Source organism: Bradyrhizobium sp. CIAT3101 (assembly GCF_029714945.1).
Lineage (GTDB): Bacteria > Pseudomonadota > Alphaproteobacteria > Rhizobiales > Xanthobacteraceae > Bradyrhizobium.
Genome location: NZ_CP121634.1, coordinates 7,664,980 through 7,721,953, shown reverse-complemented (window position 1 = coordinate 7,721,953; position 56,974 = coordinate 7,664,980). Strand labels below are relative to the sequence as shown.

Below are 56,974 nucleotides of genomic sequence, written 5' to 3'. Positions count from 1 at the left end.
CGACCGCCCGGCCTCGACGGCCTCGCTGGCCGTCACCGCGCTGTTGCGCGACGAGGTTGCCGCCTGCCGCAAGGACGGCGTGTGGGACATCAAGCTGAGTTAGATGTGCCGGTGTCGTAGACCAGTCGGGCGCCATCTTGCCTTCGCATCTGGCGCGACCTGTCATGCCGAAATTTTATAGCCGACCGCCTGGTCCTCCGCTGTCATCGCCCGCGAAAGCGGGCGATCCAGTATTCCAGAGACAGCAGTGATAGGGCCGAGAAGCTGCGGCGTACTGGATGCCCCGCCTTCGCGGGGCATGACAGCGGAGATTGCAGATGCGGCCTGCCTGAATGGCCTCGCAATGACGGCGGATAGAGCTCAGCCCGGAATCCGCACCGGCAGCGATTCATATCCCTTGATGAAGCTCGAATAGATCCGCTTCGGCTCGCCGACCACCTCGATGCGGTCGAACCGCTTCAGCATCTCCTCCCAGACGATCCGCAGTTGCAGTTCGGCGAGCCGCATGCCGACGCAGCGGTGGATGCCGAAGCCGAACGAGAGGTGGGTGCGCGGCCGGGCGCGATCGATGATGAACTCCTCGGGACGCTCGATCATCTCCTCGTCGCGGTTGCCGGAGACGTACCACATCACGACGCGGTCGCCCTTCTTGATGTGCTTGCCGTTGATCTCGGTGTCGGCAAGCGCGGTGCGGCGCATATGCGCCAGCGGCGTCTGCCAGCGGATCACCTCGGGCACCATGGTGTCGATCAGATCAGGGTTGGCGCGCAGCTTGTCGTACTGCTCGGGATTCTCGTTCAGGGCCAGCACCGAGCCGGTCATGGTGTTGCGCGTGGTGTCGTTGCCGCCGACGATGAGCAGGATGATGTTGCCCATCAGATTGTCGGGATCCATGAAGCGCGTGGCGTCGCTATGGGCCATCAGCGACAGGAGATCGTTGCGCGGCGCCGAGTTAACGCGCTCGTTCCACAGCTTCGACATGTAGGCGTAGCACTCGTCCATCTCGCGGCGGCGCTCTTCGGCGGATTCGACGATGCCGCTCTTGGGCAGCGCGGTCGCGACGTCCGACCAGCGCGTCAGCTTGCGCCGCTCCTCCCAGGGGAAGTCGAACAGGGTCGCCAGCATCTGGGTGGTCAGCTCGATCGAGACGCGCTCGACGAAATTGAAGGTCTCGTTGCGCGGTAGATTGTCGAGCACGGTCTGCGAGCGCTGGCGGATCAGTTTTGCCAGTTCGTCCAGATGCGTCGGCGTGAACATCGGCGACACCGTCTTGCGCTGCGACGAGTGCTTGGGCTGGTCCATTGCGATGAAGCTCGGCCAGTCATAGCCGGGCGGCACATCGCGGATCCCGATGCCGCCGAGCGTCGAGTCCGAGGAGAACAGGCCGTGATTGGTGTCGACATGCATGATGTCGTTGTATTTCACCACCGACCAGTACGGCTCGATCGGCGCGTTGGTGCAGTAATGCACCGGCTCTTCCTTCCGCAACCGCTCGAACCACGGCCACAGGGTGTCGTCCTGGAACAGCCGCGGCGCGCCCGGATGAAAATTCTTCAGGGGCGTCGCATAGGCTTCCTCGCGCGCACGCCGCATGCGTTCGGCCTTGTCGGCCTTGACCGGGGTCTGAATGTTCATGGGCAGTCGCTCCCTGTGTTCGTTCACCCCGCGGCGCAGCGCAGAGGGGCGAGGGCATCGTCGCAAGTGCCAATGTTATACACTATAATTCAGAGGTCACGCCGCAATCTTGACCGGCAGCGTTTCCAAACCCTTCACAAAGCTCGAATACACCCGCTTCGGCTCGCCCATCACGTCGATATGGTCGAATCGCTTCAGGATCTCCTCCCAGATAATCTTGAGCTGGAGTTCGGCAAGTCGCAAACCGACGCAACGGTGGATGCCGAAGCCGAACGAGAGATGCGTGCGCGGGCGGGCGCGGTCGATGATGAAGTCGTAGGGCTTCTCGATCGCCTCTTCGTCGCGGTTGCCCGAGACGTACCACATCACGACCTTGTCACCTTTCCTGATCTGCTTGCCGCGGAACTCGAAATCGACGAGCGCGGTGCGGCGCATATGCGCAAGCGGCGTCTGCCAGCGGATCACCTCCGGCACGAAGCTGTCGAGCAGCGCGGGGTTTTCGCGCAGCTTGCGGTATTGTTCGGGGTGCTGGCTCAGCGCGAGAAGCGAGCCCGACATGGTGTTGCGGGTGGTGTCGTTGCCGCCGACGATCAAAAGGATGAGATTGCCGAGGAAGTTCCGCGCATCCATGTCGCGCGTCGCGGCGCCATGCGCCATCATCGAGAGAAGGTCGCTCTTCGGCGGCTGCTCGATGCGTTCCTTCCACAGCCGCGCGAAATATTGCGCGCATTCCGTCAGCTCGACCTGCCGCTGGTCCTCGGTCGCGACCAGGCCGTCGGGGCCGGGGATGGTGGTGGCGATATCGGACCAGCGCGTCAGCTTGCGGCGGTCCTCCCAGGGGAAGTCGAACAGCACCGCGAGCATCTGCGTGGTGAGCTCGATCGAGACTTGGTCGACCCAGTCGAACACCTCGCCGCGCGGGAGGTTGTCCAGGCACTCGGCCGAGCGCTTGCGGATGTTGAGCGCGAGATTGTCCAGATGCGTCGGCGTGAACATCGGCGCCACGGTCTTGCGCTGCGCGGCATGCCGCGGCGGGTCCATCGAGATGAAACTCTCGCGGCGCAGGTCGGGATCGATGTCGCGGATGGTGATGCCGCCGAGCGCGGACGCCGAGGAGAACACCGAATGGTTGGTCTCGATCTCCATGATGTCGTTGTAGCGCGTCACCGACCAGTACGGGCCGAACATCGAATCCTTGCAATAGTGCACGGGATCTTCGCGCCGCAGCCGGTCGAAATAGGGCCAGAACGTATCGGTCCTGAACAATTCGGGATCGCCGGGATCGTATTGCTCCAGCGGAAGTGACGACGCGCGCTCACGCAATGCGTCGAGATTCGCCGCGCTCTCCATGGTCCCGTGCATGACCGCTCTCCCTGGCATGAACCGCGCGATTTTCTTGAATTCTGCGCTGCGGTATTTGGATAGCAATTACAGCCCGTTGTCTGCGCCGGAGCAAGGGAGAGTTTTGCCACATCCAACCTTCGCGAGAGCGTCGGGTGGCCGTCATGGTCTTGCTTGAACGTGACCTCCCGCACGTCTCCGCCCGCGCAATCGTGCAAGAAATCGCTCGAAACCGAGGTAAATCGAACCCGCCCATCTTGGGGATCGACCAATCTCTGATCTATAGTTTGAGCGGATCAGATCCGCATCCCGAGGTTGATGCCTGTGAATGACATGCAATGGGCCCCGATCGGCCGCCCCGAACCGGTCCCGCCGCCGCTGCCGCCCTCCCGGGTCGACTTCACCGGCAATCGCACCGAGTTCCGCAAGATGGTCACCAAGGGTGCCATGCTGGAGCTCGTCACCTTCGGCTTCTACCGATTCTGGCTCGTCACCGACATCCGCCGCCATTTGTGGTCGAACACCGCGATCGACGGCGACGCAGCCGAATATACCGGCCGCGGCAAGGAGCTCTTGATCGGCTTCCTGTTCGCGCTCGCGATCCTGGTGCCGATCTATCTCGCCTATTTTCTCATCGGTATCGAGTTCGAGCGCTGGCAGGGCTTTGCTTCGACCCCGCTGTTCATCTCGTTCTACGCCTTCGGCCAGTTCGCGATCTTTCGCGCACGACGTTATCGTTTGACCCGCACGGTCTGGCGTGGCGTGCGCTTCTGGATGGACGGCTCCGGCTGGGCGTATTCGTTTCGCGCAATGCTGTGGGGCCTGCTGGTGTTCCTGACGCTCGGCCTGGCGCTGCCGTGGCGCGAGGCGTCGCTGGAGCGCTACAAGATGCGGCACACGCATTTCGGCGATCTGCAGGGCGACTTCGAAGGTGACGGCTGGACTTTCTTCAAGCGCGGCTGGTGGCTGTGGCTGCTTACGCCGATCGCGGTCATCATCTTCCCGCTCGCGCCGTTCCTCTATGCCGAGTTCAAGGCGCGCGAATGGCGCTGGTGGCTGAACGGCATCCGCATCGGCGGCGTCAGCCTGTCATCGGATCTGCCGCACAATGCATTCTACGGCCTTTACTGGAAGATGGTCGGCTGGTGGATGCTGCTCTCGACCCTGTTCGGCCTCTACATCGGCGGTGCCACCTTGCTCGTCGTCAAGGTGAGCGGCCTGCCGGCCGAGCAGGTGTTCGGGCCCGACCACGCTGCCAAGAGCATCCCGATGATGGTGATGATGGTGATCGGCTATTTCGCGCTTGCGCTGGCCATCAACATCGTCATGCGCGTCTATCTCCAGCGTGATCTCTGGGCCAAGGTGCTGGAGACGGTCACGGTGCACGATATTGGAGCCGCAGCCGATGTCCGCGCCAGCGGCGAACTGGCCAGCGCGCTCGGTGAAGGCTTTGCCGATGGTCTCGATGTCGCGGGATTCTAGATCGTGAGTGATGTGACCGCCGAGCCCGGCGCCGAGACCCAGCCCGGACAACAAGCGATCTTCTTCGACGGACGTTCGAGCCGCCGGCGTCAGGTCATGCTGACACTGGCTGACGCGCTCGAGATCGTCGAGCCCAGCGACGGAGAGACGGGTCGGACCGCCACGCGCTGGGCTTTTGACGAAATCCGCCGCGCGGACAGTCCGGCCGGCATCCTGCGCCTGACTGCGACGTCCGCGCCGTCGCTGGCACGGCTCGAGATCCGCGATGCCGCTTTTGGCGCCGATCTCGTCGCACGATGTCCGCGGCTTGACGAGCACCGGACCACCGGCCGCGGTGTTGCCCGAATCGTCGGCTGGTCGCTTGCAGCCACCATCTCCATCGTCTGCGTCGTGCTGTTCGGCGTGCCGCTCGCCGCGGATCGCCTGGCGCCGCTGGTGCCGAAGCCGATCGAGCGGCGGATCGGCGATGCGTCCGAGGTCCAGGTGAAGACCATCTTCGGGCGCGAGTCCTGCAGCGATCCGGCTGGCCAGGCGGCCTTCGCCAAGCTCGTCAACCGACTGCGCGATGCGGCCGGGCTTGACGACGACACCATGACGGCGGGCGTGCTGCCGAGCTCGGTGCCGAATGCGTTCGCGCTGCCGGGCGGCAAGGTCTTCGTGCTCAACGCCCTGCTCGACAAGGCCGAAAGTCCCGACGAGATCGCCGGCATCCTTGCCCACGAGCTCGGCCATCTCAAGCATCACGACAACATGCGCGGCCTGATCTACAACGGCGGCACCTCGTTCCTGATCGGCCTGCTGTTCGGCGACGTCACCGGCTCGTCCGCGGTGATCTTCGCCTCGCGCAGCCTGGTCGAAGCCTCCTATTCGCGCGAGGCCGAGACCAATGCCGACACCTTCGCGATCGACATCATGCACAAGCTCGGCCGCTCGCCGAAGCCCGCGGCCGAGTTGATGTTCCGCATCACCGGCAAGGAAGGCGGATCAGGCTTCACGATCCTGGCAAGCCATCCGCTGACCGAAGACCGCCTCGCGCGCATGACGAAGGAAGACCGCCCCGCCAGCGGCCCACCGCTGCTGACCGACAAGGAATGGCAGGCGCTGAAAGGCATCTGCGGCAGCGGGAAGATCTGAAGCGGGCTGCGACGAGAGGCAAGGAGCGCCTCGACGGAGGTGCGTTCCCTCCCCCCTTGCGGGGGAGGGCTAGGGAGGGGGGTAGCCCAGGAAAAGGTTTCGGTTATTGCCGACGCACCGAGGCAGGTGCGCGATGGATAGAATCCCCGTGTGAACCCCTCTCCCTGCCCCTCCCCCGCAAGGGGGGAGGGAACGGAGAGAGTTATGCTCTTGGCCTAACTCGATCCAACTTCATCCTGCTCCACGCTACCGCGTCCCGTAAGCGCGGTCTCCGGCGTCGCCAAGGCCCGGCAAAATAAAGCCGTTGTCGTCGAGGCCTTCATCCACCGCAGCGGTCCAGATATGCACGTCCGGATGCAGGCCGCGCAGGCGCTCGAGTCCTTCCGGCGCTGCGATCAGGCAGGCGAGGCGAATATCCTTGGCGCCGCGCTCTTTCAGCCGGTCGACCGCGGCGACCGCCGTGTTGGCGGTCGCGACGACAGGCGTCACCACGATCGCCAGGCGCTCGCTGAGATCGGAGGGCGATTTGAAGAAGTACTCGACCGCGGCAAAGCTCTCTGGCTCGCGGTAGAGACCGATATGGGCGACGCGCGCGGTCGGCACCAGGTCCATCATGCCGTCGACGAAGGTCGTGCCGGCACGCAGCATCGGCACGAACACCAGCTTCTTGCCGGCGATCTTGGCCGAGTGCATGGTCGCCAGCGGCGTCTCGATCATGGTATCGGTGAGCGGCAGGTCGCGCGTCACCTCGTAGCAGAGCAGCATGCCGATCTCCTTGATCAGCTCGCGGAACGACTTTGTCGAGATCGATTTGTCGCGAACCAGCGTCAGCTTGTGCTGCACCAGCGGATGATCGACGATCGTGACGCCTTCCATGATCGGATGCTCTTGCTGTTTCCCTTCTCCCCTTGTGGGAGAAGGTGGCGCGAAGCGCCGGATGAGGGGTATCTTTCCGCGAATTCCAGTGAGAGTTGCTCCTGCGGAGAGAACCCCTCACCCGGCTTCGCTGTCGCGAAGCCACCCTCTCCCACAGGGGGAGAGGGTTTAGAAAACCGTGCCGTCGCTGATCACCTTGAGCGGCGGCGAACCATCGGGACGGCGCGCAAAGGCGATAGCCCGGCCGGCGGCCCAGGTGCCGCCTTCCAGGATGCTGGCGAGCGACAGCGACTGCGGCGTGCGGCCGAGCTTGGCGCGAACCAGTTCGGCGACGCGATCGAGCAGCGCAACGGTGAGCGCGCGCCACTCGACGACGAGCAGCGAGTCCACCGCATGCGCACGATCGGCATCCGCGGCATCGCGCAGGCGCAGCACCCCGTGATCGACGAACAGGCCGCCATTGCGGTATTCGGCAAGCCCGGTCAGGCCGTCGATGTCGGTGACGTCGAATCCGGCGCGCTGAAGCGGCTCGATCAGCGAATAGCTCAGCCATTGCGACAGCTTGTGCAGCGGCACGAGGCCGGCGGTCGCATCGTCGGCCTTGATCGCCGGATGGCGCCAGCAATCGCCGAGCGGGACACCGGCGAGCTCGAGCCGCGACGGCCAGATCGGCCCGAGCTGGTTCAGCACCGCGGACAGGATCGCGGGCGCGGGAATGGCGCCGTTCGTGGCCTGCGCGGCGATATGATCGAACAGCCCGCCCGGCCGTGGCGCGTCGTGCATGCCGAAGACATCGGCGCGCGCCGCAACCTGCTTGCCGAGGCGCCGCAGCAGATCGGTGCGGCCTTCAAGACCGAGCAACGGATTGGCGTCGCTCGCCTGGAAGGCCGAGTTGAGCGCCGCGAGCGGCAGCTTTGCGAGCACGTCCGCATCGGCCCTGAAGGGAGCGTGCGCGTCACGGGAAAACAGGCCGCCGGCAAACATGTCGAGGCTCGCAATCGCAAGTCCCTCGGATCGGCCGATCCCTTGCCCCGTCGATGCGTCGCGATATCGCCACGCAGCACCCGCGCCGGCATCGAGCAGCACACTGACAATGGCGAGGTCGAACTCCGCGCGCGCCCGCGCCGCGCGATCGGGCCACGATGCCGCGTCGGCCAGCTGCGCCCAGCGGTCGATGCCAGCGAACACAAAGTGCCGCCACCGCGCATGGAAGGGAATGTCGAGGGTCGGATAGGCCTTGCGCGTGACAGCCAGCACGGCCTCCGCAACGCCGTCCATCCGATCGAGATCGACCGTGAAATGCGTGAGCCCGCCGCTCAGTCCGATTGCGAGCATCTCGCCGGCCCGCGCGCGAACCGCCTTTGCGGTGAGGAGCGCGCGTGCCTGCAGTTCTGAAACGTCCGCCATCGCCTGATCAGTATTTTTCCAGCGAACGTCCGACCACGCCGTTGACGTCCTTCTCGGGCGCAATGTCGGTCGTGTAATAGCCGGCGGCCTTCTTTGCGGCGATCTCGACATGCGCGTCGGCCGGAATCAGCTCCAGCGGGATCGGCACACGCTCGACGATGTCGATGCCTTGCGAGGTCAGCGCGTCGTACTTCATGTCGCTCATCGACAGGAAGCGGTCGATGCGCTTCAGGCCGAGCCAGTGGATCGTATCCGGCATCAATTGCTGGAAGCGCGCGTCCTGAACGCCGGCGACGCACTCGGTGCGCTCGAAATAGGCGGCGGCCGCGTCGCCGTCCTCCTGCCGCTTGCGCGCGTTGTAAACCAGGAACTTGGTGACCTCGCCGAGCGCGCGACCTTCCTTGCGGTTGTAGACGACGAGCCCGAGCCCGCCCTCCTGCGCGCCGCGCGCGGATTCCTCGATGCCGTGGATGAGATAGGGCCGGCAGGTGCAGATATCGGAGCCGAACACATCGGAGCCGTTGCACTCGTCATGGACGCGGCAGGTGATCTTGGTGCGGTGGTCCGGCAGCTTCGTCACATCGCCGAACATGTAGACCGTGGTGCCGCCGATCGGCGGCAGGAACACCTTCAGGTCAGGCCGGGTCACGAGTTCGGGGAACATGCCGGCGGTCTGCTCGAACAGCGTGCGGCGCAGCTCGGTCTCGTTGGTCTGGAAGCGCTCGGCAAGGCCGGGCAGGTACCAGACCGGATCGATTGCGATCTTCACCACCGAGACGCTGCCATTGGCACGCACGACCTCGCCGTCGGCACGCAATCGCTTGGCCGCGAGCGCCTCGCGGATTTCGGGCAGGTCGAGCCGCGCCCGCGTCACCGCGATGCTCGGGCGGATGTCGACGCCCTCGGCGATGTCCTTGCCGAAATTCTCGGCGACCAGATGACCCCAGGGGTCGAGCGCGACGATCTTGGCGGGATCGCACCATTGCTCGAACGGTCCGATGGTCGCCGCCGGGAACGTGTTGGTGAGATCGGGACGGCGGATCGGATCGAGCGCGCCGGCGGAGACGGCGAGCGCGCGGTACATCGCGTAGGAGCCGCCATGGCTGCCGATGACGTTGCGATCCCCGGCGCGTGACACCGTGCCGATGATCGGCCCGCGGGCACGTGCATCGGCGGCACCCCAGTGAATCGGGTAAGCGGCCTTCTTGCCCGGCTCCGGATGAGAAGTCAGGCGGATATGCTCAGTACGGTTCGCGCGGCTCATGGCCAAACTCCCAAAAAGCCAACGGCCCGCCGCTCGGACGGGCCTGGCTCTGCGGCGTTGCCGGCAGAGGCCGGCGACGCAATCCAACATATTGTAGCGGCCGGCCACGACAGACAAGTTAATCGTGCGGGGCGGGCAGGGCGGTTTATCCGTCCTTTATATGGGGACTGTCTGGCCTGATCGGAATGGTTGGGCGCACCGACTGGGCTACTCGCCTCCGGGTGCAATCCATTTAAGATATTGATATAATTACAATTTTCGAATCAATGACCCGCGAATCCCGCAAGCCTGCGTCGCGCGCAGGCCAGTCGCGACATGATCTCGCCTGTCGGCAGCGACGTCACCTCGGAGATTTCCCGGTAGGACAACAAATCGATCTCGCGCAGCACCAGGATTTCGCGCAGGCGCCGCGGCAGGGTCTCGATGGCGCAGCGAATTGCCGTCGCATCGAACTTGGCGGCGGCCGAAATTTTGTCGGCACGGTCGTCCGTTCGGAGGACGGAAGCGGCGACCGCATCAGGTAACCGCTTGTGTGCGAATACATCACTTTGCCGATCGCGTCGCCGCCGGGTGGTCAGCCATGTCCGATAGCAATTCCGCACGCCCCTCAACAACCGGGTCCGGCCTCTCCCGCCCGCGTCGACATCGGTCCGGAGAAACGCCGCCTGCACGATGTGCTCGGCGGCTTCCGCGTCGCCGCTCAGGAAGCGCGCAAAATTATAAGCCGAGTCGAGCATAGGCATGCCGTCCCGTCCCGGATTGACACCGTTCTGCATCGATAGCCCCGCGCGATCCCGTGTTGTTGTGCGCGGCTCTCTTCGCCGGCCCGGCAGCCGGTCTCAATGGACGGCGCGTGGTCTTTCGCTGGAATCGCAATCCCCCGGGAAGCCCTGTGAAATCATCGGCTTCCGATGACACCTCCCCAACGCCTCGATGAGATGTCCATGCTGCTCGAACCGGAATTGATCGAGAGACCCGCGGCAGCCTCCGCACAGCCCGGCAGGCGCACGAAGTTCGGCGCGTTCGAGGCGGATCCGCGCAGCGGCGAGCTGGTCAAGAACGGCAGGCGGGTGCGCTTGCAGGAGCAGCCGTTTCAATTGCTCTCGGCGCTCTTGGAGCGGCCGGGCGAGGTGGTGACGCGCGAGGAACTGCGCACGCTGCTCTGGCCGCAGACGGTGGTCGACTACGATCACGGGCTCAACAAGGCCGTCAGCAAGATCAGGGAGGCGCTCGGCGATTCCGCGGAGAGCCCGCGCTTCGTCGAGACCGTGGCGCGCCGCGGCTATCGCTTTCTCGCCGACGTCACCGTCGTCGTCGATGGCAGTGCGCCGCGTGAACCCGATCCGCCGGCGGCAGTCCTCGCTCCGGAAACGGCGCCTCCGGCACGACCCGTCATCGGGCGCCGTCACGGCCTGTTCGCCTCGATCGGCCTGGCGCTCTTGCTGGCCGCCGCGCTCTTGGCCTGGCTCTCGCCCAGGCCTCAGGGAACGCAAGCCATCCATTCGCTCGCGGTGCTGCCGCTCGTCGATACCTCGGAAGATCCGTCGCAGGATTTTTTCGCGGACGGCATGACCGGCGAACTGATCACGGAGCTCGGCAAGGTCGATGCGCTCAGGGTGATCTCGCGCACCTCGGCGATGACCTACAAGGGCGCGCACAAATCGCTCGCGACCATCGCGCGCGAGCTCCACGTCGACGCCCTGATCGAAGGCAGCGTGATGCGCGCGAACGGGCGCGTGCGGATCACGGCCCAGCTGATTCAGGCCGCCGACGACAGCCGCGTCTGGGCCGACAGTTACGAGGGCGATGTGCGCGACGCGCTGACGCTTCAGGTCCGCGTCGCCCGCGCCGTGGCGGGGCAGGTGCGCGCCACGCTGAACCACGGCGAGCACGCCGCTTTCGACAAGCCGCGCAGCATCGATCCGCTGGCTTACGAAAATTACCTGAAGGGCCGCTACTTCCTGAACAAGCGCACCGGCGACGGCCTCCGCGCCGCCATCAGATATTTCCGCCAGGCCATCGAGGTCGACCGCAACTACGCCGAGGCGCATTCCGGCCTTGCGGACGCCTATGCGCTCGCCGGCGATTGGGAGTACGGCGTGCTGTCGACCACGGAGGCGTTCTCCAAGGCGACGGCGGCGGCCAGCAAAGCGCTCGAGCTCGACGGCACACTCGGCGAAGCCCACACCTCGCTCGCCTTTGCGCTCGATCTCTACGGCTGGGACTGGGATGTCGCTGCTTCCGAATACGAGGCCGCCATCCGTCTCAACCCCAGCTACGCCACGGCGCATCATTGGTACGCATGGCATCTGATGCTGACGGGCAAGACGAGCGAGGCGCTGCGAGAGTTCAAGGAGGCGCAAAGCCTCGATCCGCTCTCCCTCATCATCGGCGCCGACATCGCCGATGCGTTTTGCATCAATCATGATTTCGACGCCGCGGTCGCACAGAGCCGCAAGACGCTCGAGCTCGATCCCGGATTTGCCGTCGGCCATTACGAGCTCGGCCAGGCCCTGGTGCTGACAGGCAGTTTCGACGAGGCCATCGCGGAGTTCCGCAAAGCGATCGAGATTTCGGGCCACAGCAGCGTGTTCGATTCCAATCTCGCCTACGCCTATGCCGTCTCGGGCCGCAAGGACGACGCCGCCAGGGTCGCCGCCGATATGGCGGCACACGCCGACGCCTATCCATCGGCGCAGGCCAACATCGCGCTCATCTACCTGGGCCTCGGCGATCGCGACGCCGCGCTCGGCTGGCTGGAGAAGGCCTATGAGGCCCGCTTCAATCCCTCGATCCTGCTGCGGCCCGCCTTCGATCCGCTCCGCAGTGATGCGCGGTTCACGGAGCTCATGCGCCGCATCGGGCTAGGCAAAACCTAGACAATCGGACATACCCTGCAGCTCCGGCCTCGTTTTCGGAGTGCGTCATGTCTGCCGCCAGCTACATCGATCCCCGCAATGGAAAGCTTTATCCGCTTCACGAGCCGCGCTGGTGCTCGGACGAGCGCACGCCGCTGCTGGTGACGCCGGGGGCGGGGATTTCGCGCGACGATATCGACGGCCGCACGCGGTCGCTGTGGCGCTACCGCGCGGCGCTGCCGGTGGAGATCAGGGATCCGATTTCGCTCGGCGTCGGCTGCACGCCGCTGGTGCAGCAGGTCTGGGGCGATTTGCGGCCGTTCTTCAAGCTCGAATGGTTCAACCCGACCGGCAGCTTCAAGGACCGGGGGTCGGCGGTGATGCTGTCGTTCCTTCGGCAGATCGGCGTCAACGCCATTCTGGAGGATTCTTCGGGCAATGGCGGCTCGTCGATGGCGGGGCTTGGCGCGTCCGGCGGCATGCGTGTGAAGATTTTGGCGCCGGCCTCGACCTCACCGGCCAAGATCGCGCAGGTGCGCGCCTATGGCGCCGAGGTGCAGCTCGTCGAGGGCCCGCGCGAGGAGTCGGAGGCCGAAGCCATCCGGCAGTCGAGCCAGACCTTCTATGCCAGCCACAATTGGCAGCCGTTCTTTCTCGAAGGCACGAAATCGTTCGCCTATGAGATCTGGGAAGATCTCGGCTTTCGCGCGCCCGACAACGTCATCGTTCCCGTCGGTGCCGGCAGCAGCCTGCTCGGTTGCGCCTTCGGCTTCCGCGAGCTGTTGAAGGCGGGACAGATTGCAAAACTGCCGCGCCTGTTCGCCGCGCAACCGCTCAACTGCTCGCCGATCGATGCGAGCTTCAAGGCCGGCGTCGATACGCCCGTGGCGCGCGAGGTCAGCAAGACCATCGCCGAAGGCACCGCGATCAAGACCCCGCTGCGGCTGCGCGAGATCATCGCTGCTCTGCGCGAGAGCCGCGGCGGCACGGTCGCGCTCACCGAGGACGAGATCGTCACCGCGCTGCGCCGTCTGGCGCGGCAGGGCCTGTTCGCCGAGCCCACCAGCGCCAGTGCGGCCGCCGCGCTGGAGAAACTCTCCGCCGCCGGGACCATCAAGGCGAACGAGACCACGGTCGCAGTCCTCACCGGCACCGGGCTGAAGGCCGCGACCACGGTTGCGGATCTCGTGGGGTAAGGGGCAGCCGCGCTTACCCTCCCCCTCCAGGGGAGGGTAAGACCTCACTCCTTCAACTCATTCACCCGCTTCACCCACGCGCGCACGTCGGCGAGCACCTCGGGCAGCACCGCTCTCACCTCCAGCACGGTCATGCCGGGCTTGATGCGGGGATCGTAGAGCAGGTTGAGGATGTACTGGTCGTAGATGTCGAAATACCCCATCGACACATTGTCGTTGAACATCGTCCACGGCACGCTCGCGGTGTCGTTGATGGGACCCAGCGACTGCAGCAGCTCCTCATAGGCGCAGTCGAGGAAGGTGAAGTCGCCATTGTCGACGGTGAGGATGACGTCGGAATGCTCGATCTCGAAATTGTCGTTCTTGCGGAATCCCGACAGGCATTGCGGATCGAGCGAGGTGCGGATCTCGCGCGCCTTCTCCGCGCCGTAGAAGCTCGCGATGGTGCGATAGAGGTCGCGGTCGCGTACCAGCTTCACCCGGACATTCGCCGCTTCGGCGGTCGCGGTCATCGCGATGTCGAGATGCTGCACGCGCGTGCCGATGTCGGCCACGACCTTTGCGAGCTGCGCCTTGCGGTCGGCGCGGTCGGTCTCGGCGAACACGCGCACCGGGGCGTCGAACTTGCGGATGCGGTCGACGCGGCCGGCGAGATGGTATTCGGCGCCGAAGGCGGTCTTCAGAAAGCCGTCGACGATCTCGGCGTCGGTGAAGCTCTTCTTCTCGGCGCGCTGGCGCGAGGCGATCGCGGGCAGCTCGCCGGCGATCGCCATGGTAGCGGTGTCAGGCACACAGCTGAGCGTTGCGAGCGCCACCAGGGCGATGCGGAGGCAAGGCGAGGCCGAGTTCATTGCGCTCATCGTTGCGCAACGCTGCCGTATTCGCGGGGCGCACACAAGTCCGCAAATTCACGCGCCCCGCCGGTTCCGGCCGATCAGTTGTTGAGCACCACCACGGTGGTGCCGACCCCGACGCGGCCGTAGAGGTCGGTGACGTCGTCATTGGTCATGCGGAAGCAACCGGAGGACACCGCCTGGCCGATCGTCTCCGGCTCGTTGGAGCCGTGGATGCGGTAGAGCGTCGATCCCAGATACATCGCGCGTGCGCCGAGCGGATTCTCGATGCCGCCCTTCATGTGGCGCGGCAGGTCCGGCCGGCGGGCGATCATCTGCGACGGCGGCGTCCACTCCGGCCATTCCTTCTTGGCGGTGATCTTGTGCACCCCGCCCCAGCGGAAGCCGTCACGGCCGACACCGATGCCGTAGCGCAGCGCCTGGCCGTTCTGGAGCACCAGATACAGCCGGCGCTCGGCGGTGTTCACCACGATCGTGCCGGGGGCATAATTGCCGTTGTACATGACGGTGGTGCGGGGGATCGGGCTCGAGCCGCCGCCGAGAAAGCCGGTGGAGCTGGTGCCCGTGAAGTCTATCATTCCGGCCGCGGACGCGTCGGCAGCGCCAGCGAGCAAGAGCGCCATTGCGGTAACCTGCGCGGCAAAAAAACGGGTCATTGTTTCCCCCAGCAAAAAAATCGATTCAACAGAAGCCAGAGGCCATATTTGCGCGCATTTCGCAAGCCACGGCCCCGTGAGAGGGCCATGCCAGGCGCTCGGCGTTAGCAAATCGGCAACCACGCTGGTTCGCCGGAAAGCATCATAACGTTTGCAAGCGAATTGGATGCCGGTTCGCATCAAGAAAACCCGTCAAAACAAGAATCTAATGCCCCGTTCCGATTCGATCGGAACGGGGCGTTAGCCAAACCGGCAGGTCGCCCTGCGGGGCAGGGCCGCGATGCCGGCTATTGCTTTGACGGGGCTCGCGAACAATGATTGACCGGACGGATTACTGAAAAATAGCCGGTTGCGGGAGCAGACAGAATGAACGGTGCGGAAAGCCTGGTGCGGACGATGGTCAAGGGCGGGGTGGACGTCTGCTTCACCAACCCGGGCACCTCCGAGATGCATTTTGTCGCGGCGCTCGACCGCGTCCCGGGCATGCGCTGCGTGCTCGGCCTGTTCGAGGGCGTGGTGACCGGCGCGGCCGACGGCTATTACCGCATGAAGGGCCTGCCGGCCTCGACCCTGCTGCATCTCGGCCCCGGTCTCGCCAACGGCCTTGCCAATCTGCACAACGCCAAGAAGGCCAATTCCGGCATCGTCAACATCGTCGGCCAGCATGCCGTCTATCACATCGACTACAACGCGCCGCTGACCTCCGACATCGAGGGTCTGGCCCGGCCGATGTCGTCCTGGGTCCGGACCTCGCCCAACTCCAAATCGGTTGCCGCCGACGGCGCCGCCGCGATCGCCGCCGCCAAGAGCGCGCCGGGGCAGATCGCGACGCTGATCCTGCCCGCCGACACCGCCTGGAACGAGGCCGACGGCATCGCCGAGGTGCCGGCCGAGCAGCAGCGCGCCAGCTACTCGCCGCAGGCGGTCGAGCAGGCCGCCAGGATTTTGCACGGCGACGGCGAAGGCACGCTGCTGCTGATGACCGGCAGCGCGCTGAGCGAGCAGGGCCTGGCGCTGGCCGAGCGCATTGCCGCCAAGACCGGCTGCACCGTGATGGGCCCGACCTTCCGCCCGAAAATGGCGCGCGGCCGCGGCCGCTATTCGATCGACCGCATTCATTACGTCATCGAGAACGCGCTGCCGATGCTGGCGAAATTCCGTCATATCGTGCTGGTCGAGTCCGATGATCCCGTGGCGTTCTTCGCCTATCCGAACAAGCCGAGCATGCTCAAGCCGGAGGGCTGCGACGTCCATCGCATGACCTCCTGGGGCGAAAATTCGGTCGCAGCGCTCGAAGCGCTGGCCGGCGCCGTGAAGGCGAGCGCAAAGGACGTCAAGCCGCACGCCTCGGCTGAGTTGGTCAAGCCGACCGGCGCGCTCACCTTCGCCACGATCGCGCAGGCGATCGCATGCGCGATCCCCGAGAACGCGATCATGGTCGACGAATCCCTCACCACCGGCCGCGGCTTCTTCCCGCCGACCGCGGCGGCGGCGCCGCACGACTGGCTCCAGAACATGGGCGGCTCGATCGGCTTCTCCACGCCGCTGTCGATCGGCGCCGCGATCGCCTGTCCGGACCGCAAGGTCATCACCATGGTCGGCGACGGCAGCGCCATGTACACGATCCAGTCGCTGTGGACGCAGGCCCGCGAGAACCTCAACATCGTCACCATCGTCTTCGCCAACCGCATCTACCAGATCCTGCGCGGCGAGTTCGACAATGTCGGCGCCGGCGAACCCGGCCAGCGCGCCAACGACATGCTCAGGCTCGACCGCCCGACGCTCGATTTCGTCGCGCTGGCGAAGGGCATGGGCGTGCCCGGCCGCGCCGTCGCCAATGCCGAGGAGTTCAACAAGGCGCTGGCCGAAGCCGTCGCCGAGCCGGGGCCGCGGCTGATCGAAGTGCTGATGTAGGCTCTCTCCTCACGTCGTCCCGGCGAAAGCCGGGACCCATAACCCCAGGGAGACGTTTGGCGAAGACTAGGGGTCCGGTACGCACAACCGTGTGCACTCGTTTGACCTCGCGGTATGGGTCCCGGCCTTCGCCGGGACGACACTGATGGTGTGGCGCGTTCCGCGCTCCTCACCATGAGGGTTTGATAGCGGCGCAACGGAGTGCGCGTGGTAGGTCGCGAGGCACGATGCAGACCGAGCTGAACAAGGTGATCGCGGCGCTCCGGGACTTCTACGCCCAGGAAGGATTTTTGTTCGAGAAGGATCTCGGCGAGCGTGCGATCACGCATCGCTTCGCCGTCTATCTCGAGCGCCAGTTCTCGGGCTGGGCGGTCGACTGCAATTACGATCGGCTCGGCGAGCGCACGCTGCGTCTGCCGCACGGCACCATCATCTCGACCGACGATCATCTCGGCAAGTCGATCTACCCCGACGTTGTCGTGCATCAGCGCGAGATCCCGAACAATCTGCTCACCGTCGAGATCCGCAAGGCGAGCAATCACACCTCGCTCGAGCACGACCAGCACAAGCTGATGGCGATGACCGACGCGCATGTCTGGTTCGCCTATTGGATCGGCGTGCTGCTGGTGCTGGACAAGCACAACGTGACGATGTCCGAGGTCTATGTCGGCGGCCTCCTCGATCAGCCTCAGTCGCTCTGGTTCGCGGAGCGGCTGAGGGAGAGCGGCCTCGGGTCCGCGCGTTAGGGCGTGGACTTGGGAGCGTCGGCGCCGCTCCTGGAGCCGGGCGGCGACCTCGGCCCTGTTATGGGTTCCCATTGATTCATATCAACGGAGCGACGCAAGGCGTCGTGTCACGTCATGTTCGACCATCGCCTAACAGGGAGAGCAACATGACACGAAATGCCAGACTTCTTGGATTGATGGCGGCGGCCGCGCTTTTTGCGGTCGTTCCGTTGTCGCCCGGTTACTCGCCGGCGACGGTGCTATCCGTATCCCTCGACAGTGCGCAAGCGAGAGTCGGGCGGCCGCTCACACCGATGAGCGTAGCTGGCGTCAATCGCCGGGTGCATCGGCGAGCCTACTATGGCGCGGCGGCGGCCGGAGCCGCGGCCTATGGAGCCTACGGAGCCTATGGCTACCGCAGGACCTGTGGATACGCCCCCTATCCGCCCTGCTATTGAGGCGTCTTCCCGCCGGGATAGGGACAGCCCGCGAACCTGGTTTCATCGCGCTTTGAGCGGGAAAGGCCGCCCGCGTGAGGCGAGCGGCCTTGTCCGTCAATCGTCGGCAGATCAGTGCAGCGGAGCGCCGCCACCCAGCGCGTAGGTCACGATATCCTTCAGCCGGAAATCGGGACCCGTCACCGGCGCCCAGTTCGGGTCCAGTGACAGCACGGAGGAGGCATCGCCGAACATCATGCCGAGGAAGACTTCGGCGACGATCCGACCGCCGACCGGCCCGAGCTGCGGCGTGTTGATGCCGCCCGCCGGCGCACCGGTGGCCGGGATCGTGACCGCGGTCTGGAACTGCCGCGCTTCGGCGAGGATGTAGGTCCAGAGCGGGCAATTGCCCTTGAACACGCCGTTCGCGATCGAGGCGATCGGAACTTGCGGATCGCCCGCCGGGTCGGGGTTGTCGACGGCGCGGCCGATGATGATCTGCTCGTCGGTCAGCGGCGTCAGGTGCATCGCCTTGGCAACCGCCTGGCCCGAAGGCAGCCCGAGCCGCCAGCCGCGCTCGAGATTGCGAAGCGCCAGCGATGACGGATTGGAGGCGACCTCCGGCGGCAGCTTGCGCAGCGGATCGACCAGCGAGGTGTCGATGCGATAGGCGAACTGGAGGCGCCGCTTGTTGTCCGCGTTGGTGCTGTCGTCCTCGACGCCATAGGCGCGCGTGTCGATGTCGATGAACCGTCCCCAGTCGATGGCGCGTCCCGGACCCATCGCGCGGAAGCCGGTCAGCGCGTTGGTGTCGGGATTGTTGGGATCGGGGAAGATCTGCAGCAGCATGTTGTCGGCGTCGTTCAGCCGATAGCCGGGCCGGATCATCGAGTGGCCGAGCCGGTAGGCCGCGACCGAAAACTCGACCGGCATGTATGGGAACGTCTTCCAGTGATAGAAGGCGAGCCGGCTGCGATCGTATTGGCCGCCGGTCCTGAGATCGTTCAGCACGCCGGCATTGACGATGCGCGGCAGGAAGTCGTTCAGCACGACGTATTGATAGTGGAAGCGCACGCGCTGCTGGATCGTTTCGAAGGGGATGCCGTCATTGTCGTCGACCATGCGGTTGTGGAAGCGCAGCATCAGCCCCTGAAACTGCGAGACGATGCTGTTCTCGTCGTTGCGGGGATCGCCGATCAAGGCGCGGCCCTTGAAGCGCGGCAGGTCGCTGGCGTTGGATACGCCGGTGCCGGTCAGGGTTTCACCGAGCAGGAACTTGCCGCTGCTGTCGTACATGTAGGGCTGGTCGTTCGGCCCGCGTCCGTAGACATTGTCCATGTCGAACGAGGGGGTGCGGAAGTCGATGAGCCCGTCCGGATCCTGCTGCTTGGTCAGCGAACTCACGGGATCGAAGGTGATGTCGTGATCGATGAACTGGCCGAAATAAGTGTAGAGCGAGGGAATTCCGCTCTCCTCGGCATCGGGGCCGTCTTTGGGCGGGTCGAAATCGCCGACCATGTTGTCGGCGAGCGCCGAGAGATTTGCGACATTGTCGGCCTCGGTCGGGCCAAATTTCGCCGGTGTCAGATTGCGGAACATGCGGCCGAAGCGGCCTTGTGACAGCGGCGAACGGGTGACGTTCAGGCCGCGCGGCGTAATGGCGTGACGACTGCTCATAAAGTACCTCCATGAAAAGTTACGACGACAAGCAACTAAAGCTAAAGTTGTCTGTATTATAATTTGCATGTGAGGCTAGATCGCGGAATCTGGCGTCGCAATGCGCTGCTTCACACATTGCGTGATGTCGATGCGGTTCCGTACGCGATCGTTGCGATCAAGCTGCGGATGCACTTTGCAAATTTTTCCCGCATCGACGCCGGATAACATTCTCGTCATCGAAAATCGCGACGCGAAGCAACGTCAGCTTCGCCGACCCAATCTGCAACGCGATTCGTCGTAGCGAACATCGTGCTCGCGTAAAAATTGCAGCGGCGTGCGCACGCCGCCTCTTCAATCATCGCGTGCTTGCACGATCGAGTTGTGCAGGTTGATGGCACAACCTCGCATGCGCCGACGCGCGCCGGGACTCACCCGACACATTGTCGTAAGCGTCCTGACATCGGCGCGTGCGCCGCGTTCGGCATGGGCCTAAGATGCGCCAAGCCGTCGTGGGCCAAAGCCTGGTGAGACAAGGCCTGGCGAGACATGTGATCTCGGCCACAGTTTGCAGCTGGGGTCCCGCCTATCGTCGGTTCACTTGCACGCGTCGATCCCACGGGACTACGCTTCCGTCATTGGGGATCAGGTATTTTGGAGGTTCTGATGCAAAAATCATATTTGCTGGCTGCGACTGCGGCACTGGCGTTCATCATGCAGACACCGCTCGCGCTGGCGCAGAGCGCGCCCGCCACAGGCGGCACGCCGCCGGCCGCCGCGGCCACCACGACGGCGCCTGCCGCGACCACTGCGCCGGCTGCAACCTCCACGCCGGCTGCGACCACCGACAATGCGACGGCCCCGGCCGGCGCGAAGAAGAGTGCCGAGAAGAAGCCCGCGAAGAAGAAGATGACGCGGCAGCAGGAGATCGACCATTCGGTCGACACCGGCACCGTCCCGGCGCGCTATCGCAGCTCAGTGCCGAAGCAGTACCAGCAATATATTCCGTTCGAGAAGCAGTGACCGATCGCCGCGGCGCGACGGGCTCCCCGTCTTGCGCCGCGGCGGAACCGGGCGGGAGCCATGCAGGAGCATGGCCTGATCTGATCGGTTGACCCCGTGGCGGTCTGCGGTTCCGGTGTTAGACTGGGCCAAGCCGGGGGGAGCCTTGATGAGTGACGACGCGAAGGATGCTGGCCTTGTGGCCATGATCAGCAGCATCCTGGGAGGCAACAAGCGCGCAGAGGCCGCGAGCCCGCCGCCACTTGCCGACTTCATGCCGGTCGCGCCGGCGAACGCACCGACAGCGGAACTGGCGCAAATTCCGGAAGCGGAATCTCCGAAGCTCCAGGATGCGTCCGACCAGGCTGTGGCGGCTCCGAAGCCGGTTGCGCCCAGTCCGCCCCTGACGCCGGATGGCAAGCGGCTTCTGCCGGCGGAGGCGATTGCCGATCTCGTGCTCGGCGAGTTGCGCAAGATCGAGGATTTTCCGGCGACCGGCGTCTCGGTGACGGTCTACGGCTATCGGCACTGGAACGCGATGATCACCTTCGCGCCGTTCTCGACCACGTTCCAGAACGCGACCCGGTTCCGCCAGGCCCTGCCCGACCTCGTCTTCAAGCTGCGCCGTTTCGTCGAACTTGAGATATAAGGGTCGACGGAATTTGGTTTGATCGATGCGAGCCGAGAACTCGTACACCTCTCCCGTAGGGAGAGGTCGGATCGCATCGAAGATGCGGTCCGGGTGAGGGGTTCCGGCCTCGTTGTGTGCCGCGGCCCCACTTACCTTGGCAGCCGATCGAACCTCATTCCATGCTCCGAAACTGTTCGACAGGATATTCGAATTGAGCGTCGCCTTTACCAAAGAAGAAAGCGCCGAGACCGCCGCCGAGACGATGTTGCCGGATCGCCCGATCTCGCCACATCCGAACCTCGTGACGGCGACCGGCTTGCAGGCGCTGCAGACGCAGCTCCAGCAGGCGCGCGAGGCCTATGAAGCCGCGCAAGCCATCGATGACGTCAACGAGAAGCGCCGGCAGTCGGCGGTGCCCTTGCGCGATGCGCGCTACCTGACCGAACGGCTGCGCACGGCGCAGCTGGTTCCCGATCCGGCGTCGAACGATGTCGTCGCCTTCGGCAGCACGGTGACGTTCAGCCGCGCCGACGGCCGCGTGCAGACCTATCGCATCGTCGGCGAGGACGAAGCCGATCCAAAGGCGGGGTCGATCTCGTTCGTATCTCCGGTCGCGAAGTCGCTGATGGGCAAGGCGGTCGGCGACGTCGTGGGCGCGGGCGCGCAGGAAATCGAGCTCGTCGAGATCGCGTAAGGATGCTGCGCGTAAGGCTGCCGTCAGGAAATTGAATGGCGGATATCCGGCCGCAGGCCTGGAGTCGATTTCGTTCATGCGCAGATCGAGAAGTTCCTGATCGAAAATGCAGTGAACGACGTCGTCGGCACGGGTCTAGGAACTCCAGATATCTGAAATCGCGCGGCGGGGCCGGGGCCGCCGGTTCATTCTGCTGTCAAGAGAAAACCTTAAGTTGCCCCTAATTTGAATCGATCTTAGCTTTGGAGCTGTCGGGCAAACACGCCAGTGAATTGAGGTTCGATAATGTCCTTGAGCAAGGCCTTGAATGAGCGACTAACGGAACTGAAATTTCATCCTGCCGTCCTTGCGGTCAGGCAGATCAAGAAGCGTCTGGCCGACAGCGGGCCCGCACTACGCCTCAAGTTCAATACGCAAAAGCGCGACGAGATCATCGGCGAGTACAAGCGCGGATCGAGCGTGCAGGACGTTATCGATTTCACCAAGCAGCATATGGGCACGGGCTCCTGCCAGATCGAGACGGAGATCTCGTCGGCCCTCGACTATATCGCAGCGTCCGCCCCGAAGCTCGTGGTTGAGATCGGCACGCTGAATGGTGGAACGTCGCTTCTGTTCGGACGATTTCTTCCGACGATGGAGACGATGATCTGCATCGATCTCCACGTGAAGAACAAGGAAATGCTGAAGCTGCTTGCGACGCCGAAGCAGTCATGGACCTTCTTCGACATGCCGTCCTACGCGGACGATACCGTCAAGCGGGTCGAGAAGTTTCTGAATGGCAGGTTGATCGACGCGTTGTTCATCGACGGCGATCATCGCTATGAAGGCGTCAAGCAGGATTTTCTCTGCTACCGGCATTTCGTTCGCGAGGGCGGCATCATCCTGTTCCACGACATCTGCGAGTCCAGCGGCAACACCAGCGCCTGGGCCGGCGGCGTCCCGCAGCTGTGGCGCGAATTGTCGCCGCACTACGAGCACAAGGAATTCATCCAGAACCGCAGCCAGGAAGGCTTTGGCATCGGCGCGCTCAAATACACCAAGGCCGCAAATCCGTTTCCATCGGCGTGAGGCTAGCGCAGGCGCAAGGCCTACGAGGTCGCGCAGCGGATCGAGGATGTCAACGAAAGGCGCCGTCGTTTGGCGGTGTGCTTTCGTGACCTCGTTATCTGGCTGCGCGGCTGCGCACGGCGCGACCTTCCGCGAATCCATGTATGATGGTCGGATGAGACAGTTTCTGTCGGGAGCGTTGCCGTTTTACGCGTTGGCCGGATTGGCCATTTGCATGTACCTCGTCTTGTACAAGACGAACCTGTTCGACTTGAACGCCATCGTTCAGGACGCGACCGGCTCGTCCTGGTTTCCGGTCTTCATCTTCGTCTGCGTGCTTCTGGAGGCGGTCTTTCCGTATTTCGGCTATTTTCCCGGGACCGCCCTCCTCCTGATGTCCGTGGCACTCAATCCAAAGCCCGCGGATGTTTCCGTTTTTTTCGCGGCGTGGCTGGCCATCATCACGGGCGCCGTTCTGAGCTACGGACAGGCGCGTTTTTTCAGGCCGCTCTTGCAGCGGGTTGCTTCGAAAGCCGCACTGAGCCGGTGTGAGTCACTCCTCGATGCCTACGGTCCTTACGCGCGAATTGCCTTGTTCGTTCATCCCAACGCTTGCGCGATGTATTTCACGGCAATCGGACTTCTCGGCCGGAACCTGACGCGGGAGCTCGCCTATCTCAGCGTGGGTGCGGCGGCCTCCGTGGGCATTCTGTTCGTCGTCGTGACCAGACTCGTGGCGTCGGTAGGCGCCACCGATGATGGGGAATTGCAGGTGCTGCTGGCGGCAGCGCTGGTCGCCATCGGGACCCTCGTCGGTCTCTATGCGGCCTGGCGGCCAAGCCGGGTTGCGTGAGGCTTGAGGTCGCGTGCGCGTCAACCGGCGCGGTCTCGCTCCTTGCTCCGTCATTGCGAGGAGCTCGCGACAAAATTGCGTAGCAATTTTGCGCTGATGCGACGAAGCAATCCAGAATCCCTCCGCGGACAGACTCTGGATTGCTTCGCTACGCTCCTAATGACGACGCGGGGACATTCTCCTGATGGTGCCATCATGCCCCTGTTTTGCCCGACGGAGCAAGCGGAGATTCGGAAAAGTCGTAGCCCGATTGTCCGGCTGACGCCGGCTACTGTGCATGGGGTTGTTTTCGAGATTTCGACGGAGCGGAAGCAAAACGCCCCAGTCCGTCTACGCTCTTCGAGCTACGCCGGACACGCTTCACCATCGTTGGGCGTGGCTGCGCTACGCGAAGCCTTTTGGCGAAGCGTGGTGGGCGCACAAGGGATCGAACCTTGGACCTCTCCCGTGTGAAGGGAACGCTCTCCCGCTGAGCTATGCGCCCGGGACCATCATGCAGACGGCCGGACCTCGTCGGCCGGCCGGCGCATCGGAGCCCGCGATTTAGAAGTGCGGGTGAGACGTGTCAAGTTTTCAGGCGGCTCGAGGCCGGAAAACCTTGCCTCAGTGTCTTAAATCCGCGGCGAGGCCGGATTTCGGGCGATTTACGCGCCCTGCTGGCGGGCGCGGGAGGCGTGGGCCTGCAGCGCGCGGATGCGCTCGGCGAGCGTTCCGCCACCCTCGGGGAGGGCAGCTGCGACCGCGCCGTTGGCAGCGACGCCATTGGCCGGGCGGGTGGCCTGCTTCGGTGGCTGGCCGGCCTCGGCCGCCAGCAGCGCCTCGATCGGCGAGTTCGGGCCCTCGAGCTGCATCGCGAGTTTGGCCACCTCGGCGGCGATGTCGTTGATGCGCTCGCGCAGCAGCGCATTCTCCATGCGCTCGGTCGCCCAGGAGCTCTCCGCCTGCTGCTGGATCGCATTGATGTCGCGCTGGAGCTTTGCGCGTTCGTCGCGGGCGGTGCCGAGCTGTTCTTCCAGCGCGGCCTTCTCCGCACGCATCGCCTCGAACGCGGCCGACGACTTGCCGCCGCTCAAGCCGGCGATCTCGACGCGCAAGTCCTTGATGGTGCGCTCGGAGCCCTCATTGGTCTGGCGGAGCTGGTTGTTCTCATAGTCGCGCTCGGCCAGCAGCTTGCCTTGCGTGGCGAGACGGCCTTCGAGATCGGCGACGCGGCCGGACAGCATCTCGGCTTCCTTCACCTGCACGATCAGCTGGCGATCGAGCTCGGTGACGCGCTGGCTCAGATTCTCGACGCGGCCGCGCGCATCGGACAGATCGCGCGAGGCGACTTCCGATTCCGAGCGCTCCTGCGTCAGCCGGGCCTGCGTCGCGGAAAACTCCTTCTCGGCATCGCCGACCCGGTTCTTCAGTTCCTCGATCTGGGCGCGCACCGCGACCAGCTCGACCTGGCGGCTCTCCGCCATCATGGAACGGTCGGACAGTTCGGAATTGATCTTCGCGAGCTCGCCCTGCTTGTCGCTCAGCGCAATCTCGGCCTCGCGCAGGGCTGCGGTCTTGGCGTTGAATTCCTCTTCGGTGGCGCGGAGCTGCTCCTTGACCGCCTTCTCGCGCGCCTCCAGCGCGAAGATCGTGGCGTTCTTCTCGCCGAGCTCGATCTTCATGCGGTTGATGGCGTCGCTCTTCTTGCCGAGCTCGGCGAGCTGGCTCGTGGTCTTGTTCTTGAGCTGGTCGACGCTCATCTCCAGCCGGCGCGCCGACATGGCGAACTCGGCGCGGAGCTGGTCCTTGTCGGCCTGGATCTCCGCCATCGACAGCGGCGTGGCGGCTTCGAGCCGGCGCGTGGTCAGGCGGACCGCGCGGTTATGCACCAGCGGCACGATGGCAAGCCCGCACAGCATCGAGAGCAGGAAACCGATCGCCAGGTACATGATCGGTTCGACCATGGGTCAGAGCTCCAAAGACAAGGAAAAATTTACCAAAGACAATGCATGGCGGGCCGGCAAAAAGCCAGCCCCGCCCTGTTGTTAACGTGAATCCGGAACGGGATAAGCGGAGCAGACCTAGAACGGGTTCCAGGTCGCCCGCGGCGTGTATTTGAGGTAGCCGATATTGGCGCCCAGGCGCAGCCCGAGGCCGGAGCGGATCGGCACCAGCACGATGTTGTTGGAGGTGAGCGCCGTCATGCCGAAGCCGCCGATGATGTAGGCCGAGCCGTCGATGCCGGCGAAGCGCTGGTAGATCGCGTTGGTGGCGGGCAGGTTATAGACCAGCGTCATGGTACGCGCGCCGTCGCCGCCCCAGTCGAAGCCGAGCGAGGGACCCTGCCAGTAGACGCGCAGGTCGCCGGCATTCTTGGTGTAGAGCGTGCCCTCGCCATAGCGCAGGCCGGCGACGAACGCGCCGGAGCCTTCCTCGCCCAGGATATAGCCGTTCGGTAGGCCCCATTGGCTGACCGCCTTCTCGATGATCGAGGCGAGGCCGCGCGAGACGTTGCCGAAGAAGCGATGGCCGGCGGTGACGAGCTCGTCCGGCCCATAGGTATTGGGCGTCGGGGTCCGCTGCGGTGGCGGCAGGTCCGGCGGCGGCGCGGCCGTCTGGGCGGCGGCCGGCACGGTCCAGCCAGCCAGCGCGATGAGCGCCACTGCGGCAAGGCGTGATGCGAAAGTCATAAAAGAACCCCTGGTATCGATTCCGGTCCGCTTCCCTTAACCTGACGCCAACGGCACGGTCCTAGGTTGCACCGGATGTCCCCTCGACTCGGATGTTATCCGCAGCAACTATGACGGCACAACGGCAGGAAGATAGCCCTTTGCGCCCCGGAATTGCCTTGATCGGCCGTCTGGTCTGCCTGTTGGCGGCCATTTGGCTCGCCTGCGCAGGGGGGCCAGTGCAGGCCGCCACCACCGAGCGGATCGTCGTCAATCGCTTCTCGGGCGTCGCCATCGAAGGCTTCGATCCCGTGGCCTATTTCGTCGATGGCAGCCCCGGGCAGGGGACGGCGGAGTTCGAAGCCAATCTCTGGGGCGCGGTCTGGCGCTTCCGGAACGAGGGCAACCGGGCCTCTTTCCTGGCCCATCCCGAAATCTACGGCCCGCAGTACGGCGGCTACGACCCGGCCGATATCGCGCGCGGCGTCGTCGTCGCCGGCAATCCCCGCTTCTTCGTGATCGCGGAGCAGCGCCTCTATCTGTTCAGCCGCGAAGACAATCGCGACGCCTTTGCCGCCAATCCCGAGCGGTTCCTGTACGAAGTCGGCAAGCGCTGGCCGGCGCTCCAGGACAAGCTCAGCCAGTAGGCATGACCGCCCCGGCGTCGCCCCAGGCGACGAACGCCGGGATGATGAAGCCGGTGTCGCCGCGTTCACCGAACCGGATCTCGCCGCCCTTGCCGTCGGTCACCTTGCCGCCGGCTGCCGTGACCACGGCGCAGCCTGCCCCGACGTCCCATTCCGAGGTCGGCCCGAAGCGGGGATAGATGTCGGCGCTGCCTTCGGCGATTCGGCCGAATTTGACCGCCGAGCCACACGTCTTTCTGACGGCGTTCGGCCGTCGGTCGATGAAGGCTTCGCTTGTGGGGTCGCCGTGCGAGCGGCTCACCGCGGCGACCCAGGGCTCGCCGTGCCCGGGCAGCTTGCGGGTCCGGATCGGCTCGGCGGCGCCGACCGTGGTGCCGTCGAACGTCACGCGCTCGGCGCCGCGGCCGACGATGCCGCGCCAGAGCAGCCCGAGCGCGGGGGCGCTGACGATACCGAGCAGCGGCACGCCGTCGGTCACGAGCGCGAGATTGACGGTGAACTCGTCGCGGCCGGCGACGAACTCCTTGGTGCCGTCGAGCGGGTCGATCAGGAAGAAGCTACCGCGAAACGGCGGCGAGGCGAGCTGGCACCGTTCCTCCGAGAGCGACGGCACGTCGTTCGCAAGCCTGGCGAGCCCTTCGGCGATGATTCGGTCGGCGGCGAGGTCGGCCTCGGTCACCGGCGAGCCGTCCTGCTTGCCGTCGACCCGCATCGCCGTGCGGTTGACCGCGAGGATCGCCTCGCCGGCCTGAACCACCAGTGCGGTCAGGGGCTCCATCAGCCGGGATGCGGCCTCGCCGTCGATGATCCTCACCTGCATGCCTCATTCATTGGCAAATCTCGTATTGGCAAGTCTCGCCTCTCGTCGCTTGATTCGCCTGCGTCCCTTATGGCCGCTTCGAACCTATCGCAAGCTAGCTGCCACGGGCTGGCGAATGATAGAACCCGCAGCAACAGTTTAAGCCATGCGTGATTCGCCGCGTCCACGCCGTGCCATTCCAGGAACCCTTTATGTCTGACGCTCCGTCACCCGGTACCGCTTCCGCTCCCGATATGCTCGAACTCGCTGCACTGCTGTGCTCGCGGGTCTGTCATGATCTCATCAGCCCGGTTGGCGCCATCGTCAATGGGCTCGAGGTGCTCGATGACGATCCCAAGCCCGAGGACCGCGAATTCGCGCTCGACCTGATTCGCAAGAGTGCGAAGACGGCCTCCGCCCGCCTGCAATTCTGCCGCCTCGCCTTCGGCGCGGCCGGCTCCTCCGGCGCACAGATCGACCTCGGCGACGCCCAGACCATGGCGCGTGGCCACATCGAGGACGGCAAGTGCACGATCACGTGGAATCTGCCGCGGCTGCTGCTGCCGAAGAATCGCGTCAAGCTGCTGCTCAATATGCTGGTCGTGTCCCAGCACACGATCCCGCGCGGCGGCATGCTCACGGTCGATCCGATCGGCGAGGGCGAAACGATGAGCTTCCGCATCACCGCGACGGGACACAACGCACGCCTGCCGCAGAACATCTCCGAGCTTCTGAGCGGCGAACGCGGGCCGGCTGCGGATGCACACGCGATCCAGCCTTATTATACGCGGCTGTTGGCGCAGGCCTGCGGGCTCACCGTGACGCTCAAGCCGGAAGGCGAAGCCATCATCATTAGCGCTTCGTAAACGCGCCTATCGTTCTCGCAGGTTAATCGAATCTTTACGAGGCGCTTCGGCTTGTCCGGAGCGCCTTATCTCTTTGTTGGTTCCGTTCTTTTGCACATACTCAACCATTATTAAACGCTTTGCGGTGAAGCTGGCCCCATTCTGACATGGCGCATCACAATTCGTGCGTGCCCTCCCTGTATGAAGGCCTGTTTTCATGGATGATCTGTTGCGGGAGTTTCTGACGGAGACCAGCGAGAGCCTGGACACCGTCGACAATCAGCTGGTGAAGTTCGAGCAGGAGCCGAACAACGCCAAGATCCTCGATAACATCTTCCGCCTGGTCCATACCATCAAGGGTACGTGCGGCTTCCTCGGACTGCCGCGGCTCGAAGCGCTGGCACATGCCGGCGAGACGCTGATGAGCAAATTCCGCGACGGCATGCCGGTGACCGGACAGGCCGTGACGCTGATCCTGTCCTCGATCGATCGCATCAAGGAGATCCTCGCAGGCCTCGAGGCAACCGAAGCCGAGCCCGAGGGCAACGACCGCGATCTCATCGACAAGCTGGAAGCGATGGTCGAGCAGGGCATGGCCGCGATGGCCGCCGGCGCCGCTGCGCCTGTCGCTGAAGCCCCGCCGCTGGTGCCGGAGGCGCCCGTTGCGGCTGCGCCCGCTCCCGCAAAGGAGATGACCACGGGCACGCTGATCGACCAGACCCTGGAGCGTCCGCTGCGTCCCGGCGAAGTCTCGCTCGACGATCTCGAGCGTGCCTTCCGCGAGACCGCGATCGAAGCGCCCGCGCCTGTTGCAAAGGCCGAACCCGTTGCCGAGGCTCCGGCACCTGTTGCCAAGGAAGCTAACAAGGACGCCAAGGTGCCCCGGGAAAAAGCGGCCAAGAAGTCGGCCGCCGACGAGACGGGCGCCGAAGGCGACCGCGTCGCCAACCAGTCGATCCGCGTCAACGTGGATACGCTGGAGCACCTGATGACCATGGTCTCCGAGCTGGTGCTGACCCGCAACCAGCTCTTGGAGATCTCCCGCCGCAACGAGGACACCGAGTTCAAGGTGCCGTTGCAGCGCCTCTCCAACGTCACCGCCGAGCTGCAGGAAGGCGTCATGAAGACGCGCATGCAGCCGATCGGCAATGCCTGGCAGAAGCTGCCCCGCATCGTCCGCGATCTCTCGTCCGAACTCGGCAAGCAGATCGATCTGGAGATGCACGGCGCCGACACCGAGCTCGACCGCCAGGTGCTCGATTTGATCAAGGACCCGCTCACCCACATGGTGCGCAACTCCGCCGATCATGGCCTCGAGACCCCCGCCGAGCGCCTCGCCTCCGGCAAGGGCGAGCAGGGCACCATTCGTCTGTCCGCCTATCACGAGGGCGGCCACATCATCATCTGCATCGCCGACAACGGCCGCGGCCTCAACACCGAGAAGATCAAGGCCAAGGCGCTCTCCTCAGGTCTCGTCACCGAGGCTGAGCTGGAGAAGATGTCGGAAGCCCAGATCCACAAGTTCATCTTCGCGCCCGGCTTCTCGACCGCGGCCGCCATCACCTCGGTCTCCGGCCGTGGCGTCGGCATGGACGTGGTCCGCACCAATATCGACCAGATCGGCGGCACCATCGACATCAAGTCGGTCGCAGGCGAAGGCTCCTCCGTCACCATCAAGATCCCGCTGACCTTGGCGATCGTCTCCGCGCTGATCGTCGAGGCCGCCGGTGATCGCTTCGCAATCCCGCAGCTCTCGGTGGTCGAGCTGGTGCGTGCCCGCGCCAACTCGGAGCACCGCATCGAGCGCATCAAGGACACCGCGGTTCTGCGCCTGCGCAACAAGCTCTTGCCGCTGATCCATCTGAAGAAGCTGCTCAAGATCGACGACGGCGCGGCCAGCGATCCCGAGAACGGTTTTATCGTGGTGACGCAGGTCGGCAGCCAGACGTTTGGCATCGTCGTCGACGGCGTGTTCCACACCGAAGAAATCGTGGTCAAGCCGATGTCGACGAAGCTGCGTCACATCGACATGTTCTCCGGCAATACCATCCTGGGCGATGGCGCGGTCATCATGATCATCGACCCCAACGGCATTGCCAAGGCGCTCGGCGCCGCCGGCTCCTCGGCCCATGACATGGCCGACGACAATGGCGCGCACCACATCGGCTCGGGTGAGCAGACCACCTCGCTGCTGGTGTTCCGCGCCGGCTCCAGCCAGCCCAAGGCGGTCCCGCTCGGGCTCGTCACCCGCCTGGAAGAGCTCCCCGCCGACAAGATCGAGTTCAGTAACGGCCGCTACATGGTGCAGTACCGCGAGCAGCTGATGCCGCTGGTGGCCATGGACGGCGTCACCATCGCAAGCCAGGGCGCGCAGCCGATCCTGGTGTTCGCCGATGACGGCCGCTCCATGGGGCTCGTCGTCGACGAGATCATCGACATCGTCGAAGAGCGTCTCAACATCGAGGTCGGCGGCTCCGCTAGCGGCATCCTCGGCTCGGCCGTGATCAAGGGCCAGGCCACCGAGGTGATCGACGTCGGCCACTTCCTGCCGATGGCGTTCTCCGACTGGTTCACCCGCAAGGAGATGAAGCCGTCGATGCACTCGCAGTCGGTGCTGCTGGTCGACGACTCCGCATTCTTCCGCAACATGCTGGCGCCGGTGCTCAAAGCCGCCGGCTACCGCGTCCGCACCGCGCCGACCGCGCAGGAGGGCCTCGCCGCGCTCCGTGCCCAGACCTTCGACGTGGTGCTGACCGACATCGAGATGCCCGACATGAACGGGTTCGAGTTTGCCGAGACCATCCGCTCCGACAGCAATCTGGGCGCGATGCCGATCATCGGCCTCTCCGCCCTGGTGTCGCCGGCCGCGATCGAGCGCGGCCGTCAGGCCGGCTTCCACGACTATGTCGCCAAGTTCGACCGTCCCGGTCTGATCGCGGCGCTGAAGGAACAGACCGCGGGTGCCGCCGGCGCCTCCGAGCTGAACCGGGCAGCGGCGTAACGACAGGGATCAGGAGATATCGATATGACCAAGAAGACCCAGTCCGGTGAAGGCGCCATGGTCGAGTACGTCACCGCGATGATCGGTGGCCAGCTGTTCGGCCTGCCGATCTCCCGCGTCCAGGACGTGTTCATGCCCGAGCGCGTCACCCGCGTTCCCTTGTCCTCGCGCGAGATCGCGGGCGTCTTGAACCTGCGCGGCCGCATCGTCACCGTGGTCGACATGCGCGCCCGCCTCGGCCTGCCCAAGCCCGAGGACGGCAAGACCCCAATGGCTGTCGGGGTCGACCTGCGCGGTGAATCCTATGGCCTCCTGATCGACCAGATCGGCGAGGTGCTGCGCCTGTCCGAGAACGGCATGGAAGAGAACCCGGTCAATCTCGACCCCCGCATGGCCAAGCTCGCCGGCGGCGTCCACCGTCTCGACGGCCAGCTCATGGTCGTCCTCGATGTCGATCGCGTCCTCGAGCTCGCGCCCGAGATGATGGCGGCCTGATACGGCGGCATCGCCGCCGACGGACTCGCAATTGGAAGTGTCCCCGCAGGGGGATCAGAAGCAGAGGTTCACATGCGAACTTGTCTCGTCGTTGATGATTCCAGCGTCATCCGCAAGGTTGCGCGCCGGATCCTGGAAGGCCTCGACTTCCAGATTCTCGAAGCCGAGGACGGTGAGAAGGCGCTCGAGGCCTGCAAGCGCGGGCTGCCCGACGCCGTGCTGCTCGACTGGAACATGCCGGTCATGGATGGCTACGAGTTCCTCGGCCATCTGCGCCGCATGCCCGGCGGCGACCAGCCCAAGGTGGTGTTCTGCACCACCGAGAACGACGTGGCCCATATTGCGCGCGCGCTGCACGCCGGTGCCAACGAGTACATCATGAAGCCCTTCGACAAGGACATCGTGACGGCGAAGTTCCAGGAAGTCGGCTTGATCTGAGCGAACACCGGAGGCTGAACGGCTCCTTCGGCGTTTGTTTTCAACTAAACCGTTTCAGTCTGAGTTGGTGAGTAATGAGTGTTGCGTTCGCAGGTAATTCGACCACGGGTTCGTCGCGCGAAGCGGGACCACTGCGGGTGATGATCGTCGATGACTCCGTCGTCATACGCGGTCTGATCTCGCGCTGGATCGGCGCCGAGCACGACATGGAGGTCGCAGCCTCGCTGCGCACCGGGCTCGAGGCCGTCAACCAGCTCGAACGCATCAATCCCGACGTTGCCGTGCTCGACATCGAAATGCCCGAGCTCGACGGTATCTCGGCGCTGCCGCGACTGCTGGCGAAGAAGCGCGATCTCGTCATCATCATGGCCTCGACGCTGACCCGCCGCAACGCGGAGATCAGCTTCAAGGCTCTGTCGCTCGGCGCGGCCGATTACATTCCGAAACCGGAATCGACGCGCGAGACGTCCGCCGCTGACATCTTCCATCATGATCTGATCCAGAAGATCCGTCACCTCGGCGCACGGCTGCGCCGGAAGCCGGCGGTTGCAAGTCCGCCGCTGGCGCCCGCGAGCCCTGCTGCTGCTCCGGCTGCACGCGCGCCGGCCGTTGCACGGCCCGCCGCCCCTGCACCGGCCCCGCATGCCCTGTTTTCAGGCTCGGTGACCACGCGTCCGTTCTCGAGCCAGATGCCGAAGGTGCTGCTGATCGGCTCGTCGACCGGCGGCCCGCAGGCGCTGATGGCGCTCGTCACCGAGCTCGGTCCGGTGATCGACCGCGTCCCCGTGCTGATCACCCAGCACATGCCGCCGACCTTCACCACCATTCTGGCCGAGCACCTGGCACGTTCGAGCCGTAAGCCGGCAGCCGAAGCCGTCGACGGTGAGCCGGTGAAGCCGGGGCGCATCTACCTCGCGCCCGGCGGCAAGCATATGCGCGTCGCACGTAACGGCGCGGACGTTGCGATCGCGCTCGACGACGGCCCCGCCGTCAATTTCTGCAAGCCCGCCGTCGATCCGCTCTTCACGTCCGCCATCGACATCTGGCACGGCAACATCCTCTCCGTGATCCTGACGGGCATGGGTTCGGACGGCATGCGCGGCGGCAAGGACATCGTCGCGGCCGGCGGCAGTGTGATCGCGCAGGATGAAGCGTCCAGCGTGGTGTGGGGCATGCCCGGTGCAGCTGCGCACGCCGGCATCTGCGCCGCGATCCTGCCGCTCAACCAGATCGGCGCGAAGGTCAACCGCCTGTTCGCGGGAGATCGCTCGTGACGCCGATGGACTATGAGTATCTGCGCAAGTTCCTGAAAGAGCGCTCCGGTCTCGATCTCTCGGCCGACAAGCAATATCTGGTCGAGAGCCGCTTGCTGCCGCTGGCCCGCAAGGCGAGCCTGCCTGGCATCCCCGATCTCGTGCTCAAGATCAGGAACGGCGATGGCCGGCTTGCGACCGACGTGGTCGAAGCCATGACCACCAACGAGACGTTCTTCTTCCGCGACAAGATCCCCTTCGATCATCTGCGCGACAGCATCGTGCCCGGCCTGATCCAGGCCCGTGCCGCGCGCAGATCGCTGCGAATCTGGTCGGCGGCTTCGTCGACCGGGCAGGAGCCCTATTCGATCGCGATGTGCCTGAAGGAGATGGGCGCCGCGCTCGCGGGTTGGCGCATCGAGATCGTCGCCACCGATCTGTCGCAGGAAGTGCTGGAGAAGTGCAAGGCCGGCGTCTACAGCCAGTTCGAGGTGCAGCGCGGCCTGCCGATCCAGCTCCTGATGAAACACTTCACGCAATCGGGCGAGGTCTGGCAGCTCAACGCCGACATTCGCGCGATGGTGCAGTTCCGTCAGCTCAACCTGTTGCAGGACTTCTCCCATCTCGGCACGTTCGACGTGATCTTCTGCCGCAACGTGCTGATCTATTTCGATCAGGACACCAAGGCGGTGATCTTCGAGCGCATGGCGAAGGGCCTGGAAGCCGACGGCACGCTGTTGCTGGGGGCTGCCGAATCCGTCGTCGGCATCACCGATGCGTTCCGCCCAATGTCAGACCGCCGCGGTCTCTACCAGCTCAATCCGGCGCGCTCCGGCCGTCCGATGGGTGGACTGATGCCGCAGCCATTGAAGGTCGCTGCGGCGAGGTGAGCTCTCTTCCTTCTTCCACAAGGGAAGAGGGGAAGGCCTTACAAAATCGCGTGCGGCAGAAACCGCGAGCTGTTGCCCGTGATCGGGCTCTCGTCCTCGCGGATCGACAGTCCGCACGGCTCGTGGTTGACCAGCCAGCTTCCAACCACCGGATAGACGCTTGAAAAGTTCGGCAACGGTGCGAGCGCCTGGCGCACGAAGCCTTCGGCGCCGTAGGGACCGGCGTGCTCATCGAGTGACATTCCGCCCGACACCAGCGTGACATTGGCGCCTTCGCGCGACAGCAGCGGCTTGCGGACGTAGGAGCTTCCGAGCTCGGCTGCGCGCGGATCGTCCTCGAAGAACGCCGGCAGCAGATTGGGATGGTTCGGAAACATCTCCCAGAGCAGCGGCAGGATGCCCTTGTTGGAGAGTACCGCCTTCCATGGCGGCTCGATCCAGCGCGTCGGAGCGCCGGCGAGCTTTGCACCGAAGGCGTCGTGGAACATCCATTCCCAGGGGTAGAGCTTGAAGACAAGCTCCATGTCGCGGTCGTCGAGATCGACGAAGCCGCCGGCCTCGTCGCGCCAGCCGATCTCCTCGATGTCGAGCAACGTGGTCGAGAGGCCCGCCTGGCGCGCCGTGTCTTCGAGATAGGCGAGCGTGCCCGCGTCCTCTTCGTTGCCGGTCGTGCCGGTCAGATGCAGATGGCCGCCCGCGCCGATCGCTTTCCAGGCCTCGATCAGCCGCTCGTGGATCGAGTTGAACTGATCGGCACGCGAAGGGATGATACGCCGCTCGATCGCCTGCTCGAGCCAGGTCCATTGAAACACCGCGGCCTCGAAGATCGAGGTCGGCGTGTCCGCATTGTATTCGAGCAGTTTTGCCGGACCGTTGCCGTCGAATTTCAGGTCGAGCCGGCCGTAGAGGCTGCGGTCGTCCCGCTCCCAGCTGTCCGCGATCAAGTCCCAAAACGCGTCCGGGATCTTGAGCCGTCGCAAATGGCGTTCGTCGCCGATCACGCGACCGGCGAGCTCCAGGCACATCGCATCGATCTCGCCGGTCGGCGTCTCGATCGAGCGCTCGATCTCGTCGAGCGAGAATGCATAATAGGCGCGCTCGTCCCAATAGCGCTCGCCATCGATGGTGTGGAAGGCGAAGCCGCATTGCTCGGCGGTCCGTTGCCAGTCGTCGCGCTCGGGGCAAGTGATGCGCTGCATATGTCAGCCGCCGCCATGACCTTGGCCGGCATGACCGTGACCGGAATGGCCACCGTGCATGTGATGCAGCGTGCCGCCGAAGCCGCCATAGCTCGGCCGGCAGTACGGCTCGCCGTCGATGCCGGGCACGGCTTCGAGCCCGGACCCGCAGGAGCGCTCGCGCTTCACGAATCCCATCGAGACCGCACCGACCGCAGCAGTGCCCATCAAGGTGAGCACGACTCTTCGCGAACGCTTCATATCGCTTCCTTCCGCGGCATCACCTAAGCAGAGCGGTGCGCGGCGTTGAATTCACAAATCCGCGTCTCAGCCGCCGCCTGAGAAGCCATGCGCAAACGAGCCGAAGCCGCCGCGCGTGACGCCACCGGAGCCGGAATCCGACGACGTGCCTGACGAGGAATGGCTCGAGGAGTCGCTGCTGTAGAAACCCGAACGCGAAGACCAGTGCGAGCTGCCGCCTGACGAACTGCTGCTGCAGTTTGTCGTCTGGGCCGGTGTCGCCGCCCCGGGGACCGACGCTCCGGGGACTGTCGCCCCGGGGACTGTGGCCCCGGGGACTGCGGGAGGCGAAGGCTCGCAGTTCCGCCGCGGCATCATCACGAAGGCGGTGGTGCCAAGCGCGATCGTGCCCATCACCAGCAGCGCGACATGGCCCGAGCGCTTCACCGGCTCCCGCTGCGGTAGCGGCAGGTCCGCCGGAAGGCGCGGCCGGCGCTTGCCGAAATCCTTGGTGGGAGGCTTCGTTGTCATGTCAGTAGATCATGCAGGCGGCGTTCAGGAGGCCGGCTGCGAGCGAGGACAGGCCGAGCCAGATTGCCGGCGCCAGCTCGCCGGCGGCGATCCGCCCCGACAGGTTCGGCACCGGGATCTTCACGATGTAGAACACGGCGACCTGCACGATCAGGGCGATGAAAGCCCAGATCAGGCAGTCCAGCACGTTGGCCGAGTGCGCGATCGCGCTGAACAGCGGCGCCACGAAGCCGAGCAGGCTGAGGCCGAGCGCAATCGCAGCCGCCGGATCGTTGTCGCGAATGAGCTGGAACTCGTTGTGCGGCGTGATCCGCGTGTAGACGAGGAGATATGCCACTATCGCGATTAGTCCAGTGCAGAAATAGACCAGGAAGGCAGGCAGGCCGGCGAGCGATTGCAGGATCATGGGGGGAGGGTCCACCGTTGGCGCCGCGAATTCTGGCACGACGGCTTAGTCGCCGCATCGGTCGAACAGGTTCGATCCCCAGAAACAGATCGGCCCTGCGGTACGCCCCGGCACTGCACAAAATATCGGTTCGCATGAGACATGCTTCACAAATGCGTCTCGAGGTTGTGTGTGATAGTCTAGCTTATTGTTTTCACGGTCGTCTTGGTTGCGATCGGCCACGCACATTCGAGGGCTTCTTCGTTCTGATCAAAATCGTGTTGAGTGAGGCTCAAAATGCCTGTTGCCGAATACGAAGATTTCGAGCTCGAGATCGGCTCCGATCTGCCCGTGGGTGGCGGTCCTCAGCAATATTACGGTCGCGTCGTCAGGTCGCCGGCGGGCGAAGCGCCGAAGAGCCAGGTGAAGTTCTGGTTCTCCGCGCCCGGTGAACTGGCCAAGCTGCGCGGCGAGCTGGAAAACGCCGTCCTCGAGATCGACGAGAAGAATCGCCAGGGGCCGACCACGCGCGGCGAGCAGGTGCTGCGGGATTTCGGCCGCGGGGTGTTTCGCAGCGTCTTCACCGACGTGCCGTCGATCCAGCGCATCTACGAACGCAGCAAGGGCGCGGCGCAGGATCTGAGGATCAAGCTGCGCATCGAGGCGGCCGACCTCGCCGGACTGCCCTGGGAATATCTCTACGACGAAGACGACATGCCGGGCTTCGTCAGCCTCACGCGCCCCATCGTGCGCTACCTGGAGACGGCGGGCGGTGTCGGCCGGATGGGCGTCAAGGGACCGTTGCGCATCCTCGGCATGATCGCCGATCCCTCGACCAGCGAATGGCCGAAGCTCAACGTCGTCAGGGAGCGTGATCGCATCAACAAGGGCATCGATGCGCTCCAGCACGAGGGCAAGGTCGATTTTCAGTGGGTCCCCGGAGGGACCGGCAAAGACCTGATGAAGAAGCTGCTGGAAGGCGAGTGGCACATCTTCCACTTCATCGGGCATGGCGGCGTCGAGGAAGCCTTGCCCGGCTCCGGCGCGAGCGGCTTCGTCGTCATGGTCGACGAGGACGGCAAGCCGGTGAAGAAGTTCGCCTCCGACCTGGCGATGATGCTGACGGGCGCACGGCGCAGCCTGCGCCTCATCGTGCTCAATTGCTGCGAGAGCGCCAGGGTCAATGTCGGCGACCGCTTCGGCAATCCGGCGATCGGGTTGATGAAGACGGGCTGGCTGCCCGCCGTGGTGGCGATGCAGTTTCCGATCACCGACAATGCCGCGATCTCGATGTCGGAAGGATTTTACGCAGCGCTCGCCGGCAACCGTCCGATCGACGATGCGGTGACGCTCGCGCGCAAATTCATCCAGGAGAAGTCCCGGGTCGAATGGGGCATTCCGGTTCTCTACATGCGCTCGCCGGACGGAAGGATCTTCGACGTCGAAGCGTCGCAGCCGCCCGTGCCTCCGCCCGAGGCGGCGCGCCCGTCGAAGGAAATGCTGCAACAGCGCCGCGATGAATTCATGGAGGCGTTGCTCATTGCCCCGACGACGGTCGAGGCGCTGGAGGACCTGACCCGGCGCGGACAGGAGCTGCACAGCCTGCTCGCGGATGACAGCGAGCTCTCGGTTCGGCTCGCAAGGGTCTATTTCGATCTCGGCACGCTTCAGCACAAGCAGAAGCAGATCCCGAAGGCAGCCGCGAGCTTCGCCTACATGCTGAAGCTCGATCCGGCGAAGCCCGAATATTTCGTGCGCCGCGCCAATTTCAACGTGACGGTCGGCCTCTACGAGAATGCGCTCAGCGACATCACCGAAGCCATCAAGCTCAAGCCGAAGAACGCGGAGTTCTACTGGATCAAGGGCATCGTCAGCATGACGGCCGCCGGCACCGACGACAAGCGCGGCTATGTCGAGGAGGCGATCAAGGCTTTCGGAACGGCGATCTCAACCAACGAGAACGAGCCGAAATATCTGGTGTCCCGGGCCAATGCCTACGCCCAGATCAAGGACGTGGCGAAGGCCCAGAACGATATGGACAGCGCGATCGCGCTGGCTCCCGACAATATCGATCTCCTGGTCCAGAAGGCCAAGATGATCGCCGAGGCTGCCTGACTCCCACGCCACCGCCGGATGCCGCGGCGTCGGGCGCGCCTTTCAACAGCGAACCCTAGCAATAGGAGTTCATCGTGCCGCTTGCTTCTGTCGTAGAACCCCTGAACGCGATCTTCGAGTCCTTCGGTGGACCGCTTCTGGTCGTGCTGTTCTACTGGTTCAGGTTTCACACCATGAAGGGGACCCGCTCCTTCACGACGCGGCCGCTGTTCCTGTTCGGCCTCGCCGTCTTCATCACGCCGTTTCTGGTGATCTACGCTTTTCTTCCCGACAAGCTGTCGCCGCTCGCCGCGGTGTGGCTGCTGATGTTCGCGTGGCTCATTCCCGTCGCGCCGAAGGCGTGGCGGAAATTCTGCCAGGAGCTGGCCGGCATTCCCGTCAGCGCGCTCGCGCTGCGCGATGCACTGGCCGCGGCACCGTTCCAGGTCGGTCCGGACGACATGCCGAGCCTGCAGCGCAAGCTGTCCAGGGTCGGCTATCAGGTCGACGATTTCCGCGCCACGCAATCGACCGCGATCCAGTCGCGCTTCCTCAAGATCTCGACGCTGATGCTCCATCTCGAGCGCTGGGCCGCGGACCATGATGCCTTCATGGAGCGCAATTCCGATCTCTATGCCGAGCTGCTCGCGGTCTACGATGCGCTCTGCTTCCGCACCGTCCGCGTGCTCAAGAGCAGCGCCGAGATCTACGGTGCGATCATGGAGGACAGCCTGGTCGAGCCGAACGACTGGCAGGCGCTCGACCAGCTCTCGACCCGCCATAGCGCGGTCAGCCAGCTTCAGCTGGCCGCCCAGACCGCGGCGGGGTGCATGCTGGAGGATCTGCGCAAGGACATGGATTCCCTGCTCAACAATCTCCTGCTGTTCGCAGCGCGCGCAGCACTCGCCGGCGAATGGACGCTCGGCCGCAGCAGGAAAAGGTTGGGAGCGATCGGCTTCACGCTGCAGCCGGCCCCGCCCGGCATCGTGAAGTTCGTGGCGGTCGCGGCGGGCTTCGCCTTCATCTGGTGCCTGGCGTGGCTGCTGGGGTCCGGCAGGATCGTCCACCAGCCTGGAGACCAGTATGTCGGCATGATGCGGACGCTGCTGATGACGCCGCTGTACCTGATCGTGAACTTCTGGCTGGTCTATTATTTCAAGCGCCAATACGCGTTTGCGAACGAGACCATCTTCGGCCGGCTGCCGATCGGATTCATTCTCACGATCGGTCTCTGGAGCGCGCTGATCCTGTTCCCGATTCAGGCCGCGTTCGACTTCTACCAGTTTCCGCAAAAGCCCTATCTCGACGTGGTCCTGCGCGAGCTGCCGATTTTGATCTTCCCCTGGGGGATCGCAGCGATGGCGGCCCTGCTGGTGCAGGATTCGACCTGGGGCAGGCGGTCGCGCAAGACACGGCGGTTGCGCGATGGCCTCGTCTTCGGCGGCGGCATGACGGTGCTGCTGTGGGTGCTGCTGGCCATCCACCAGGTCAGCCCGATGCCGGTCATGGAGGTCGTCGACAACGTCTCGGGCTGGACGTTCTTCTGGTCCTTCGTGCTCCCGACCTTCGCGTTCGGATTCATCATCGGCTACGCGTTGATCGCCTGGCTGCGCGAGACGGCCGCGCGCGTCCCGGTCAGGAGCGCGCCGCTCGCAAGCCCCGCGTTCGCGGGCGCCTGACAAAGCCCCAAAAAACAAAACCCCGCCATTTGCGGCGGGGTCCAGGCTGGGAGGAGCGAGCCCGACGGGGGCTCGCGACGTAAACGGATCAGGCCGGGATGCGCTCTTCGTGCTCGTGCGGCTCGCGCAGCACGTAGCCGCGGCCCCACACGGTCTCGATGAAGTTGCGTCCCTCGGAAGCGTTGGCGAGCTTCTTGCGGAGCTTGCAGATGAAGACGTCGATGATCTTCAGCTCGGGCTCGTCCATGCCGCCATAGAGGTGGTTGAGGAACATTTCCTTGGTGAGGGTCGTACCCTTGCGGAGCGAGAGCAGCTCCAGCATCTGGTATTCCTTACCGGTCAGGTGCACGCGCTGGCCGCCGACTTCGACCGTCTTGGTGTCGAGGTTGACGACGAGGTCGCCGGTCTGGATGACCGACTGGGCGTGACCCTTGGAGCGGCGCACGATCGCGTGGATGCGGGCAACCAGCTCGTCCTTGTGGAAGGGTTTGGTCATGTAGTCGTCGGCGCCGACGCCGAGACCCTTGACCTTGTCCTCGATGCCGGCGAGGCCGGAGAGGATCAGGATCGGTGTCTTGATCTTGGAGACCCGAAGCTGCTTGAGCACGTCGTAGCCGGACATGTCGGGCAGGTTGAGGTCGAGAAGGATAATGTCGTAATCGTATAATTTACCGAGATCGACGCCTTCTTCCCCCAAGTCGGTCGTGTAGACATTGAAGCTCTCAGACTTCAGCATCAGCTCGATCGACTGCGCGACGGCGCTGTCATCTTCAATCAGCAAAACGCGCATGCCAGTTCCCCATAGTCGCCGCTCCTGGGCGTCAGGTCGGCCGCATTCGCGGCACTCAACAAAACGCCTTTGAACAACTGATTCGGATCCTGACAACAGATGGTTAACAAATCCTGATTCTGGAACGCAAGTCCCCCCGGTGCAATTTTTCTCGAATCGCCCTAAGGTCTTGCGCTGAAGCAGCTTTCGTTATCCGGCTCCGTTCAAGTTCCACTTTAAGAGACGGGCCTAACCGACTCCCGCGACTCAGCCTTCTTCTGAAGGGGAGCCACGCTCAGTCACAAAGACAGTGACGCAATGATTAACGATGCGGGTAAACACGAAGTTAAGCGCCGTTCAGAAATATGGCGAAATTTAAGGGTTTCGCCATGAAGGCCCCGATCATGCAGGCGCGTCCCCTATGAAGGCCCTCATATGAAGGCGTTGGCTGAACAGATCGGCGACATCGACGGTGTCAATATCTATGGCCGTGTGGTCGGCGTGCGCGGCCTGATGGTCGAGGTTGCCGGCCCGATCCATGCGATGTCGGTCGGTGCACGGCTGGTGATCGAGACCGGCGCCAACCGTTCGATCCCCTGCGAGGTGATCGGCTTCTCCGGCAACAACGCTGTCGTGATGCCGTTCGCCGGCCTCGACGGTGTGCGCCGCGGCTGCAAGGCCGTCATCGCCAATGCCGCCAATCAGGTCCGTCCGTCGTCGGCCTGGCTCGGCCGCGTCGTCAATGCGCTGGGCGAACCGATCGACGGCAAGGGACCGTTGCCGCAGGGCGCCTCGCCGATGCCGTACCGCAATTCGCCGCCGCCGGCGCATTCGCGCAAGCGCGTCGGCAGCCCGCTCGATCTCGGCGTGCGCGCGATGAACACCTTCCTCACCTGCTGCCGCGGCCAGCGCATGGGCATCTTCGCAGGGTCCGGCGTCGGCAAATCCGTGCTGCTCTCGATGCTCGCGCGCAACGTCGATGCCGCCGTCAGCGTCATCGGGCTGATCGGCGAACGCGGCCGCGAGGTGCAGGAGTTCTTGCAGGACGACCTCGGCGAGGAGGGCCTGGCGCGCTCCGTCGTGGTGGTCGCGACCTCCGACGAGCCGGCCCTGATGCGGCGGCAGGCCGCGTACCTGACGCTCGCGGTCGCCGAATATTTTCGCGACGAGGGCCAGGACGTCCTCTGCCTGATGGATTCGGTGACGCGTTTCGCCATGGCCCAGCGCGAGATCGGACTGTCCGCCGGCGAGCCGCCGACCGCCAAGGGCTACACGCCGACCGTCTTCACCGAGTTGCCGAAGCTCCTGGAGCGCGCCGGACCGGGGCTGGGCGAGGGCGCCATCACCGCGATCTTCACCGTGCTCGTCGACGGCGACGATCACAACGAGCCGATCGCCGACGCCGTCCGCGGCATCCTCGACGGCCACATCGTGATGCAGCGCTCGATCGCGGAGCGCGGCCGCTACCCGGCCATCAACATCCTCAAATCGGTGTCGCGCACCATGCCGAAATCGGCCGATCCGCAGTTCTGGCCGACCATCCAGAAGGCGCGGGCGGTGATGGCGACCTACGCCGATATGGAGGAGCTGATCCGGCTCGGCGCCTACCGGGCCGGCTCCAGCCCCGAGGTTGACGAGGCGATCCGCCTGCACGAGCCGCTGGAGGCCTTCCTGCGGCAGCGCAAGGACGAAAATGCCTCACTGGCCGATGGTTACCGGCAGTTGGCGCAAATCCTCGGCAATTTGGAAACGGAACGCTAACTTTGTCCCGTCATCATCCGATCCCACAGAGTAGCAGAGCCGGTCTTGGCCCCAATCGGGCCAGTGGGGAGACCGGTGCCGTCCCACGTGCAGCTAAGGGACTTCTGGGGAGTACGAGTCGATGAAGTCACGTGATACCCTCATTCGCCTGAAGAAGTTTCAGGTCGACGAGAAGCGCCGCCGGGTCGCCCAGATCGAGTCCATGATCGCCGACTTCCAGCGGATGTCGACCGATCTGGATCGCGAGATCCAGACCGAGCAGGACCGCGCCGGGATCAACGACCCCGCGCATTTCGCCTATCCGACCTATGCCAAGGCCGCCATCCAGCGCCGCGAGAACCTGACCCGCTCGGCCGACGAGCTGAGGGGCCAGCTCGAGGAGGCCAAGGCCGCGCTCGGCGAGGCTTTCGAGGAGCTGAAGAAGGTCGAGCTCCTGGACGAGCGCGACCAGGCCCGCGAGCGCGCCGAGGAAAATGCCCGCGAGCAGGCCGATCTCGACAGCATCGGCCTGATGCGTTCCCGCATCGGCGCCGTCGCCTGACGGCCGCCAGCGGTCAAAATCGCTAGAGAATTTGCGAGCCCGGACCCGCAAGGTCCGGGTTTTTGCGTGCGCTGTCCACAGCGCGGCGCGCCGCCTCTTGGTGACGGGCTTGACCGCGCGCTATGGTAGCCGAGTGCCGGGGTCTGCGCGGATGCGACGGGCCTGAGCTTTGGGGGGCTGAATGCTGACGCCAGCAGAGCTGGTCGGGCTGATCGAGGCGGTGTCGAAGCGCGACCAGGCCGCGTTCGAGCGCCTCTACGCCGCCACGCGCGCGAAACTCTATGGCGTCGTCCTCCGTATCTTGCGCCGACAGGATCTCGCAGAGGAGGTCATTCAGGAGACCTACGTCAAGATCTGGAACAGCGCCGGCCAGTTCAATCCGACGCTGTCATCGCCGATCACGTGGATGGCGTCGATCGCGCGCAACCGCGCCATCGATATCGTTCGCAAGAAGACGGAGGCCTCCATCGAGGAGGAGCCGCAGGCGATGGATGTCGCCGCCGACAGTCCCGATCCCCTGGCGCGCCGGGAGATGTCCGAGGAGTTGAAGCGGCTGCTGGAATGCATTGGTCGCCTCGAGCCGGACCGTCAGCGGCTCGTGCTTCTCGCCTATTACAACGGCTGGAGCCGCGAGCAATTGGCGGAGAAATTCGCAGCGCCCGTCAACACGGTGAAGACGTGGCTGCGGCGCAGCATGCTGGATATCCGGGAGTGTCTCGGACTTTAGAGGATGATGGGAGTGTATGTGCTGACGCGGCGTCCTTTCTTCGCCTCTCCCATCGGGAGAGGTCGGATTGCATCGCAAGATGCAAGCCGGGTGAGGGGCTGCACTCTCTCGTGGGACCTGAACCCCTCACCCGATTTGCGCTGGACGATGCTTCGCATCGCCAGCAGCAAATCGACCTCTCCCTATGGGAGAGGTGAAGGAAAGTGATGGCCTACAGCGAGGACCATATCGCGCTCGCCGCGGAATATGCGCTCGGCACACTCGAGGCCGACGAGCGCGCGCAGGTCGCGACCATGATGGCGGTGGACCAGGAGTTCGCCGCGGTCGTGCAGGCCTGGGAATTCCGGCTCGGCGTCCTCAATCAGATGGTCGGCACGATCGAGCCGCGGCCGATCGTGTGGGAGAACATCCAGCGCGCGATCGCGCAGACGCTAACGTTGCGGGATTCGCTCGAAGCGCCGCCGGTGCCGTCGGAGGCGCCGCCGCCGCCACCACTGCCGGAGTTCTATTCGCCGGCGCCTTCATCACCCGAGGCTTCAACGACAGAGTCTTCGGCGCCAGAGTCTTCCACGCCAGAGACGCCATCACCGGAACCTCAGTCGCTGGACGTGCCGCCGCAGGCGTTGCCCGATTCCAACTCCGATGCCGTTCCGATTTTCCCGCCGCAGTTCGTGCCGCAGACCCATGCGCCCGATCCGAGCGTGACGCCCGCGACGCCGGCGCCGGTCGTCGACGGCAGCAACGTGATCCATCTCGAGCGCCGCGTGAAGCGCTGGCGCACGATCGCCTCCGCCGTGGGCGCGCTTGCGGCCGCCTTGCTGGTGACGCTGTCGCTCCAGATCTTCCTGCCCGATGCGCTGCCCGGCGCGCTGCGGCCCGCACCGCGCATCCAGACGGTCGAGCTCAAGGCACCGGCCGCGCCGCTGTCTTCGCCCGCGCAATATGTCGCGCTGCTGCAGGGCCAGAGCGGCGGCCCCGCCTTCATCCTCACCATCGACGGGGCGACCAAGAACTTCACGGTGCGCAAGGTCGGTGCGACGCCGGAGCCGGGCAAGAGCTTTGAGCTCTGGCTGATCTCCGACAGGTTGCCGCGCCCGCGTTCGCTGGGCGTGATCAGTAACGGCGACTTCACGGCGCGCCCGGTGCTCGCCGGTTACGATGCCGATGTCGTCAACGGCGCAACCTATGCCGTCACGGTCGAGCAGTCGGGCGGCTCGCCCAACGGCCAGCCGACCTCGGCGCCGGTGTTTTCCGGCAAGCTGATCGAAACCGTGCCGCCGTCCCAGCCCCAGGTTCCGGCGAAGAAGTAGCCGCCCCAACGGCGCATAATTGTCGCGACGGTCCGTTTCTCCGTCGCAATCCGACAAGTCTTGCTGAATCCACCTGTGATTTGAACCTCCATGCATGTCCCGGCGTCAAATGCCCGGAATTTGCAGTCGGCACAGCCGATCATGGTGCCGGAGAGGGGCTAGAAACCAGATGGATGCAGCCAAGCCGCCGGGCGTCTTTATTCACCAATATGCAGGCCTGCCGCAGGGGCCGGCGTTCGAACATTGGCGCGACAGGGCCTTGGGGGCCTGTGGCCTCGAGATCGGACCGAGCCAGGGCGACAGCATCGACTGCCGGTTGCAGATCAGCGTGGTCGACAATATCGCGCTCGCCATTCCCGAAGGCTCCTCCGCGCAATATTCGCGCACGCAGAGCGGTCTCGCCGACGGCAGTGACGATCTCGTGCTGATCGCCGCGCATGCCGGCCTCGTCAGCGTCCGGCAGAATGGCCATACGGTCGAGCTCGCGCCGGCGCAGATGGTGCTTGCCGACATGGCCATCACCGGCAGCGTCGGTCACACCGATGAGAACCGCTTCACCACCATTCGCATGCCGCGCCGCGCGCTGCTGGACATCAATCCGCGCGCCGAGGAGAAGCTGTCCCAGGTGCTGTCGGACGGGGTGGTCGCCGAGACCATCTTCCGTTATCACGCGCTTGCCGCCCACCACGCGCCGCATCTCGACGCCGTCGGCCAGCGCCTGACCGCGCAGCACATGGTCGATCTCGTCGGCCTCCTGCTCGGCACCGACGCCGAGCACGCGGCGCTCGCGCGCGGTCGCGGCCATGCGGCGGCCCGTCTCGATCTCATGCGCGCCGACGTGATGGCCGCGCTCGGCCGCAACGATCTCTGCCTGTCCGAGGTCGCGACCCGCTCGGGGCTCAGCCCGCGCCAGGCTCAGCGGCTGTTCGAGCAGGCCGGCACCACCTTCACCGAGTTCGTGCTGGAGCAGCGCCTGCTGCTGGCGCGAAAACTGCTCGGCGATCCCCGCGCGCGGGCGCGCAAGATCAGCGACATCGCGCATTCCTCGGGCTTCTCGGATCTGTCCTATTTCAATCGCGCCTTCCGCAAGCGTTTTGGCGCGACGCCCTCGGAGCTGCGCGAGGCCTGAGGCCCGATTTTGGGCAGCAGTCGACTGCTGCCGCAGTTGGTCGATCCGGATGATTGAGCTATATCTGTGCACGCGGCACAGATCGCCGGATGGTCTCGAACAGCGAAGTCAACGGACATGGCGCGTATCGTCGTGCTCGGCGCCGGATTTGCAGGCCTGTGGGCGGCCATCGGAGCCGCGCGCATGCGCGACGAGATGGGTGCGGCCGGCCGCGACATCGAGATCCACGTCATCGACCGCAATCCCTATCACAACATCCGCGTGCGCAATTACGAGGTCGACCTCAGCGAGGTTGCGCTGCCGCTTCCGCAACTGCTCGATCCGATCGGCGTCACGCACGGTCTCGGCGAAGTCGAGGCGGTCGATCCGGCGCGGCGCCAGATCGCGCTGGTGACGAGCAGCGGCGAGCAGACGCTGAGTTACGATCGCCTCGTGCTGGCGCTCGGCAGCGAGGTGATGCGGCCGGATATTCCGGGCCTCGCCGAACATGCATTCGACGTCGACACCTATGCCGCGGCGCTTCGCCTCGAGGATCATCTCACCTCGCTCGGACGCAGCGCGCCGTCGCCGGGTCGGTCGACGATCGTGGTGGTCGGCGCCGGCTTCACCGGCATCGAGGTTGCCGCCGAAATGCCTGACCGGCTGGTGCACGCCGGTATCACCGGCAGTCGCCGCATCATCCTGGTCGATCCCAATCCCGCGGTCGGCGCCACGATCGGCGACCACGCGCGCCCCGTCATCGAGACCGCTTTATCGTCGCTCGAGGTCGAGACGCGGCTCGGCGTGCGCATCGCGTCGGTCGAAGCTGCCGGCGTTCGCTTGAGCTCAGGCGAGTTCATCGCGACGCAGACGGTGATCTGGTGCGCCGGCATGCGCGCGAGCCGGCTCGCCGAAAACTTTGGGGGCGCGCGCGATCGCCTCGGGCGCCTTCTGGTCGATCCCTTCATGCGGGTCACGGATCTGCCGGGCGTCTTCGCCGCCGGCGACGTCGCCTCGAGCGTGGTCGATGGCTTACATCCGACCGTGATGTCTTGCCAGTTCGCCCGTCCCATGGGCCGCTTCGCCGGCCACAATGTAGTGGCCGATCTCGTCGGCCAACCGCTGCTGCCGCTGAGGATCGACTGGTACGTCACCGTGCTCGATCTCGGCGATTGGGGCGCGCTCTACACAGAGGGGTGGGACCGCGAGGTGCGCACGACCGGCCAGGCAGCCAAGGCGACCAAGCAGACCATCAACTGCAAACGCATCTATCCCCCGCTCTCGGGGCGCAAGGACGAACTGTTCGCTGCCGCCGCGCCAACGGTGCAGGCGCCGCCGCCGACTTATGGAGCGCGGCGGAGTTGAGCTGGACGGCCAGCTTATGAACTCCGCTATGTCCCTACAGCGGACCAAATCCCGCGTCACAGCGAACCGGCGCCATGCGCCAATTTCAGAAGTGACGGTGCGCCGCTGTGACGATCAGCTCGGTCGCTGATCCACCGAAGTCAACCGTGCAATGATTGTTCCCCTTTCAAAGATTGCTCCGGGAGCGACAACGGCGTTTGCGCCGAGCTTACAGTCATCACCGATCAGTGCGCCAAACTTGTCGACGCCGGTGTCGACGATCTCCCCTGCATGCAAGATTCGAATCCTTGGATCGGCAAGCTCATTTCGGAAATTGGCGACGATGGAGCCGGCCTCGAGATTCACTCTCGCCCCGACGACGCTGTCTCCGACAAAATTGAAATGTGCCAACTTCGATCCGGCAAACAAGAAAGAGGATTTAAGTTCGCTGCCTGGGCCAATGATGCAATTTTCCTCCAACCAGCACCCGCCACGGATGAGCGAGCCGGCGGCGATGAAGCACCTTGGTCCGATTATCGCCGGCCCTTTGACCAGCGCGCCGGCTTCCACCGTCGTTGTGCGATGGATTGCGACGTCATCCGACACGCAAAACTCTTCGCTGATCCCGTTCAAAAGACGTCGAACTGCCGAGACGGAGTTTGTGGTCAGCGCCCAGGGCGTCTTTTCAGTCAGCGCAGCCAGCGGCGAGTTGGAAAATGCAGCTATATGCTCGGTGAGACGTTGCATTTGCCCTCATATCCTGCGCTCACGGAAGTCCTGAATTGTGCAGCGGAACCTAAACGAAGCCAAGATTCCATTCGAGCCAATCCAGAGCTACTCACCGAGGCCGATGCGGCGGGCCATGTAGAGGTGGGTTTCGTAGTCCACCTCGAATTCTCCGCCGTGACGGTCGATTGCCTTGGAAATGTCATTGCGCAGCTCTTCGCGTATAGTTGGCGTGAGCATTCGAAACTCCGAGCGCGTACCCAGGAAATTTGCGTAGCTTGATGTCGTGTGCTGCCACTTCCAGGGATAGCAGCGGTGCTCCACCGCTCCGAACAATCCCGACTCGTCGAACCAGCCTTTGAATGGACCGCTGGGCAGGTACCAGGCCTCCGGTGGCGGTCCCCAGCGGCCCGTATGACGCAGGTATATGTCCTTGAACCGTTCGAGCAATGAAGCGGGCAGTCCTGTCGGAACATGTCCAAAGACGGCCAATGATCCGTCAGGTGAAAGCAACTTCGCCGCTTTCACGAATCGCAATTCTGGAGCGACCCAGTGCCACGACTGCGCCGCGACGATGAGCCGGAACGGTGCCTTGTCCTGTGACCACGCCTCGAACGTCGCCTCGACCAGTTCGACATTGTCAAAACCGGCGAGGCTCTCGCGCGCAGTGCGTACCATTTCGGGCCCAGGGTCGATTGCAACGATCTGCAGATCGCGCGTCGCGAAGCTCTTTGTTGCCTGCCCCGTGCCGCATCCGACTTCGAGAACGGGATCTCCAGGCTTCATGGCGGCGTACGAAACCACGTCGTCGACGAGAGCTTCGGGATAATCGGGACGTGAGGCCCTGTATGCTCCCGCGATCTGATCGAAAGTAAAGCGCTGCTCCATCGCGTGCTCCGCTTCATCAGGTTCTGAACCTAGCCGAGCAAAGCCGGTCGCTGTCAAGGCATCGTGGGCTCATCGACAAGCCCTTGCGTTGCCCGACGGGCAAAACATCCAAACCCTCGGTCAATCCGGGCTGTCGAAATATTCCACGTTGCCGAAATTCGGTATCGCGATCGTCGCGAACGCGGGCCGGGCGGCGGTGGGCGTTCGGTGCGAAGGGTTTTTACAGGGCACTCCCCAAAACAAGGCCTGGCAGGACTTCCGGTCAGCGCTAAGCGCTGGCCGACGTGGCCCGTATGCGGCCCGACCGGGCCGATTTGGCAAAGGCTTCGTGGTCCTGTTCGGTCTGCTTCGCGTAGCTCAGGGCAAACTTGGCTATTGCCTCATCGAGCGCTTCGCTCCGGCCGCAATACCCCGCAATCGTGGCGGCATCGCCCGATTTGGCATGCGCAAGCGCCAAGGCCCAACCACACATCCCGCAGTAGTCGGGCAGAGCTTCCAGATCCTCCAGAGCGGCTGAGCCCTTCAATTCCGAAAGCTGGCGAACGTAGAAATCCCGTCCGTCGGACTGCCCCCAGCCGAGGAAGATATCCGGTGAGCCCTGTGTGAGGCGCTGTCCCACCACGACCCTGCGCCCCTGATGGTCAAATGGAAGCTTGATGCCGATATGAGATGCGAGCACCGACGGCTGTGCTTCCTTGATCTGCAGGAAGAGCGGATCGTCGTCATCGACGCCCTGCAACAGCAGCACCCAGCATCTGGTGCCGACGCTTCCGATGCCGACGACCTTGCGCGCGTAATCGACCAGCCGGTATCGGGACAGCAGCAGCCTTCGCTCGTAGGTCATCGAGTCGATATAGGTCTGCAGCAGACGATCAAGGAACACTTTTGCCGACGTGCCCGATCCGCTGCGCGTCACACGTTCTATCAGAGGGATATGCTCGATGAAGCGGTGGGTCCCGTTCGACTCTTCAGTCAGCTTTTCGAGCGGCCGGATGTGCCGGACGTTGTCAATGATATCCAGGGCAATACGGCGCAGCTTCGGCGTCAGGCTGTCGAGCACGGCGCGTTCGTCGATCCGGTCATACCAGACTTCCAGAAAGCTCATTTGAGCGTATTGAAAGATGCGTTCGCGATAGACCTGGACACATTCGCGGACGGCTTGCTCGCATCCTGGCCTGTCGCCGCCAAGGCACCGCGTCGCGACGACGGCGCTGGCGGCCAGCCGCTTGAGGTCCCATTCCCAAGGGCCGACGAACGTCTCGTCATAGTCGTTGATCGCAAAGATCAAACTGCGTTCGGCCGAGGCATACACGCCGAAGTTCTTCACATGGGCGTCGCCGCACGCCATGACGGACGTACCGGATATCGGGATCGGCGCAAGGTCGCTCGCCATGATGGCCGCCCCTCCGCGGAAGAACGCGAACGGATCCTCGAGCATACGACCGTATCGGATGGGCAGGAGGTCCTTGACGCGGCTGGCATCCTGCCGCCTCAGAATATCGATTGGGTCGGGGCGGCTCGCCCGTGTTTCGTAGACCGCTTGCGTTGAGCGCGGGACCTGCTTTCGAAGCGCTTTTCCTGCCGACATGCGTTCGCTGACCGATGGCTGCTTGAGCAGAAAGCTGTCGATCAGCGCCTGTTCGCCATGTGCCTCGGTCATTCGGTAAAACGTCGAAGGTGGCTGCAGATCACCGGCCTTCATTCGCGCCTCCAGTCTTGTGGTCGGATGCGCCGGCGAAATGACCGGCTTGCCGCTGCCAGGCGCGTACGCCGTCGGTCGTCCGTTCGTAGAAGTTGATGGGGCCAACGGCGGCCTCTATCCCGGCTCGTCGCATTTCCTCTCGAATGGGGTCGCGAACACGCGCGAAGCCAACACCAATGTCCTTGGCGTGGAGTTCGCGGACGAGCCGCAGCAACTCATCTCCTCCGGTGATGTCGAGAAAGTCCACCGAGCCGAAATCGAGGAGGACCTGCTTGACGCCCGACGGTCCGGCGACCGCCGCCCTCAATCCCGCACCGATGTGGCCAATGCTGGCGAAGAACAGATCGCCGCCAATTCGCCAGATCAGCAACCCCGGAAATGTCATTGCTTCGGGATGGATCTGGACATCGCGATAGGCCTCCGTCCCCGGGAGTTGCCCGAGCACAGCCCCCTTGGGGCGGCTCGCGAGATAGACCAGCCTTGCAAGAGACAGCACGACACCAAGGCCGATTCCCTGCAGAACGCCCAATGTGAGCTCACCCAGGATGACAATCAGCATCACCGTGAACGACCAGCGGCTGCGCGCGAGCACACTGCGCAAATAGCTCGGCTTCGTCAGGTGCAGCATGGCTGCAATCACGATCGCCGCGAGTGCCGGCTCGGGCATGTTTCGGAACAGGGGCGTCAGCAGAAGCAGGGTGAGGAAGCACAATATTGCGGCGACGAGGTTGGCGATCTGGCTGCGCGCGCCGGCCGCCATTGCAACCGACGTTTTCGACAGGCTGCCCACGACGAGGAAGCCGCCAAAGAGACCGGTCAGGATGTTCGCGGGGCCGTGCGCAATCAGTTCCTGGTTCGGATCAATGTCGGATCCGTCCTGCAGGGCGGCTGCCTTGGCGGCGCCGAGGGCCTCGGCATAGCCGACCAACACGATCGCGAGCGCACCCGGCAGGAGTTCGCGCAGGATTGCCGGATCCAGGTTTGGCGCGATCAAGCTGGGTAGCCCGGACGGAATGTGGCCGGCCACCCGCACGCCGCTTGCCTCTCCGCCCAGGGACCCGATCACGACGATGGCCGCGCACATGACGACCAGCGCGGCCGGTACGCTAGGCACGAAATGACGTAGCCCCAGCATCGCCGCGAGACACAGGGCCCCGGTGAGGGTCGCCGCGGCCGAGATATCCGGCAGATGTTGCAGGACATGTTCAAGCTTGGCGAAGAAGTTGCCGGGAACGCCGCCGATGCCGATCAGATGAGGAATCTGACCGATGATCGTGACGTAGACCAGGCCTTCGATGAAGCCACGCATGACCGGCGTGGGAATGAAGCGGGCCACCCATCCCATGCGGGCGATGCCGAAGAGCAGGAACAGAATGCCAATCATGACGGCAAGGGTTGACGTCAACGAATTGAATTCGACCGTCCCGTGTGCTGCCACGGCGCCGATGGTCAGCGCGGAGATCAGGCCGGTCGCCGTGTCGGGCCCGACCACAAGCTGGCGCGACGTGCCGAAGAAGGCGTAGGCGAGCAGCGCTGGCACGATTGTGTAGAGACCCATGATTGGCGGCACGCCGACGATCCCAGCGTAAGCCATCCCTTCGGGTACCATCACCGCCCAGAGCGCGATGCCCGCAAGGGCGTCGGGCATCAGCCATTCGCGCCGATAGCCTGGAATCCATTCCAGCATCGGCAGGAGTCTCTGGGGCACCGAAGCATGGATGGAGTTTGCCATGTCCAAAATCCGCGACTGAGCGGCTTATTGAATTTTGGCCTTGGAACCGAACATTGATCGAGATCAACGGCTGCGATCGGTTCAAGACAAATCGCGCGCTCCATCGGTCGTGAAGTTCGCCCTGTGCGGACCTTCGCTCGGCGTCAGCCGTGTTCGATCTCATCGACGTGGGTGGTTAGCGCTGCTGCGAGTTGAGTCGCGTCACATGACTCTGTTGCGCGACGGGCAAAACACCCTGCATGCCGGTCAACCCGTGCGATCAAAAATATTCCGCTTTACCGAAATTCGGAAACAGCGTATGTGTCGCGGCAACCCGGCCCAAGGAAGAGGGGCGTATCGCGATCGTCACGACGCGGGCCGGGACTGCGGTGGGCGCGGGTTACATCGGCGCGAAGGGTTTTTGCAGGGCGGGCAACCGTGAGTGAAGACATCGCGCGCACGACCGGTGTGATCGGCGTACGGCAAAATCGTGTGGTCCTGGCGCCCGGAGCCTGTGCGCCAAGTCTTGTGGTGGTGCGTGCGGTCCAACCGGACCCTCGCATCAGTCATCTGCCGGGCGACGGGGGCAATAGTGCATCGCTCCCCGGGGAGATCACGACATAAGCCGTCAAACCACTGCGCAGGGAAGGCCGGATGTTTTGGCTTCACCTGTATGCCGCTGTGCAGATCTTCTGACTGTTACCTCGCACAGTGGACCGCGGGTGCCCAGCCGGCACCCGGTCTTCCCTGCGCCCTCTTTCAAATGGAGGGTGAGGCGGCAGAGCAAAGCTCGGGCGAGACAAGCCGCGAGAGCGCGAAGGTGTGTTTGTGAAGGGAGTAGGATGGGTAGAGCGTAGCGAAACCCATCACGCGTCAACGCGGAGGGGGCCTCGATGGGTTTCGCTGCGCTCTACCCATCCTACCAATCTACCGATCCGTCATTGCGCTACCCCAGACATGAGAAAGCGCCCGTGGGGGGCGGGCGCTTTCTGTAGTCGACTTGGGGTTGGGGTCGTCTACATATCCACGTGGCGACTTTGGGGGGCTGGTAAAGAGCCGCGTGAATTCCTGAAACTCGTGTCTCCTTAGCGAACGAGCGATGCGTTCGAGCTGGTGATCACGACCGGTTTGCCGGCCTTGATGACGCGGGCGGTTTGCGTCAGGCCGTCGTCGGAACCGGTACGTGCCGTAATGCCGAAACCTGCCACCGCGATCCCTGCAACGAGGGCCACGACCACAATCTTCAGGTGGGTCGAGCGATCTGCGCTGTAAATCGAGTGGTTCATGGAAGGCTCCTGCCGCCATCTACCCGAAGTAGTCGCCACCTTTGTTAGGCAGGTTCATGCTTCCGGTGCCCAACAACCTAGTATTGGGGGGATTCGTTCCCAAGGGGCGATCACAAGAGCGTGACACGACGTGAACGATCGCGATCAAAAACGAGGCTTGATCGTTCGATTTCGCAATTATTTCAAAGCTGTAATTTGCCTGGAGGGCGCCTTGTCGGCCTTTGGTCGACAAGGCGCCAGGAACTCAAAAACCATTTGCCTGTGGCTGAAAAACACACGGCTTCTTAAGGCAAATCAGATGCTTCCGACCGTTTTCAACCTCGCGCGGGGGTGGATCTCGGCCTGCGACAGCACGGTCGTCTGGGCCCGGAACCGTTCGACCAGGGAGCGGACGAAGGGACGAATTGCCGCAGATGTCACCAGCACCGGCGCCTCGCCTTCGCGGGCGGCGCGCTCGAAGGCCTCGCGCACACCGGTCATGAACTCTGACAATTTCGAGGGTTGCATCGCGAGGCTGCGCTCTTCGCCCTGGCCCACGATGGACTCGGCAAAGGCCTGCTCCCACCGCGCCGACAGCGCGATCAACGGCAGATAGCCGTTGTAGGACGTATTCTGTGCGCAGATCTGACGCGCCAGGCGAGCGCGGACATGCTCGACCATGGTCGCGGGATTGCGTGAGAAGGCGAGCGAGTCGGCGATGCCTTCGAGGATGGTCGAGAGGTCGCGGATCGAGATGCGCTCGGCGAGCAGCAGCTGCAGCACGCGCTGGATGCCGGAGACGGTAACCTGTGCCGGCACGATGTCCTTGACCAGTTCGCTCTGCTCCTTCGGCAGCTCCTTGAGCAGCTTCTGCACCTCGCCATAGGAGAGCAGGTCCGACATGTTGGCCTTGAGCAGCTCGGTGAGATGGGTCGAGAGCACGGTCGCGGCGTCGACGACGGTGTAGCCCTTGAGCGAAGCCTCCTCCTTGAGGCTGGCGTCGACCCAGGTCGCGGGCAGGCCGAAGGTCGGCTCGGTGGTGTGGATGCCAGGCACCTGCACCTGGCTGCCGCCGGGGTCCATGACCATGAACTGGTTCGGCCAGATCTTGCCGGTGCCGGCGTCGACCTCCTTGATCTTGATGATGTAGGTGTTCGCCTCGAGCTGCACGTTGTCGAGAATGCGCACCGCCGGCATGACAAAGCCCATCTCGATCGCGAGCGAGCGGCGCAGCGCCTTGATCTGCTCGGTGAGGCGGTCGGTGCCGTCGGGGCCATTGACGAGCGGCAGCAGCGCATAGCCGAGCTCGATCTTGAGGTCGTCGATCTTCAGCGCGGCGGAGATCGGCTCCTCGGCCGCGGCGGCGCCCGGGGCTCCGGGCTGACCGGCTGCGGGTGCGCTCTTGGCGGCTTCCTCGGCCTTGATGCTTGTGCGCTTGTGGTTGCGGGCGTTCCAGGCGAGCGCGCCGGCACCGGCGCCGAGCGCGAGGAACGGAATGGTCGGAATGCCCGGCAGGGCAGCCAGGACCAGCATGACCGCCGAGGACATCGCGAGCGCCTGCGGATAGCCGGAGAATTGCTTCATCAGCGCCTTGTCGGCGGCGCCGGAGACGCCGGCCTTGGAGACGAGCAGGCCCGCCGCGGTCGAGACGATCAGCGCCGGCACCTGGGTGACGAGGCCGTCACCCACGGTCAGCAGCGTGTAGCTGCGGCCGGCGTCGGCGAAGGACAGGCCCTGCTGCGCAACGCCGATGATCATGCCGCCGACCACGTTGATGAAGACGATCAGGAGGCCGGCGATGGCGTCGCCGCGGACGAATTTCGAGGCGCCGTCCATGGCGCCGAAGAAGCCGCTCTCGTCCTCCAGCTCCTTGCGCCGCTGCTTGGCGACCTTCTCGTCGATCAGGCCGGCGGAGAGATCGGCGTCGATCGCCATCTGCTTGCCGGGCATGGCGTCGAGGTGGAAGCGGGCGGCGACTTCGGCGATGCGGCCCGAACCCTTGGTGATGACGACGAAATTGACGATGATCAGGATGGCGAAGACGATGATGCCGATGACGAAATTGCCGCCCATCACGAAGCTGCCGAAGGCTTCAATGACGTGACCGGCGGCATCCGTGCCCTCGTGCCCGTGCGACAGGATCAGGCGGGTCGAGGCCATGTTGAGCGACAGCCGCAGCATGGTCGAGATCAGCAGGACGGTCGGAAATGCCGAGAATTCCAGCGGCGTCTGAATGAACAGCGACGTCATCAGGATCAGGATCGAGAGCGTGATCGAGATCGCCAGGAACAGGTCCAGCACGATCGAGGGCAGCGGCAGGATCAGCACCACCAGGAT

50 protein-coding genes and 1 tRNA gene (2 of these 51 running past the window's edge) are annotated in these 56,974 nt (G+C 64.4%); 27 read left to right on the top strand and 24 right to left on the bottom strand.

Going from position 1 to position 56,974, the window contains the following annotated elements:
* A protein-coding gene (locus tag QA645_RS36005) for a LysR substrate-binding domain-containing protein (RefSeq protein ID WP_254134140.1) crosses the window boundary here: on the top strand, positions 1-103 show its 3' end. It extends 818 nt beyond the left edge of the window; 103 of the gene's 921 nt are visible here — the last part of the coding sequence; its start codon lies beyond the left edge, outside the window; the stop codon is at positions 101-103.
* A 257-nt stretch (positions 104-360) separates the two neighbouring features.
* On the opposite strand, the gene QA645_RS36000 is transcribed toward QA645_RS36005, so the two are convergent.
* Both QA645_RS36000 and QA645_RS35995 read right to left on the bottom strand, forming a co-directional pair.
* Positions 361-1,635, bottom strand: coding sequence for a cytochrome P450 (locus tag QA645_RS36000; protein ID WP_254195472.1), 1,275 nt, complete (start codon positions 1,633-1,635; stop codon positions 361-363).
* A 96-nt stretch (positions 1,636-1,731) separates the two neighbouring features.
* A complete protein-coding gene (locus QA645_RS35995) occupies positions 1,732-2,997 on the bottom strand; it encodes a cytochrome P450 (RefSeq protein WP_254134138.1) in 1,266 nt (421 codons plus the stop codon).
* Between the two features lie 297 nt (positions 2,998-3,294).
* On the opposite strand from QA645_RS35995, the gene QA645_RS35990 reads away from it, so the two are divergent.
* Together QA645_RS35990 and QA645_RS35985 are read left to right on the top strand one after the other, a co-directional pair.
* The gene (locus QA645_RS35990; RefSeq protein ID WP_283045938.1) at positions 3,295-4,458 is read left to right on the top strand and encodes a YjgN family protein; all 1,164 of its coding nucleotides are present in this window, start codon (positions 3,295-3,297) and stop codon (positions 4,456-4,458) included.
* A 3-nt stretch (positions 4,459-4,461) separates the two neighbouring features.
* Positions 4,462-5,592 (top strand): M48 family metallopeptidase, encoded by a 1,131-nt coding sequence (locus tag QA645_RS35985; protein ID WP_254195471.1) that lies wholly within the window; start codon positions 4,462-4,464, stop codon positions 5,590-5,592.
* Positions 5,593-5,838: 246 nt separating this feature from the next.
* On the opposite strand, the gene upp is transcribed toward QA645_RS35985, so the two are convergent.
* The 4 genes from upp to QA645_RS35965 form a co-directional block, all read right to left on the bottom strand.
* Positions 5,839-6,468 carry a uracil phosphoribosyltransferase gene (gene upp, locus QA645_RS35980; RefSeq protein ID WP_128953735.1) on the bottom strand — a complete coding sequence of 210 codons (630 nt, stop codon included), beginning with the start codon at positions 6,466-6,468 and terminating at the stop codon, positions 5,839-5,841.
* A gap of 168 nt (positions 6,469-6,636) precedes the next feature.
* On the bottom strand, positions 6,637-7,875 hold the full coding sequence (locus QA645_RS35975) for a URC4/urg3 family protein (protein WP_283045937.1): 1,239 nt from the start codon (positions 7,873-7,875) through the stop codon (positions 6,637-6,639).
* Between the two features lie 7 nt (positions 7,876-7,882).
* Entirely contained in the window at positions 7,883-9,139 is a 1,257-nt protein-coding gene (locus tag QA645_RS35970) for a GTP cyclohydrolase II (protein WP_283045936.1), read from the bottom strand.
* Positions 9,140-9,402: 263 nt separating this feature from the next.
* The gene (locus QA645_RS35965) at positions 9,403-9,915 is read right to left on the bottom strand and encodes a sigma factor-like helix-turn-helix DNA-binding protein (RefSeq protein ID WP_283045935.1); all 513 of its coding nucleotides are present in this window, start codon (positions 9,913-9,915) and stop codon (positions 9,403-9,405) included.
* Between the two features lie 168 nt (positions 9,916-10,083).
* Between QA645_RS35965 and QA645_RS35960 the strand changes: the two genes are divergently transcribed.
* A complete protein-coding gene (locus tag QA645_RS35960; RefSeq protein ID WP_283045934.1) occupies positions 10,084-12,018 on the top strand; it encodes a winged helix-turn-helix domain-containing protein in 1,935 nt (644 codons plus the stop codon).
* 47 nt (positions 12,019-12,065) lie between these two features.
* Positions 12,066-13,193 (top strand): threonine synthase, encoded by a 1,128-nt coding sequence (locus tag QA645_RS35955; protein ID WP_283045933.1) that lies wholly within the window; start codon positions 12,066-12,068, stop codon positions 13,191-13,193.
* Between the two features lie 44 nt (positions 13,194-13,237).
* Here QA645_RS35955 and QA645_RS35950 read toward each other — a convergent pair whose 3' ends face one another.
* Entirely contained in the window at positions 13,238-14,053 is an 816-nt protein-coding gene (locus tag QA645_RS35950; protein ID WP_283045932.1) for a DUF2927 domain-containing protein, read from the bottom strand.
* A 74-nt stretch (positions 14,054-14,127) separates the two neighbouring features.
* Positions 14,128-14,703 (bottom strand): L,D-transpeptidase, encoded by a 576-nt coding sequence (locus QA645_RS35945; protein WP_254134130.1) that lies wholly within the window; start codon positions 14,701-14,703, stop codon positions 14,128-14,130.
* Positions 14,704-15,069: 366 nt separating this feature from the next.
* Between QA645_RS35945 and QA645_RS35940 the strand changes: the two genes are divergently transcribed.
* Entirely contained in the window at positions 15,070-16,617 is a 1,548-nt protein-coding gene (locus QA645_RS35940; protein WP_283045931.1) for an acetolactate synthase large subunit, read from the top strand.
* A 227-nt stretch (positions 16,618-16,844) separates the two neighbouring features.
* Entirely contained in the window at positions 16,845-17,363 is a 519-nt protein-coding gene (locus QA645_RS35935; RefSeq protein ID WP_283045930.1) for a hypothetical protein, read from the top strand.
* A gap of 548 nt (positions 17,364-17,911) precedes the next feature.
* On the opposite strand, the gene QA645_RS35925 is transcribed toward QA645_RS35935, so the two are convergent.
* Positions 17,912-19,456, bottom strand: coding sequence for a heme peroxidase family protein (locus tag QA645_RS35925; RefSeq protein WP_254134126.1), 1,545 nt, complete (start codon positions 19,454-19,456; stop codon positions 17,912-17,914).
* Positions 19,457-20,101: 645 nt separating this feature from the next.
* On the opposite strand from QA645_RS35925, the gene QA645_RS35920 reads away from it, so the two are divergent.
* From QA645_RS35920 to QA645_RS35900, 5 genes are all read left to right on the top strand, one after another.
* Positions 20,102-20,458, top strand: a complete 357-nt coding sequence (locus QA645_RS35920) for a hypothetical protein (RefSeq protein ID WP_283045929.1) — start codon at positions 20,102-20,104, stop codon at positions 20,456-20,458.
* A 148-nt stretch (positions 20,459-20,606) separates the two neighbouring features.
* On the top strand, positions 20,607-21,086 hold the full coding sequence (locus tag QA645_RS35915; protein WP_283045928.1) for a hypothetical protein: 480 nt from the start codon (positions 20,607-20,609) through the stop codon (positions 21,084-21,086).
* A 193-nt stretch (positions 21,087-21,279) separates the two neighbouring features.
* Complete coding sequence (greA, locus tag QA645_RS35910) at positions 21,280-21,762, top strand: transcription elongation factor GreA (RefSeq protein ID WP_283045927.1); 483 nt, start codon at positions 21,280-21,282, stop codon at positions 21,760-21,762.
* Positions 21,763-22,065: 303 nt separating this feature from the next.
* Positions 22,066-22,830, top strand: coding sequence for a class I SAM-dependent methyltransferase (locus tag QA645_RS35905; RefSeq protein WP_254134120.1), 765 nt, complete (start codon positions 22,066-22,068; stop codon positions 22,828-22,830).
* A gap of 154 nt (positions 22,831-22,984) precedes the next feature.
* The gene (locus tag QA645_RS35900; RefSeq protein WP_283045926.1) at positions 22,985-23,662 is read left to right on the top strand and encodes a hypothetical protein; all 678 of its coding nucleotides are present in this window, start codon (positions 22,985-22,987) and stop codon (positions 23,660-23,662) included.
* 409 nt (positions 23,663-24,071) lie between these two features.
* Here QA645_RS35900 and QA645_RS35895 read toward each other — a convergent pair.
* From QA645_RS35895 to QA645_RS35885, 3 genes are all read right to left on the bottom strand, one after another.
* Positions 24,072-24,146, bottom strand: a tRNA-Val gene (locus tag QA645_RS35895).
* Positions 24,147-24,306: 160 nt separating this feature from the next.
* The gene (locus tag QA645_RS35890; protein ID WP_283045925.1) at positions 24,307-25,605 is read right to left on the bottom strand and encodes a hypothetical protein; all 1,299 of its coding nucleotides are present in this window, start codon (positions 25,603-25,605) and stop codon (positions 24,307-24,309) included.
* A 117-nt stretch (positions 25,606-25,722) separates the two neighbouring features.
* Positions 25,723-26,331, bottom strand: a complete 609-nt coding sequence (locus QA645_RS35885) for a DUF1134 domain-containing protein (RefSeq protein ID WP_283045924.1) — start codon at positions 26,329-26,331, stop codon at positions 25,723-25,725.
* Between the two features lie 140 nt (positions 26,332-26,471).
* On the opposite strand from QA645_RS35885, the gene QA645_RS35880 reads away from it, so the two are divergent.
* Entirely contained in the window at positions 26,472-26,957 is a 486-nt protein-coding gene (locus QA645_RS35880; RefSeq protein WP_254128997.1) for a YHS domain-containing (seleno)protein, read from the top strand.
* Here QA645_RS35880 and QA645_RS35875 read toward each other — a convergent pair.
* A complete protein-coding gene (locus QA645_RS35875; protein ID WP_283045923.1) occupies positions 26,947-27,777 on the bottom strand; it encodes a 3'(2'),5'-bisphosphate nucleotidase CysQ in 831 nt (276 codons plus the stop codon). The two genes, QA645_RS35880 and QA645_RS35875, sit on opposite strands and share 11 nt — an antisense overlap.
* Positions 27,778-27,968: 191 nt before the next feature.
* Here QA645_RS35875 and QA645_RS35870 point away from each other — a divergent pair, with 191 nt between their 5' ends.
* The 6 genes from QA645_RS35870 to QA645_RS35845 all read left to right on the top strand — a co-directional run bounded on the left by QA645_RS35870 (position 27,969) and on the right by QA645_RS35845 (position 34,678).
* On the top strand, positions 27,969-28,622 hold the full coding sequence (locus QA645_RS35870) for a histidine phosphotransferase ChpT (RefSeq protein ID WP_254128999.1): 654 nt from the start codon (positions 27,969-27,971) through the stop codon (positions 28,620-28,622).
* Between the two features lie 196 nt (positions 28,623-28,818).
* Positions 28,819-31,602, top strand: coding sequence for a hybrid sensor histidine kinase/response regulator (locus tag QA645_RS35865; RefSeq protein WP_254127717.1), 2,784 nt, complete (start codon positions 28,819-28,821; stop codon positions 31,600-31,602).
* Between the two features lie 24 nt (positions 31,603-31,626).
* Complete coding sequence (locus QA645_RS35860; protein WP_254129000.1) at positions 31,627-32,097, top strand: chemotaxis protein CheW; 471 nt, start codon at positions 31,627-31,629, stop codon at positions 32,095-32,097.
* A 72-nt stretch (positions 32,098-32,169) separates the two neighbouring features.
* Positions 32,170-32,535, top strand: a complete 366-nt coding sequence (locus tag QA645_RS35855) for a response regulator (protein ID WP_007600538.1) — start codon at positions 32,170-32,172, stop codon at positions 32,533-32,535.
* Positions 32,536-32,609: 74 nt separating this feature from the next.
* Complete coding sequence (locus QA645_RS35850) at positions 32,610-33,809, top strand: chemotaxis response regulator protein-glutamate methylesterase (RefSeq protein WP_283045922.1); 1,200 nt, start codon at positions 32,610-32,612, stop codon at positions 33,807-33,809.
* Entirely contained in the window at positions 33,806-34,678 is an 873-nt protein-coding gene (locus QA645_RS35845) for a protein-glutamate O-methyltransferase CheR (protein ID WP_283045921.1), read from the top strand. Before QA645_RS35850 ends, QA645_RS35845 begins: the two co-directional genes overlap by 4 nt.
* Before the next feature lie 38 nt (positions 34,679-34,716).
* Here the strand turns inward: QA645_RS35845 and QA645_RS35840 are convergent, their stop codons facing one another.
* The 4 genes from QA645_RS35840 to QA645_RS35825 all read right to left on the bottom strand — a co-directional run bounded on the left by QA645_RS35840 (position 34,717) and on the right by QA645_RS35825 (position 37,033).
* A complete protein-coding gene (locus QA645_RS35840) occupies positions 34,717-35,877 on the bottom strand; it encodes a glutathionylspermidine synthase family protein (RefSeq protein ID WP_283045920.1) in 1,161 nt (386 codons plus the stop codon).
* 3 nt (positions 35,878-35,880) lie between these two features.
* A complete protein-coding gene (locus QA645_RS35835) occupies positions 35,881-36,117 on the bottom strand; it encodes a hypothetical protein (protein ID WP_283045919.1) in 237 nt (78 codons plus the stop codon).
* 66 nt (positions 36,118-36,183) lie between these two features.
* Positions 36,184-36,627 carry a hypothetical protein gene (locus QA645_RS35830; RefSeq protein ID WP_283045918.1) on the bottom strand — a complete coding sequence of 148 codons (444 nt, stop codon included), beginning with the start codon at positions 36,625-36,627 and terminating at the stop codon, positions 36,184-36,186.
* A 1-nt stretch (position 36,628) separates the two neighbouring features.
* Positions 36,629-37,033 carry a DUF350 domain-containing protein gene (locus QA645_RS35825; protein ID WP_254129006.1) on the bottom strand — a complete coding sequence of 135 codons (405 nt, stop codon included), beginning with the start codon at positions 37,031-37,033 and terminating at the stop codon, positions 36,629-36,631.
* 276 nt (positions 37,034-37,309) lie between these two features.
* Here QA645_RS35825 and QA645_RS35820 point away from each other — a divergent pair, with 276 nt between their 5' ends.
* Positions 37,310-39,127, top strand: a complete 1,818-nt coding sequence (locus QA645_RS35820; protein ID WP_283045917.1) for a CHAT domain-containing protein — start codon at positions 37,310-37,312, stop codon at positions 39,125-39,127.
* A 74-nt stretch (positions 39,128-39,201) separates the two neighbouring features.
* Entirely contained in the window at positions 39,202-40,785 is a 1,584-nt protein-coding gene (locus tag QA645_RS35815; RefSeq protein ID WP_283045916.1) for a hypothetical protein, read from the top strand.
* Between the two features lie 88 nt (positions 40,786-40,873).
* Here QA645_RS35815 and ctrA read toward each other — a convergent pair whose 3' ends face one another.
* Positions 40,874-41,575 (bottom strand): response regulator transcription factor CtrA, encoded by a 702-nt coding sequence (gene ctrA, locus QA645_RS35810; RefSeq protein ID WP_008138878.1) that lies wholly within the window; start codon positions 41,573-41,575, stop codon positions 40,874-40,876.
* A 414-nt stretch (positions 41,576-41,989) separates the two neighbouring features.
* Between ctrA and fliI the strand changes: the two genes are divergently transcribed.
* From fliI to QA645_RS35780, 6 genes are all read left to right on the top strand, one after another.
* A complete protein-coding gene (fliI, locus tag QA645_RS35805) occupies positions 41,990-43,315 on the top strand; it encodes a flagellar protein export ATPase FliI (protein ID WP_254129009.1) in 1,326 nt (441 codons plus the stop codon).
* 121 nt (positions 43,316-43,436) lie between these two features.
* Positions 43,437-43,856, top strand: a complete 420-nt coding sequence (gene fliJ / locus QA645_RS35800) for a flagellar export protein FliJ (protein ID WP_027532755.1) — start codon at positions 43,437-43,439, stop codon at positions 43,854-43,856.
* Between the two features lie 181 nt (positions 43,857-44,037).
* Complete coding sequence (locus tag QA645_RS35795) at positions 44,038-44,583, top strand: sigma-70 family RNA polymerase sigma factor (protein ID WP_254129011.1); 546 nt, start codon at positions 44,038-44,040, stop codon at positions 44,581-44,583.
* Between the two features lie 206 nt (positions 44,584-44,789).
* Complete coding sequence (locus tag QA645_RS35790; protein ID WP_283045915.1) at positions 44,790-45,893, top strand: anti-sigma factor; 1,104 nt, start codon at positions 44,790-44,792, stop codon at positions 45,891-45,893.
* 169 nt (positions 45,894-46,062) lie between these two features.
* Positions 46,063-47,022: an AraC family transcriptional regulator gene (locus QA645_RS35785; RefSeq protein ID WP_254129013.1), complete on the top strand. Its 960-nt coding sequence runs from the start codon at positions 46,063-46,065 to the stop codon at positions 47,020-47,022.
* A 117-nt stretch (positions 47,023-47,139) separates the two neighbouring features.
* Positions 47,140-48,366: an NAD(P)/FAD-dependent oxidoreductase gene (locus tag QA645_RS35780; RefSeq protein WP_283045914.1), complete on the top strand. Its 1,227-nt coding sequence runs from the start codon at positions 47,140-47,142 to the stop codon at positions 48,364-48,366.
* A gap of 114 nt (positions 48,367-48,480) precedes the next feature.
* Here QA645_RS35780 and QA645_RS35775 read toward each other — a convergent pair whose 3' ends face one another.
* From QA645_RS35775 to flhA, 6 genes are all read right to left on the bottom strand, one after another.
* Complete coding sequence (locus QA645_RS35775; protein ID WP_283045913.1) at positions 48,481-49,092, bottom strand: LpxA family transferase; 612 nt, start codon at positions 49,090-49,092, stop codon at positions 48,481-48,483.
* An 87-nt stretch (positions 49,093-49,179) separates the two neighbouring features.
* Positions 49,180-49,959, bottom strand: a complete 780-nt coding sequence (locus QA645_RS35770; RefSeq protein ID WP_254129016.1) for a class I SAM-dependent methyltransferase — start codon at positions 49,957-49,959, stop codon at positions 49,180-49,182.
* A 268-nt stretch (positions 49,960-50,227) separates the two neighbouring features.
* Positions 50,228-51,661, bottom strand: coding sequence for a DUF2252 domain-containing protein (locus QA645_RS35765; protein WP_283045912.1), 1,434 nt, complete (start codon positions 51,659-51,661; stop codon positions 50,228-50,230).
* Positions 51,648-53,393 carry a SulP family inorganic anion transporter gene (locus QA645_RS35760; protein WP_283045911.1) on the bottom strand — a complete coding sequence of 582 codons (1,746 nt, stop codon included), beginning with the start codon at positions 53,391-53,393 and terminating at the stop codon, positions 51,648-51,650. Before QA645_RS35760 ends, QA645_RS35765 begins: the two co-directional genes overlap by 14 nt.
* A 1,064-nt stretch (positions 53,394-54,457) precedes the next feature.
* Complete coding sequence (locus QA645_RS35755) at positions 54,458-54,658, bottom strand: hypothetical protein (protein WP_027532768.1); 201 nt, start codon at positions 54,656-54,658, stop codon at positions 54,458-54,460.
* Between the two features lie 294 nt (positions 54,659-54,952).
* Positions 54,953-56,974 carry the 3' portion of a flagellar biosynthesis protein FlhA gene (flhA, locus tag QA645_RS35750; protein WP_283045910.1) on the bottom strand. The gene runs 120 nt beyond the window's last position, so 2,022 of the gene's 2,142 nt are visible here — the last part of the coding sequence; its start codon lies off the right edge, out of view; the stop codon is at positions 54,953-54,955.

Excerpts from the sequence above, each read along its gene's own strand:
- ctrA (WP_008138878.1), bottom strand. The coding sequence starts at position 41,575 with ATGCGCGTTTTGCTGATTGAAGATGACAGCGCCGTCGCGCAGTCGATC.
- fliJ (WP_027532755.1), top strand. The coding sequence starts at position 43,437 with ATGAAGTCACGTGATACCCTCATTCGCCTGAAGAAGTTTCAGGTCGAC.
- QA645_RS35775 (WP_283045913.1), bottom strand. The coding sequence starts at position 49,092 with ATGCAACGTCTCACCGAGCATATAGCTGCATTTTCCAACTCGCCGCTG.
- QA645_RS35835 (WP_283045919.1), bottom strand. The coding sequence starts at position 36,117 with ATGAAGCGTTCGCGAAGAGTCGTGCTCACCTTGATGGGCACTGCTGCG.
- QA645_RS35765 (WP_283045912.1), bottom strand. The coding sequence starts at position 51,661 with ATGAAGGCCGGTGATCTGCAGCCACCTTCGACGTTTTACCGAATGACC.
- QA645_RS35875 (WP_283045923.1), bottom strand. The coding sequence starts at position 27,777 with ATGCAGGTGAGGATCATCGACGGCGAGGCCGCATCCCGGCTGATGGAG.
- QA645_RS35790 (WP_283045915.1), top strand. The coding sequence starts at position 44,790 with ATGGCCTACAGCGAGGACCATATCGCGCTCGCCGCGGAATATGCGCTC.
- QA645_RS35995 (WP_254134138.1), bottom strand. The coding sequence starts at position 2,997 with ATGCACGGGACCATGGAGAGCGCGGCGAATCTCGACGCATTGCGTGAG.
- QA645_RS35760 (WP_283045911.1), bottom strand. The coding sequence starts at position 53,393 with ATGGCAAACTCCATCCATGCTTCGGTGCCCCAGAGACTCCTGCCGATG.
- QA645_RS35970 (WP_283045936.1), bottom strand. The coding sequence starts at position 9,139 with ATGAGCCGCGCGAACCGTACTGAGCATATCCGCCTGACTTCTCATCCG.
- QA645_RS35785 (WP_254129013.1), top strand. The coding sequence starts at position 46,063 with ATGGATGCAGCCAAGCCGCCGGGCGTCTTTATTCACCAATATGCAGGC.
- QA645_RS35920 (WP_283045929.1), top strand. The coding sequence starts at position 20,102 with ATGCAAAAATCATATTTGCTGGCTGCGACTGCGGCACTGGCGTTCATC.
- QA645_RS35955 (WP_283045933.1), top strand. The coding sequence starts at position 12,066 with ATGTCTGCCGCCAGCTACATCGATCCCCGCAATGGAAAGCTTTATCCG.
- QA645_RS35870 (WP_254128999.1), top strand. The coding sequence starts at position 27,969 with ATGTCTGACGCTCCGTCACCCGGTACCGCTTCCGCTCCCGATATGCTC.
- QA645_RS35890 (WP_283045925.1), bottom strand. The coding sequence starts at position 25,605 with ATGGTCGAACCGATCATGTACCTGGCGATCGGTTTCCTGCTCTCGATG.
- QA645_RS35860 (WP_254129000.1), top strand. The coding sequence starts at position 31,627 with ATGACCAAGAAGACCCAGTCCGGTGAAGGCGCCATGGTCGAGTACGTC.
- QA645_RS35900 (WP_283045926.1), top strand. The coding sequence starts at position 22,985 with ATGAGACAGTTTCTGTCGGGAGCGTTGCCGTTTTACGCGTTGGCCGGA.
- QA645_RS35820 (WP_283045917.1), top strand. The coding sequence starts at position 37,310 with ATGCCTGTTGCCGAATACGAAGATTTCGAGCTCGAGATCGGCTCCGAT.
- QA645_RS35975 (WP_283045937.1), bottom strand. The coding sequence starts at position 7,875 with ATGGCGGACGTTTCAGAACTGCAGGCACGCGCGCTCCTCACCGCAAAG.
- QA645_RS35935 (WP_283045930.1), top strand. The coding sequence starts at position 16,845 with ATGCAGACCGAGCTGAACAAGGTGATCGCGGCGCTCCGGGACTTCTAC.
- upp (WP_128953735.1), bottom strand. The coding sequence starts at position 6,468 with ATGGAAGGCGTCACGATCGTCGATCATCCGCTGGTGCAGCACAAGCTG.
- QA645_RS35940 (WP_283045931.1), top strand. The coding sequence starts at position 15,070 with ATGAACGGTGCGGAAAGCCTGGTGCGGACGATGGTCAAGGGCGGGGTG.
- QA645_RS35755 (WP_027532768.1), bottom strand. The coding sequence starts at position 54,658 with ATGAACCACTCGATTTACAGCGCAGATCGCTCGACCCACCTGAAGATT.
- QA645_RS35885 (WP_283045924.1), bottom strand. The coding sequence starts at position 26,331 with ATGACTTTCGCATCACGCCTTGCCGCAGTGGCGCTCATCGCGCTGGCT.
- QA645_RS35830 (WP_283045918.1), bottom strand. The coding sequence starts at position 36,627 with ATGACAACGAAGCCTCCCACCAAGGATTTCGGCAAGCGCCGGCCGCGC.
- fliI (WP_254129009.1), top strand. The coding sequence starts at position 41,990 with ATGAAGGCGTTGGCTGAACAGATCGGCGACATCGACGGTGTCAATATC.
- QA645_RS35960 (WP_283045934.1), top strand. The coding sequence starts at position 10,084 with ATGCTGCTCGAACCGGAATTGATCGAGAGACCCGCGGCAGCCTCCGCA.
- QA645_RS35915 (WP_283045928.1), top strand. The coding sequence starts at position 20,607 with ATGAGTGACGACGCGAAGGATGCTGGCCTTGTGGCCATGATCAGCAGC.
- QA645_RS35850 (WP_283045922.1), top strand. The coding sequence starts at position 32,610 with ATGAGTGTTGCGTTCGCAGGTAATTCGACCACGGGTTCGTCGCGCGAA.
- QA645_RS35780 (WP_283045914.1), top strand. The coding sequence starts at position 47,140 with ATGGCGCGTATCGTCGTGCTCGGCGCCGGATTTGCAGGCCTGTGGGCG.
- QA645_RS35965 (WP_283045935.1), bottom strand. The coding sequence starts at position 9,915 with ATGCAGAACGGTGTCAATCCGGGACGGGACGGCATGCCTATGCTCGAC.
- QA645_RS35770 (WP_254129016.1), bottom strand. The coding sequence starts at position 49,959 with ATGGAGCAGCGCTTTACTTTCGATCAGATCGCGGGAGCATACAGGGCC.
- QA645_RS35990 (WP_283045938.1), top strand. The coding sequence starts at position 3,295 with ATGCCTGTGAATGACATGCAATGGGCCCCGATCGGCCGCCCCGAACCG.
- QA645_RS35795 (WP_254129011.1), top strand. The coding sequence starts at position 44,038 with ATGCTGACGCCAGCAGAGCTGGTCGGGCTGATCGAGGCGGTGTCGAAG.
- QA645_RS35855 (WP_007600538.1), top strand. The coding sequence starts at position 32,170 with ATGCGAACTTGTCTCGTCGTTGATGATTCCAGCGTCATCCGCAAGGTT.
- QA645_RS35825 (WP_254129006.1), bottom strand. The coding sequence starts at position 37,033 with ATGATCCTGCAATCGCTCGCCGGCCTGCCTGCCTTCCTGGTCTATTTC.
- QA645_RS35945 (WP_254134130.1), bottom strand. The coding sequence starts at position 14,703 with ATGACCCGTTTTTTTGCCGCGCAGGTTACCGCAATGGCGCTCTTGCTC.
- QA645_RS35865 (WP_254127717.1), top strand. The coding sequence starts at position 28,819 with ATGGATGATCTGTTGCGGGAGTTTCTGACGGAGACCAGCGAGAGCCTG.
- QA645_RS35925 (WP_254134126.1), bottom strand. The coding sequence starts at position 19,456 with ATGAGCAGTCGTCACGCCATTACGCCGCGCGGCCTGAACGTCACCCGT.
- QA645_RS36000 (WP_254195472.1), bottom strand. The coding sequence starts at position 1,635 with ATGAACATTCAGACCCCGGTCAAGGCCGACAAGGCCGAACGCATGCGG.
- QA645_RS35950 (WP_283045932.1), bottom strand. The coding sequence starts at position 14,053 with ATGAGCGCAATGAACTCGGCCTCGCCTTGCCTCCGCATCGCCCTGGTG.
- QA645_RS35840 (WP_283045920.1), bottom strand. The coding sequence starts at position 35,877 with ATGCAGCGCATCACTTGCCCCGAGCGCGACGACTGGCAACGGACCGCC.